Genomic DNA, 55,745 nt, shown 5'->3' on the forward strand with positions numbered 1-55,745 from the left:
GTCGGTGCCGGCCGCCTCGATGTAGGCGGCGGCCTCCCGCCAGCTGCCGTCCCGGGCGGCGGACAGGGCGATCCGGGCGTCGTCGTCGACCGTGGTGCGGCCGAGCACCAGGCCCTGGTTGGGCACCAGCCCGAACTGGGAGGCGCGGGCCGGGTCGGCCAGCACCTCGGCGTGGCTCACGCCGGCGGCCCGCTTGGCCTTCAGCGACTTGAACAGGGTGAACAGCAGCGCGCAGACGGCGATGGTGAGGAACAGCATGCGTGGGGACTCCGGTGGTTCAGTGAGCGGCCGGGACGGGCCCGGCGGTGGTGAGCAGGGTGCGCAGCGGCGCGGTGTCCGGGACGTCCGCGACCGCGGCGTCCAGGGCGGCGGAGAAGGTCTCGTCCCAGCCGTCGGGCAGGTGCAGGACGGCGGCGGTGGACCAGGAGAACTCCCAGTGCGCCCGGCCCGACTCGGCCAGCGCCAGCACGGTGAGCCGGCCCAGGGTGGACCGGAAGACCGGGCGGGCCGCCTCGCGGGCGGCCAGGCCGGTCGGGGCGACGGCCTGCTCGTCGCGCGGCAGCCGGCCGGCCAGCTCCCAGGTGCGGCCGGCGTCGATCGCGTCCAGCAGTGCCTCGACCGTGCCGGGCAGCCCGGCGGAGGTGAGCGCGGTCAGGATCGGCTGGCAGTCCTCCCGGCAGTCGGCCAGGCAGACGGTCCGCACCAGCTCCGGCCAGGTCACCCGGCGCTTGGTCGCGGCCTCGGGCACCAGGCAGACCGACTCCAGCGCGGCCAGCGTCCGTTCGGCCTCGTGCAGCAGCACCAGCGCGGGGCCCGAGCCCTCGGCGGCCCGGCCGTCGTCGGGCAGCGCCTCGATCGCGGCCACCCGCTGGGCGATCGGCGGGTGCGAGTCGTACGGGTCGGCCTCCTCCTCGGCGGGCTCCAGGGCCAGCTCGGCCAGCTCCTGACGGCGCTTCGGGTCGGCGAGCAGCTCGGCCAGCCCGCCGTACACCTGACCCGGCATCGGCAGCAGACCGGCGGACCAGCCGATGGTGGCGTACCGGTGCAGGTAGAAGTTCTCGGCGGCGTCCAGCAGCGGCAGCCGGCGCAGCGCGGCGGCGGTGGCGTCCCGCCCGGCGATCGCGGCGGCGGACCGGTCGGCGGCGTACTCCTGACGGCGGCTCACCGACTCGGAGACCCGGAAGTACAGCTTGGCGTACTGGGTGAAGAGCTTGGCCAGCGCCCGGTCGACACCGCCGCCGGCCTTCTCCTCGGTGACCTTCTTGCCCTTGGCCAGCCGCTTCGCGGCCTTCGCCCTGAGCTCGGCCTGCTGCTGGGCCTGGTGGCCGTCGGCCCGCGCGTGCAGGCCGTGGATGGTGTGCAGGATCGCGCTCCGCCCGGCCACCGTGACCCCGGCCAGCCGGACGTCGCGGTTGCTGTAGTGGCCGAACTCGTGGGCCAGCACCGAGTCCAGCTCGGCCTCGGTCAGGCCGATCAGCAGCGGGGCGCCGATCACCAGGTGCCGCTTGCCGGGGATCAGGCCGAGCAGCTTGGTGTCCTCCCGGACACCCGCGTTGACCTCGGGGATCAGCCGGATCTCGGCCGGTCCGCGGACGCCGGTCCGCTCGGCGATCCGGTCCACCCTGGCCCACAGCTCCGGCTGCTGCTCGCGGGTCACCGGCAGGCCGTACGCCTCGCCCCGCTCGCGCGGACGGCGGGTCAGGAAGACCACCCGGAGCACGGGATAGGCGACGGCCAGGCTGAGCAGGATCAGCTTGCCGATCGCCGGGTTCAGCCGCCCGGTCTCCACGACCAGGGCGACGTCGGCGCCCAGGACGCCGAGCACCAGGCCGGCCGCGAGCAGGTAGAAGCCGACCAGCATGGCGACCGCGAGGGCGGCCCGTCCGGCCGTGCTCATTCCGGTGGGTCGCGCGGGCGTGCCCATGCGTTCCTCCCCCTTTGACGTTCCGTCCGCACCCTGAACATGTGTGCGGGAAGTGCAGATCGTAGCCGCCCGGCGCGTCGCACTTGACGGGTGGTCGGCACCGCGGGCGCTCTGCCCGCCCTTGGCCCGTTTCGCCCCCGCGTCGGGCTGATCCGGCGGGAACCGTCGGACAGGCCCTAGGCTCAGCGGTATGACCGAGCACCAGCTTCCCCAGGGCTTCGAGACTCTCGCCATCCACGCGGGTCAGGAAGCAGATCCCCAGACCGGGGCCGTCGTCACGCCGATCTACCAGGTGTCCACCTACAAGCAGGACGGCGTCGGCGGCCTCCGGAACGGCTACGAGTACAGCCGCTCCGCCAACCCCACCCGTACCGCGCTCGAGGAGTGCCTGGCCGCGATCGAGGGCGGTGCCCGCGGCCTCGCCTTCGCCTCCGGCCTGGCCGCCGAGGACACCCTGCTGCGCACCGTGCTGAAGCCGGGCGACCACATCGTCATCCCGAACGACGCCTACGGCGGCACCTTCCGGCTGTTCGCCAAGGTGCTCACCCGCTGGGGCGTCGAGTTCTCCGTCGCGGACACCCAGAACCTGGCGGCGGTCCGGGACGCGCTGCGCCCCAACACCCGCGCGCTCTGGGTGGAGACCCCCTCCAACCCGCTGCTCGGCATCTCCGACATCGCCGGGCTGGCCGAGGTGGCCCACCGGGCCGGTGCGCTGCTGGTGGTGGACAACACCTTCGCCAGCCCGTACCTGCAGCAGCCGCTGTCGTTCGGCGCGGACGTGGTGGTGCACTCGACCACCAAGTACATGGGCGGCCACTCCGACGTGGTCGGCGGCGCCCTGGTGGCGGCCGAGGCCGGTCTCGGCGAGGAACTGGCGTACCACCAGAACGCGATGGGCGCGGTGGCCGGGCCGTTCGACGCCTGGCTGGTGCTGCGCGGCATCAAGACCCTCGGGGTCCGGATGGACCGGCACAGCTCCAACGCCGCGAAGGTCGCCGAGCTGCTCTCCGTCCACCCCAAGGTCAGCCAGGTGATCTACCCCGGGCTGCCCTCGCACCCCGGGCACGACATCGCCGCCAAGCAGATGAAGGCGTTCGGCGGGATGGTCTCGTTCCGGGTCAACGGTGGCGAGCAGGCCGCGGTGGACGTCTGCAACCGGGCCGAACTGTTCACCCTCGGCGAGTCGCTGGGCGGCGTCGAGTCGCTGATCGAGCACCCGGGGCGGATGACGCACGCCTCGGTCGCGGGCTCCGCCCTCGAGGTGCCGGCCGACCTGATCCGGGTCTCGGTCGGCATCGAGTCGATCGACGACCTGCTCGCGGACCTCACCCGCGCCCTGGGCTGACGCCCGGCCTTTCGGCGGGGCCGCACCCTGGGCAGGCGCTCCGGTGCTACGGCCCAGGGGCTCGGGGAACTGCGAGGAGATCCGGCGCCGGGGTCACGGACGAAAGTGCCTGACCACCCACGCGACGATCACCTTGCAAGGGCCGGCGTCGCAGTTCCCCGAGCCCCTGTCTTCCGGACCGTCTGCCTCGAAGAGGACGTATGCGCAACTGGCCGATCACCCTGGACGACGTCCGTGGTGCGCAGAAGATGCTCGCCGGGGTCGCCCGGGTCACGCCGATGGAGAGCAGCCGCTACCTGGCGGGGCTGATCGGTGCGCCGGTGCACCTGAAGTGCGAGAACCTGCAGCGCACCGGTTCGTTCAAGCTGCGCGGCGCGTACGTCCGGATCGCCGGACTGTCGCCGGTGGAGCGGGCCGGCGGCGTGGTGGCGGCCAGTGCGGGCAACCACGCGCAGGGGGTGGCGCTGGCCGCCTCGCTGCTCGGGGTGCGGTCGACGGTCTTCATGCCGCTGGCGGCCCCGCTCCCCAAGGTGGCGGCGACCAGGGACTACGGCGCCGAGGTCCGGCTGCACGGCAGCACCGTGGACGAGGCGCTGAACGCGGCGCAGCAGTACGCGGACGCGACCGGCGCGGTGTTCATCCACCCGTTCGACCACTGGGACATCGTCACCGGCCAGGCCACCGTCGGCCTGGAGATCCTGGAGCAGTGCCCGGAGGTCCGCACCATCCTGGTCGGGGTGGGCGGCGGCGGGCTGCTGGCGGGGATCGCGGCGGCGGTCAAGCCGCTCCGCCCGGACGTCCAGGTGATCGGGGTGCAGGCGGCCAACGCCGCCGCGTACCCGCCCTCGCTGGCGGCGGGGCGGCCGGTCTCGCTGGAGCGGTTCGCCACCATGGCGGACGGGATCATGGTGGGCCGGCCGGGTGACATTCCGTTCGAGGTGGTGAACACCCTGGCGGACGGCGTCCGGACGGTCTCCGAGGAGGGGCTGTCCCGGGCGCTGCTGCTCAGTCTGGAGCGGCTCAAGCTGGTGGTCGAACCGGCCGGGGCGAGCCCGCTGGCCGCGCTGCTGGAGCATCCGGAGAGCTTCCGGGGCCCGGTGGTGGCGGTGCTCTCGGGCGGCAACATCGACCCGCAGCTGATGCAACGGGTGCTGCGGCACGGGCTGGTGGCGGCGGGCCGGTACCTGTCGATCCGGGTCCGGCTGACCGACAAGCCGGGGGCGCTGGCCGACCTGCTGGCGGTGCTCACCCGGGTGGACGCCAACGTGCTGGACATCGCGCACGTCCGGATCGACCCCCGGCTGGGGCTGACCGAGGTCGAGGTGGACCTGCACCTGGAGACCAAGGGGCCCGAGCACTGCGCCGCGGTGCTGGGCGACCTCCGGCACACGGGCTACGTGGTCACTCAGTAGCGCCCGGGAACGCCGACAGCCGGAAAACCAGGGGCGGTTGTCAGTCCGAGCTGAGAGGGTGTCAGCGCGGATCGGCTCCGCGCTGCCTTCGCTGCGCCGTGCGCCTGATCCTTGACGCGATATATCGCGAGCTGTCATTCTCGCGATGCATCGCGTTTCTCCGATGTCACTCCCGGCATGGATTCCGGTTCGCCCGGGTATTCCCCTCGGGTCAGAGTGGACATATCAGTCATATCGTCAGAGGAGATGAGGCAGGCTCATGGCGCCAGCCATCCAAGCCGAGAACCTGGTCAAGACCTTCGGTGACGTACGTGCCCTTGACGGCGTCAGCCTCGACGTCCCCGAGGGCACGGTGCTCGGACTGCTCGGCCCGAACGGCGCCGGCAAGACCACCACCGTCCGCGTGCTCACCACCCTGCTCCGCCCCGACTCCGGCCGTGCCGTGGTCGCCGGGGTGGACGTGCTGAAGCACCCGAACAAGGTGCGCAGCCTGATCGGCCTCTCCGGTCAGTACGCCGCCGTCGACGAGTACCTGACGGGCCGTGAGAACCTGCAGATGGTCGGCGAGCTCTACCAGATGAGCGTGCGGGACGCGAAGGCCCGCGCCCGCGAGCTGCTGGAGTGGTTCAACCTCAGCGAGGCCGCCGACCGCACCGCCAAGACCTACTCCGGCGGCATGCGCCGCCGGCTCGACCTGGCGGCCGCACTGGTGGTCCGGCCCCCGGTGATGTTCCTGGACGAGCCGACCACGGGTCTGGACCCGCGCAACCGGCTCGCGCTCTGGGAGGTCATCGAGACCCTGGTCGAGCAGGGCACCACCCTGCTGCTGACCACCCAGTACCTGGAGGAGGCGGATCGCCTCGCCCACGACATCGCGGTGGTCGACCACGGCAAGGTGATCGCCCGAGGCACCGCCGACCAGCTCAAGGCCCAGATCGGCGGCGAGCGGGTCGAGGTGGTGGTGCACGAGCGGGACGACGTGACCGAGGCGCTGGCCGCGCTGGCGCCGTACGCCAAGGGCGACCCGACGCTGGAGAAGAACACCCGGAAGATCACCGTGCCGGTCAGCGGTGGCGCCAAGGTGCTCGCCGACGTGATCCGCGAGCTGGACGCCCGCTCGATCGAGATCGACGACATCGGCCTGCGCCGCCCGACCCTGGACGACGTGTTCCTCTCGCTGACCGGCCATGCCACCGTCGCGGAGACCGAGGACGAGGACGAGCAGCCCGGCAAGGGCCGCAAGAGCCTCGGGAAGGACGCCTGATGACCACGGCCACCGAACACGCGATCGGCGGCGCCGTCCCGCAGCAGCGGCACGGGGTCAGCGCGATGCTGCACGACTCCTGGGTGATCGCCAAGCGCAACCTGCGCCGGATGACCCGGATCCCGGAGATCGTGGTCTTCGGGCTGATGCAGCCGGTGATGTTCGTGCTGCTGTTCTCGTACGTGATGGGCGGGGCGATCCAGATCCCCGGCACCAGTGCGAGTGCCAGCACCTACACCCAGTTCCTGATGGCGGGCATCTTCGCCCAGACCGTCACCTTCGCGGTGGCCGGCGCCTCGGCCGGCATCGCAGAGGACATGACCAAGGGGCTGGTGGACCGGTTCCGCTCGCTCCCGATGACCCGCTCCGCCGTGCTGGTCGGCCGCACGCTGGCCGACCTGGTGCAGACCGCGTTCACCCTGCTGGTGCTGATGATCGTCGCGGTGCTGGTCGGCTGGCGGATCCACGAGGGCTTCCTGAAGGCGCTCGGCGCGTTCGGGCTGCTGCTCCTGCTGGGCTACGCGTTCTCCTGGATCGGCGCGCTGATCGGCCTGTCGGTGCGCAGCCCGGAGGCGGCCACCTCGGCCGGTCTGATCTGGCTGTTCCCGCTGACCTTCATCTCGAACGCCTTCGTCCCGGTCAGCTCGATGCCGGGCTGGCTGCAGCCGGTCGCCTACTGGAACCCGTTCAGCGCGACGGTGCAGGCCTGCCGCGACCTGTTCGGCAACCAGGTCGGCCCGGTCACCGGCGGCTGGCCGATGGAGAACGCGGCGCTGCTCTCGGTGCTGTGGTCGCTGGCCATCATGGCCTTCTTCTCCTGGCTGTCGGTCCGCAAGTACCGCTCTGCGGTGGGTTGAGCCGGGCCCGCTCTGCGTGAGTTGAGCACCCCCGTACGCACGCGAGCGGCGGCCGTCCCCTTTTCGGTGGGGGCGGCCGCCGCTCGGGCGTGTCGGGGGGATCAGGCGTGCGGCTTGGCCGCGATCACCTTGACCATCGCGCGCTTGCCGTTCGGCAGCTCGTAGTGCGCCTCGTCGCCGATCTTCTTGCCGTCGATGGCCGAGCCGAGCGGGGACTGCGGGGAGTAGACGTCCACCTCGGAGGCGCCCGCCATCTCACGGGAGCCGAGCAGGAAGACCATGGTGTCGTCCTCGTCGCCGTCGAAGGCGATCGTCACGACCATGCCGGGGGCCACCACGCCGGAGTCCGCCGGGGCCTCGCCGACCTTGGCCCGCTCCAGCAGCTGGGTGAGCTGGCGGATCCGCAGCTCGCCCTTGCCCTGGTCGTCCCGGGCCGCGTGGTAGCCGGCGTTCTCCTTGAGGTCGCCCTCCTCGCGGGCCGCCTCGATCTTCTTGACGATCTCGGCGCGCCACGGGCCGGTCATGTAGTCCAGCTCGGCCTTGAGCTGGTCGTAGCCGGACTGAGTGAGCCAGGTCACGTTCTCGCTGGTCTGGGTCACAGGTGCTCCTCGTAGGTGCTGGGCTGCGCTGAGGGTTGGTGTCAGCCGGGAACGGGTCGTACTACAAAGCATCGCCCGCTCTCTTGCCGTCCGGCCGGAGAGGGGCGAAACCACGACCCTAACAATTTCCGGACCGGAGCGGGAGGGTCATCGCCGCGTCCCCGCCGGTGGTACCCGGTACGGATGCCCGGTCCCGGCCTCGAATATGCGCCCGAACGGATTACTTACCGGGGGCGCAGCCGAGCAGCTCGGCAGCGGTGGCGCGAGCGGTGGTGCGCAGCGTGACCACCTCGTCGTAGCGCGATCCGGCGGCCGGGATCGGGAAGTCGTGCAGCCCGACCACGCCGCCGTCCTCGGACTGCGCGCGGACGGTGCAGACCCCCGCCGTGCCGTCGTCCTTGAGCACCGAGAGCTGCACCTGGATCGCCTCGGCCGAGACCACCTGGAAGCCGGGCATCAGACCGTTCATGACCGAGCCCTTGGAGACGTAGCTGACGCCTATCCAGCCGACCAGGGCCAGGCCGAGCGCGCCGCAGACCAGGCCGGTGATCCGCAGCCGCCGGTCGGCCTCGCGGTCGCTGCGCTTGCCGTAGCGGGCGGGGGCGACGGTCGTACGTCCGGAGTCCATGGTCGGCTCAGTCCTTTCGACGAGGGGCCCACGGTCCACCGGGGGAATGGACGGACCCACCGGTCAGTCACTATAGGAGGGCAGCATCCGCGCCGGACGCGGCGGGGGACCGGCCCGACGAACCGGATGATTCCCGGAAGGAACCAGGCGTTGACTGAGCAGTTGCGACTGATGGCGGTACACGCGCACCCGGACGACGAGTCCAGCAAGGGCGCCGCCACCATGGCCATGTACGTCTCACAGGGGGTGGACGTGCTGGTCGCCACCTGCACCGGCGGTGAGCGTGGCTCGATTCTCAACCCCAAGCTCCAGGGCGACCCGTGGGTCGAGGAGAACATCCACGAGGTGCGCCGGAAGGAGATGGACGCCGCCCGCGAGATCCTCGGCGTCAAGCAGGCCTGGCTCGGCTTCGTCGACTCCGGCCTGCCGGAGGGCGACCCGCTGCCGCCGCTGCCCGAGGGCTGCTTCGCGCTCCAGGAGGTGGCCGAGGCGGCCGCCCCGCTGGTGAAGCTGATCCGCGAGTTCCGGCCGCACGTGATCACCACGTACGACGAGAACGGCGGCTACCCGCACCCCGACCACATCATGACCCACAAGATCACCATGGCCGCCTTCGACGCCGCCGGTGACCCGGACGCCTACCCCGAGGCCGGCGCGCCCTGGCAGCCGTCCAAGGTCTACTACAACCACGGCTTCCCGATGGGCCGGATCCGGGCGATGCACGCCTACCTGACGGAGAACGACCTCGAGTCGCCGTACGGCGAGTGGATCGAGGGGTGGGAGAAGAGCGGCCGTAAGGAGCGCGAGATCACCACCCGGGTGGTCTGCGACGCGTGGTTCGAGACCCGGGACCGCGCGCTGATCGCGCACGCCACCCAGATCGACCCGGACGGCCCGTGGTTCCGGATCCCGATCGAGGTCCAGACGAAGGTCTGGCCGACCGAGGACTACGAGCTGGTCCGCTCGCTGGTGGACACCGACCTCCCCGAGGACGACCTGTTCGCCGGCCTGCGCACCGCCGTCACCACCGTCTGACACCCCGACCCGCACCCACCCCGGTGACCCGGCCCGCGTAGGGCCGGGTCACCATGGGAGACATGAGCACCCCGATGCACCTCACCACTCTCGCCGCCGAGACCTTCGACAAGGCCAAGGTGACGCCCGGTCTGCTGGGCTTCGTGGTCTTCGCCGTCCTCGGCGTCGCCACCTGGTTCCTGGTCAAGTCGATGAACAAGCAGTTCGGCCGGGTGAACTTCGTCGAGGAGCCCGAGCAGCCCAAGGACTGACACCGTTCCTGCGCGATGATGCGCAAGGATGGGGGCATGCCGAACCGTCTCGCGGACGCGACCTCGCCGTATCTCCTTCAGCACGCCGACAACCCGGTGGACTGGTGGCCCTGGGGCCCCGAGGCGTTCGCGGAGGCCGAGCGGCGCGGGGTGCCGGTGCTGCTGAGCGTCGGGTACGCGGCGTGCCACTGGTGTCATGTGATGGCGCACGAGTCCTTCGAGGACGAGGCGATCGCCGCCTACGCCAACGAGCACTTCGTCGCGGTGAAGGTGGACCGCGAGGAGCGGCCCGATGTGGATGCGGTGTACATGGAGGCGGTGCAGGCGGCCACCGGGCAGGGTGGGTGGCCGATGACGGTCTTTCTGACGCCCGAGAAGGACCCGTTCTACTTCGGGACGTACTTCCCGCCCGCGCCCCGGCACGGCATGCCCGGGTTCCGGCAGGTGCTGGAGGGGGTCAGCGCGGCCTGGCGGGACCGCCGGGACGAGGTCGGCGAGGTGGCCGAGCGGATCAGGGCCGACCTGGCCGAGCGGGCCTCGGTGTACGGGGCCGGCAGTGGGGTCCACCGGGTGCCCGGCGCCGAGGAGTTGGCGCAGGCGGCGGCCGAGCTCGGCCGGAGCTACGACGCGAAGCGCGGTGGTTTCGGCGGGGCGCCGAAGTTCCCGCCGTCGATGGCGGTGGAGTTCCTGCTCAGGCACCACGCGAGCACCGGCTCGGCCGAGGCGCTGGAGATGGCCCGGCACACCTGCGAGGCGATGGCCCGGGGCGGGATCTACGACCAGCTCGGCGGCGGCTTCGCCCGGTACGCGGTGGACGCCGACTGGGTGGTCCCGCACTTCGAGAAGATGCTCTACGACAACGCCCTGCTGCTCCGGGTCTACCTGCACCTGTGGCGGGCCACCGGCGCCGAGCTGCCGCGCCGGATCGCGCTGGAGACCGCCGACTTCCTGCTCGCCGAACTCCGCACCCCCGAGGGTGGTTTCGCCTCCGCGCTGGACGCCGACAGCCTGGACCCGGCCACCGGCAAGTCGGCCGAGGGCGCGTACTACGCCTGGACCCCCGAGCAGCTGACCGAGGTGCTGGGCGCCGAGGACGGCGCGCTGGCCATCGGGCTGTTCGAGGTGACCGGCACCTTCGAGCACGGCTCCTCGGTGCTCCAGCTGCTCGCCGACCCGGCGGACGACAAGGCGTACGGCCGGATCAGGCAGCGGCTGCTGACGGCCCGTCGGCAGCGGCCCGCCCCGGCCCGGGACGACAAGGTGGTGGCGGCCTGGAACGGGCTGGCGATCGCCGCGCTGGCCGAGACCGGCGCCCTGCTGGAGCGGCCCGACCTGGTGGAGGCCGCCGTCCGGGCCGCCGACCTGCTGCTCGCCGTCCACCTGACCGAGGACGGCCGCCTGCTGCGGACCTCCCGGGACGGCCGGGCCGGTGCCAACGCGGGTGTGCTGGAGGACTACGCGGACACCGCCGAGGGCTTCCTCGCGCTGTACGCGGTGACCGGCGACGCCGAGTGGCTCGGGCTGGCCGGCGGGCTGCTCGACACCGTGTTGGGTCACTTTGTCGACACTGCCTCGGGCGCCCTCTACGACACGGCGGACGACGCCGAGCAGCTGATCCGCCGCCCGCAGGACCCGACCGACAACGCCACCCCCTCGGGGTGGACCGCCGCCGCACAGGCCCTGCTCAGCTACGCCGCCTACACCGGCTCCGAGCGCCACCGGACCGCCGCCGAGCGGGCGTTGGGCATCGTCGGCGCCCTTGGAAGCCGGGCGCCCCGGTTCATCGGCTGGGGCCTGGCCGCCGCCGAGGCGCTGGCCGACGGGCCGCGCGAGGTCGCGGTGATCGGCCGGCCCGGGGCCGCCGAGACCGCGCTGCTGCACCGGACCGCCCTGCTCGGCACCGCCCCGGGCGCCGTGGTGGCGGTCGGTGAGCCGGGTTCGACGGAGGTCCCGCTGCTGGCCGACCGGCCGCTGCTGGCCGGCGAGCCGGCCGCGTACGTCTGCCACCACTTCAGCTGCGACGCCCCGACGGCGGACCCGGCGGAGCTGGCCGGGAAGCTCGGGGTGCGGGTCGGAAACCTCGGTGCGTGAGCCGTCGGTGATCAGCCACAATGCCCCATGACCTGGACCCTCAGCCCCTCCCTGGACGACTTCCGCGCGCAGGCCGGTGACTTCCTGGCCGCCCATCCGGCCGAGAACACCGTGCTGCTCACCCTGGTGCACAACCTCACCGAGGGCGGCCCGCACGTCTTCGGCCCGGACGATCCGCAGTACGGCTGGTGGCGCCCCGGGCCGGACGCCCCGGTCGTGGGCGCCTTCGCGCGGACGCCGCCGTACCCGCTCCGGCTCAGTCTGATGCCGGAGCGGGCGGCCACCGAACTGGCGCTCGCGCTGGCCGGTACGGAGCTGTCGGGGCTGGGCGGCGGGGTGGCCCCGGCCCACGCCTTCGCGGCGGCCTGGGCGGCGGAGAGCACCGTCACCGCGAACGAACGGCTGTACAGACTGGGGACCTTGGTCGACCCCTCACCGCTGCCCGCTGGGACGGTCCGGCCCGCCACGGCGGACGACGTCGAGCTGCTGGTGAGGTGGTTCGGGGAATTCGTCGCCGAGGCGGAGTTGGCCGTCCCCGGCGAGAACCACCGGCCCACGGTCGAACGGCGGACCGCCGGCGGGCACCTGCACATCTGGGAGCACCGGGGCACCCCGGTCTCGTTCGCCGGGGTCAGCCCCGTGATCGCCGGGATGTCGCGGATCGGGCCGGTCTACACACCGCCGGAGCACCGGGGGCGGGGCTACGCGAGCGGGGTCGTGGCGGCGGGTTCGGCCCAGGCGCTGGCCGGCGGCGCGGCGGAGGTACTGCTCTACACGGACCTCGGCAACCCGACCAGCAACTCGATCTACCAGAAGCTGGGTTACCGGGCCGTCGAGGACTGCGTCAGCCTGAGTTTCGAGGTCTGACACCCGGGTCGGGGGCGCCGGGAGGGCGGCACTAGGATCCGGGGCCATGACGAGACGCGGCCTGGCGCTGGCCTTCGCGATACCCCTCTCCGTGCTGCCGGGTGCCGGTGTGGCGCACGCGGAGGTCTGCACGTCGATGGCCACCGGCACCTACCGGACCGACGGCGTGTACGGCCAGGTCCCCCAGGTGCGGATGGGCGGCTCGCGGACGGTCGACAACGTGCTGACCCTGGACGCCCCGGACCAGGGATCGGCCGTGTGGCAGCTGCAGATCGTCTCCGTGGACCAGCAGACCCCCGGCCCGGCACCGTCCGCCCGGCTGAGTGTGGACGGCGGCCCGGCGCACGGCTTCTCGTTCACCTGGCAGCCGCCCCGGATGGCCGGGACCATGGGCAGCTGGGTCTCCGACGAGGTCCGGTTCGGTGGCCTGTCGCGGGGCCGGCACGTGCTGCACGAGACCCTGTCGATGCCGGTCGGCAGCCCGAACGGGGTGTACGAGCTCAGCGCGATGGCGGCCCTCGGACCGTGCTCCATGATCACCGTCAGCAAGCTGGGCGGGGTGAGCTTCTCCTTCACCGGCGGCAGCCCGGCCCAGCCGGCCACCCCGGCCCCCGCCGGCACGACCCGGAAGCCGACCCCCCGGGCCACGCCGACCGCCAAGCCGGCGTCGCCCCCGCAGGCGACGACGAGCCCGACCCCGCCGCCGAGCCCGACTCCTGAGGAACCGTCACCCGCGCCGACGCCGACGCCGACGCCGAGCGCGAGCCCGACCCCGGAGCCGAGCCCCACCCCGACGGTCACGCCGACCCCGAGCCCGACCCCGGTCACCCTGGCGGCCACCCCCGCCGGCCACAGCGGTTCCGGGCTGCCGTGGGCGCTGGGCGCCCTGGTCGCGGTGGCCGGGCTCGGCGCGGGCGGGGTGTTGGTGGTCCGGCGCCGACGCGACGCGGCGGCGGGCGGTGCGCAGGACGGCTTCTAGTCCCAGTCCCAGCGGATGCCCAGCAGACACGGCGTCAGCGCGCTCGCCACCAGGTGCACGCAGTGGTGCCCGTCGAGCGTCAGCTCCTCGGTCTCGTACGGTTCGCCGCCCGGGCTGCGGGAGGTGAAGCGGTGGCAGCGGACCGGGAGGGCGTCGGGGTGGAAGGTGATCTGCAGGACGTACTGGCCGGCGCCCGAGTTGAAGCCCCGGACGTACTCGCAGCTGGGCCCGGGGGCCGGGGCGTCGTCGAAGCCGTAGCCGAGCAGGTGGGTGTCGCCGGTGCGCAGGCGGCGGTCCAGCAGGAGTTCGGCGACCAGGAGTTCGGCTTCGGGGTCGCGGCGGATCCGGCCGGGGCGGCAGTTCTCCTCGGCCCGGACGGTGACCCGGCCGATGTCGCAGCCGGGGTCGCCCTGGTAGAGGGCCAGGTAGCGGTCGATGCCGTCCCGGTGGGCCCGCAGGGCGTGCTGGGAGTCGCGGCGGACCATCTGCCGGTCGGCGCCGATCCGGATCCGTTCGATGTGGGTGACGGTGTGCAGGCCGGTGTCCGGCGGGCCGGCGATGGTGGCGAGCAGGCCGTCCACCGCCGCGGCCGGGGCGATCAGGTCGCGGTACGGGCGGGTGGCCGGCGAGGCGGGTCCGGCCGGGGCCTGGCGGGGGCCGAGCAGGCGGGTGAGGGAGTGCTCGGGGAGTTCCAGCACCTCCTCCAACACCCGGACCGCGCGCAGTGATTCGGCCCGCTCGGGACGGCGCCTGCCCTGCTGCCAGTAGCTCAGGCTGGTGACGCCGACCTGGACGCCGCGTTGGGCGAGGTGCTGCCGGAGGCGGTTCAGGGCCAGGCCGCGGGCGCTGATGGCGGCGCGCAGGGCGAGGTGGAAGGGGCCGGTACGGAGTACCGCCGCCAGCTCGGGCTGGACGGTCTGCTGCATAGCCGACTCCCGTCTGCCTGGTTGACCGTGAATATTCACACGTGGCAGGCGAGTTGTCATCAGGTGGCGCGGATATCCGGCCCCCGAACGGGAGTTCCGTTCACATCGCGGGCGGGTCCGTTCACACCCGGCCGGGGCGGCCGACCTGGTCCGTTGACCGGGACACGGCACGGGCCGATGCTCTGTCCACCGCGTCCGGACGCGGTCCCCCACATCCCCTCTCCTGCGGACTCGCAAGGAGGAGAAGCCCATGCCAACTTCCCGGACACGCCTGCGTCAGGCGGTCGCCGCCCTCGCTCTCGGCATTCTCGCGCCGGCCCTCACGGTGGCCACCGCCGCCCCGGCGCCGGCCGCCACCATCCCCCACCTCCAGCCGGCCTCGGTGACCCCGGGGGCCGTCTCGGCCCTGGCGGCGCGCAAGCTCAACATCACCATGCAGTCGCAGCAGCAGACCAACTGGTGCTGGGCGGCGAGCGGCAACACGATCGCCACCTACTTCGGCTACACCTACAGCCAGAACCAGTTCTGCAACGTGGCCTTCAACCGGTCCGTGAACGCCAGTTGCCCCAACAACCAGGCGTCGCTGGCCAACGTGCAGACCGCGCTGAACTGGATCGGCATCAACTCCGGTTCGTACGTCACCGGTTACCTGCGCAACAGCACCGTGCAGACCGAGATCAACGCCAACCGGCCGATCGAGACCCGGATCCAGTGGAGCTCCGGCGGCGGGCACATGCACGTGATCTACGGCTACGACACCAGCAACAACTTCGTCTACTGGGGCGACCCGTGGCCGTCGAACAACCGCTACAACTGGGCGGACTACTCGTACTACGTGAGCAACAGCTCGTTCTCCTGGACCCACTCCCTCTACCGGATCGGTGCGTGAGGAGATGACCGAGATGCGTAGGCACACCCGCCGCCTGGCGGCCGTCACCGCGTTGGCCGCCACCCTCGGCCTGGCCCTCGCGCTCCCCGCCCAGGCGGCGGAGGGCGGCGCCCCGGCCCCGTTCGCCGCCGCCGAGCTGTCGGCGGCCCGGGGTGCGGCCGAGTCCCCGGCCGTGCTGGACCAGCTGGGCCGGTTCTTCGCCCGCAAGGGCGCGCCGCCGACCAAGTCGCTCGACCTCAGCCCGGCCGACGAGGCCCGGGCCGCCGCACAGGCCGCACCCCGGCTGAGCGGTGCCACCGTGCCGGTCTACACCCTGGACCCGGCGTTCGTGGCGGGCACGGCCGGTGCGGTCGTGGCCAAGGCCGAGTTCGTGGCCAGCAAGGTGGTCGCGGCCGACGGGCAGACCGCCTCGGTCTGGACCGTCAAGCAGGACGGCGGCTGGCGGGTCGTCAACATCGCCACCGGCGGTGACGAGACCGACTACGCGGCGCAGGCCGCGAGCACCGGCGGCGGCACGGTCTTCCGGGAGCCGCAGCTGAACGCCTGGTACGTGCTGCGCGGCGACCGGGTGCTGCCGCTGGACGAGGACGCGGTCCGGTCGGTCGGCTCGGCCGGGGTCAGCCTGGCCGGGTACCAGCAGCTGGTGCACCAGCGGTACGGCGACAAGCTGCCCGGTTCGGCGTACGACCGGGCGGGCAAGGGCGGTGGTTACGAGGCGGCCGGGCCGGCTGCGGAGCCGGCCGGTCTGCCGTCGCTGACGGCGGGAGTGGCGGGCGCGGCCCTGGCGGCCACCGCTCTCACCGGGATCGGCCTGGCGGTCCGCCGCCACCGGCAGGACGGCTGATCCACCGGACGGGAGGGCGGTACGGGGAAGTCCCCGTACCGCCCTTCGTCGTGTGCCTCCGGTGTGCGCTCACCCGGCGATTTGACGAACCGTTGACCCCTCGTTCGCCTGGCCGCCCGACCGGTATGTCACCGTGTGTGGTGTTGAGTACCCGGCGGGTGGCTGAAGGGGGAGCAGATGGCGGCGCGGGGAGTGCGGGTCGAGGGCGCGCTGGTGGGCGTGGCCGCCGCGCTGGCGGTGGTGCTGGCGTACGTGTTCGGCGGCCCGCAGCTGGTCTGGGTCGTCGCGGCGGCCGAGGTCGCCCTGGTGATGCTGGACGTGGCCCGCCGGTTCCGGGTGCGGGGCCACGGGCGGCAGGGCCCGGAGGAGCCGGCGGAGGCGCACTGCGAACGCTGCCGCCGGGCCAGGGAACGGCTGGACGGCCGCTCAGTTGGCGACGCTGTACGCCACCAGTGAGATGCCGACGTACTGGGCGATGAACGCGCCCAGGGTGAAGGCGTGGAAGACCTCGTGGAAGCCGAACCAGCGCGGTGACGGGTTCGGCTTCTTCAGTCCGTAGACCACCCCGCCCAGGCTGTAGAGCACCCCGCCGACGATCAGCAGCGTGACCACCGCCGCGCCGCCGGCCTGCAGGAACTCGGGCAGGAAGAACACCGCGGCCCAGCCGAGCGCCAGGTAGCAGGGCGTGTAGAGCCAGCGCGGCGCCCCGACCCAGAACACCCGGAACGCGATCCCGGCCAGCGCTCCGCCCCAGACCAGCCAGAGCAGCAGCTCCCGCTGGCCGCCCTCCAGCAACAGGATGGTGAACGGGGTGTACGAGCCCGCGATGATCAGGAAGATGTTCGCGTGGTCGAGCCGGCGCAGGATCGCGTCGCCGCGCGGCCCCCAGGTGAAGCGGTGGTACACCGCGCTGACCCCGAACAGCAGCCAGGCGCTGACCGAGTAGATCGCGCAGGCGACCCGGGCCTCGGTGGAATCCGCCAGGCAGATCAACACGATTCCGGCGGCCAGCGCCGCCGGGAACATCCCCGCGTGCAGCCATCCGCGCCAGATGGGCTTGATCTCGACCGATACGTCCGTCATGGCCAACATGCTACCTACGGTTCCGTAGGTTACTGGCACGTAGGTAGTGACGGTCACCACTTTTGGACGTTATGGAGTATTGGATCGAGGTCGCCAGAGGGTCGGGGTCGGACTTCTGTGCCTTGTTACCGCCCAGTACTTAGCCAGGATGGCGCAAAACTTCGGTCGAAATTGCCATCTTGCCGTGTTGGGGCCTTGAGGCCGGAGCTACGGTGTAACCACCCTCAAACCCCCGCGACGCCGTCTCCTAGCCGAGATGGCGTGAAACGGAGCGATCGTGTCGTACGAGAACTCTGCTCTCAGCGCATCCGCGCCCACCCGCCACAAGCGTCTGCTGGCCTGGGTGAGCGAGATCGCGGAGCTGACCCAGCCGGACCGCGTCGAGTGGTGTGACGGCTCGGAGGAGGAGTACCAGCGCCTCGCCGATCTGCTGGTCGCCCAGGGCACCTTCAGGAAGCTGAACCCGGAGAAGCGGGTCAACTCCTACCTCGCCACCTCCGACCCCTCGGACGTGGCCCGGGTCGAGGACCGCACCTACATCTGCTCCGAGCAGGAGAAGGACGCCGGTCCGACCAACAACTGGAAGGCCCCCGCCGAGATGCGGGAGATCTTCACCGGCACGGACGGTCTGTTCAAGGGCGCCATGAAGGGCCGCACGATGTACGTCGTGCCGTTCTCGATGGGCCCGGTCGGCTCGCCGCTGGCGGCGTACGGCGTGGAGATCACCGACTCCGCCTACGTGGCGGTCTCGATGCGCGTGATGACCCGGATGGGTCAGGCCGTGCTCGACCAGCTCGGCGAGGACGGCGAGTTCGTCAAGGCCGTGCACACCGTCGGCGCCCCGCTGGCCGAGGGCGAGGCCGACGTGCCGTGGCCCTGCAACACCACCAAGTACATCTCGCACTACCCGGAGACCCGGGAGATCTGGTCCTTCGGCTCGGGCTACGGCGGCAACGCCCTGCTCGGCAAGAAGTGCTACGCGCTCCGGATCGCCTCCACGATGGCCCGGGACGAGGGCTGGCTGGCCGAGCACATGCTCGTCCTCAAGCTCACCCCGCCGAGCGGCGCCGAGCCCAAGTACATCGCCGCGGCCTTCCCGTCCGCCTGCGGCAAGACCAACCTGGCGATGCTCCAGCCGACCATCCCGGGCTGGAAGGTCGAGACCATCGGCGACGACATCGCCTGGATGCGGTTCGGCGCCGACGGCCGGCTCTACGCGATCAACCCGGAGGCCGGCTTCTTCGGCGTCGCCCCCGGCACCGGCGTGGACACCAACGCCAACGCGATCGACACCCTCTGGGGCAACACGGTCTTCACCAACGTCGCGCTGACCGACGACGGCGACGTCTGGTGGGAGGGCCTCACCGAGGAGCCCCCGGCGCACCTGACCGACTGGCGCGGCAACGACTGGACCCCCGAGTCCGGCACCCCCGCCGCCCACCCGAACGCGCGGTTCGCCGTCCCGGCCGCGCAGTGCCCGACCATCGCGCCGGAGTGGGAGGACCAGGCCGGGGTGCCGATCTCGGCCATCCTGTTCGGCGGCCGCCGGGCCACCGCCGTCCCGCTGGTGACCGAGTCCTTCGACTGGCAGCACGGCGTCTTCCTGGGCGCCAACATCGCCTCCGAGAAGACCGCCGCCGCCGAGGGCACCGTGGGCGAGCTGCGCCGCGACCCGTTCGCGATGCTGCCGTTCTGCGGCTACAACATGGGCGACTACTTCGGCCACTGGCTGAAGCTCGGCGCGCAGGCCGACGCGGCCAAGCTGCCGAAGATCTACTACGTCAACTGGTTCCGCAAGAACACGGCCGGCGACTTCGTCTGGCCGGGCTACGGCGAGAACAGCCGGGTGCTGAAGTGGATCGTCGAGCGCTTGGAGGGCGTCGGCGCCGGTGTCGAGACCCCGATCGGCGTGCTGCCGACCGTCGAGGGCTTCGACCTCAAGGGCCTCGACATCCCGCAGCGCGACCTCGACCTGCTGTTCTCGGTGGACGCCGACATCTGGCGCCAGGAGGCCGCCCTGGTGCCGGCCCACCTGGAGCTGTTCGGCGAGCACACCCCCAAGGCCCTCTGGGACGAGTACGAGGCGCTGGTGCAGCGCCTCGGCTGACGCGGCAGAGACGGCTACGGCCGGAGCCTCGGCCGGACGATCCTCCCCCGACCAAGAGGGGATCGTCCGGATCGGGACTCCGGCCGTAGCCGTATCCGGACCGCTCAGGGCTGGGCGTAGCCGGACAGGAAGTCGCCGATCCGGGTGACGGCGTCGGTGATCTCCTCCGCCCGGGGCAGCGTGACCAGCCGGAAGTGGTCCGGCTCGGGCCAGTTGAAGCCGGTGCCCTGGACGATCAGGATGCGCTGGGACCGCAGCAGGTCCAGCACCATCTGGGCGTCGTCCTTGATCTTGTAGACCTGCGGGTCCAGCCTCGGGAAGGCGTACAGCGCGCCCTTCGGCTTCACGCAGCTCACCCCGGGGATCTCGTTCAGCAGCTTGTACGCCGCGTCCCGGGACTCCAGCAGCCGCCCGCCGGGCAGGATCAGCTCCTTGATGGACTGCCGGCCGCCGAGCGCCGCCGCCACCGCGTGCTGGGCGGGCATGTTGGCGCACAGCCGCATGCTGGCCAGCACGGTCAGGCCCTCGATGTAGCTGCGGGCCCTGGTCCGGTCGCCGGAGAGCACCATCCAACCGGAGCGGAACCCCGCCACCCGGTACGACTTGGACATGCCGTTGAAGGTGACGCAGAACAGGTCGGGCGCCAGGGTGGCGAGCGGGACGTGCACCGCGTCGTCGTAGAGGATCTTGTCGTAGATCTCGTCCGCGTAGATCACCAGCTTGTGGCGGCGGGCGATCTCGACGATGCCCTCCAGGACCTCCAGCGGGTAGACCGCCCCGGTCGGGTTGTTCGGGTTGATCACCACGATCGCCCTGGTCCGGTCGGTGACCTTGGCCTCGATGTCGGCGAGGTCCGGGTACCACTCCGACTGCTCGTCGCAGCGGTAGTGCACCGCGGTACCGCCGGACAGGCTGACCGAGGCCGTCCACAACGGGTAGTCCGGCGCCGGCACGAGCACCTCGTCGCCGTCGTCCAGCAGCGCGGTCATCGCCAGCTGGATCAGTTCGGAGACCCCGTTGCCGAGGAAGACGTCCTCGACCGTGAGGCCGTGCAGGCCACGCTCCTCGTAGTGCATCACCACCGCCCGGCGGGCGGAGAGCAGACCCTTGGAGTCGCCGTAGCCGTGCGCGGAGGAGAGGTTCTTCAGGATGTCCTGAAGGATCTCGGGCGGCGCGTCGAAGCCGAAGACGGCGGGATTGCCGGTGTTCAGCTTGAGGATGCGATGCCCCTGGTCCTCCAGTCGCATCGCCTCATCGAGCACCGGGCCGCGGATGTCGTAACAGACATTGGCAAGCTTGCTGGACTGGATGACCTGCATGGCAGGTAACTTTACGACCGAAGACCCCGGCCCATCGCGTGCTCTTGGACACAACGTCATGTCGTTCTGCCAGGCTGGTCCCGTGTTCGCGATTCTGGGTGGGGTGGCGGTGGGGCTCGTGCTGGCCCCGGGGGTGCGCCGGGCGGTCGGCCGGTACGCGGTCCCCTATGAGGGAGAGCCCGCGGCGCGCCCGCTGTCGCTGCCGACGGCCGCGCTGGTGTCGGCCGGGGCGGGCGCGGCGGTCGGGGCGGGGTACGGCGTGGCCGGGTGGCCGGTGCTGGTCTGGACGGCCCTGCTCGGCGTGGTGCTCGCCCTGGTCGACGCCTCGGTGCACCGGCTGCCGGACGTGCTGACCGCGACGCTGGCGGCGGGCACCGCGATCCTGCTGCTGGTGACGGAGCGTCAGTCACTGCTGCGCTGCCTGCTCGCCGCACTGGCGCTGGGCCTGGGCTTCGCGCTGCTGGCGCTGCTCGTCCCGATCGGCCTCGGCGACGCCAAGCTGGCCCCGAGCCTGGGCGCGCTGCTCGCGGTCACCGGTTGGGCCACCGTGCTGGCCGGCCTGGTGTACGCCTTCCTGCTGGCCGGCCTCTGGGCGGTCGCCCTGCTGCTCACCCGCCGGGCCGGGCGGCAGGACTCGCTGGCCTTCGGCCCGTTCCTGCTGCTCGGCACCCTGCTCGCGGTGCTGGTGACCGGGCGGCCCACGGTCTGACGCACCGCCAACGACGAGGCCCGCCGCACCTGGTGGGTACGGCGGGCCTCGGTGGTACGCGGCCCCACCCTCATAGGGCGGCGCACCGGGGAGGTGTTACGGCATGGCGTGGACGAAGGGGCCCACGGTGTTGGAGAAGGCGTTGCCGTTGTTGGCGTCCCAGTTGGTCGACCAGGTCATCGCGCCGCGGATGGTCGGCCACTTGGCCGGCGGGACGAAACTGCCGCAGTTGGTGCCGGTGGCGAGGCAGCTCAGCGCGTTGTTGACCACGCTCGGGGCCACGTAGCCGCCGCCCGCCGCCTTCGCGGAGGCCGGGACGCCGATACCGACCTGGTCCGGGCGCAGGCCGCCCTGGATCTGGGTGCAGACCTGGGCGGTGATGAAGTCGATGGTGCCCTGGTTGTAGACCTTGCCGTCGCAGCCGTTCATGCCGCCCGAGTTGTAGAACTGGGTGTTCATCACGGTCAGGATGGACTTGGTCTTGAGCGCCAGCTTGAAGTACGCGCCGTCGGTGCTGTAGACGCCGATGGTCTCGGGCGCCATGGTCAGGACGAACTTCGAGCCGATCTTCGCCTGCAGGTTGAGCAGGGCGGTGCCGAGCTGCTCCGGGTTGACGCCGTTCTCCAGGTCGACGTCGATGCCGTCGAAGCCGTAGTCCTTCAGCACCGCGTAGGCGCTGTCGGTGAAGGCGGCCCCGGCGGTCGCGTCGCCGACCGAGATGGCGCCGTTCTGGCCGCCGATGGAGAGCACGACCTTCTTGCCGGCCGCCTGCTTGGCCTTCACGTCCGCCCGGAACTGCGCGTCGGTGTAGCCGCCGAGCTTGCCGGACAGGCCCGGGTCGAGCTGGAAGGTGATCGCACCGGTCCTGGTCGGCACGGCGTCCGCGAACGACACCTCGATGATGTCGTACGCGCTCTGCACCTCGCTCAGCTTCTGGACGGTCGCACCGTTGTCGAAGTTGTGCCAGTAGCCGGTGACCACGTGCTTGGGCAGGTCGGTGACCGGGCCGGTGGGCGTGACGGTCGGGCTGGCGCTGGCCGACGGCGAGGCGGACGCGCTCGGGGAGGCGGAGGCGCTCGGGCTGGCGCTGGCCGACGGGGAGGCGGAGGCGCTGGCGGACGCGCTCGGCGAGGCCGAGGCGCTCGGGGAGGCGGTGCCGCCCGGGCCGGTCAGCGTGATGTCGTCCGCGTTGTAGGCGCCCTGGCCGTACCAGCCGTGCACGTACACCGTGACGCTGCTGACGCCCGCGCCGGTGGTGAAGGTGGAGGAGAGCTGGTTCCAGCTGGACTGGCTCGACCAGGTGGACGGGTCGGTGCCGCCGGTGCCGCGCACGCCGAGGTAGGTGTACGGGCCCTGCACCCAACCGGCCAGCGCGTAGCTGGTGTTGGGCAGCACGCTGACGGTCTGCCGGCACTCGGCGGTGTCCCCGGCGGTGGGCGCCGCGTTCAGCGCGTACGAGCCGGAGTGGGCCGGGGTGCCGACGACGCTCGCGCCGCCGGTGCAGGTCCAGCCGCTGAGGTTCCCTCCCTCGAAGCCGCCGTTGCTCACCAGGTTGCCCACGGCGGCGCTGGCGCCGCCGGCGAACAGCGCGAGGCCGGTGGCGGCCAGGGCGAGCGCGGTGGTCCCGGCCGCGAGGGCGGCGGGGAGGGGGCTGCGCCGGCGCCGGTGGGACGGCTGCTGCAGCGTTCGGGCCATGGAGACGCTCCTGTGGGGAGGGGAGGAGCCGCCGCGGTGGGGGTCGCGGCGGCTCCGTGTGGGGGAGGGGAGGTCCGCAGTGGTGCTTGGCGAGGGCGGCGACCTGTGGGGTGGTTGCTGCCCTCGGTCAAAAGCTGGACTAGACCATTGGCAAGCGTCAAGAACCCGGCGTCGGCTTACGGGACATTTAAGGAACCGGAGACCGTTCCGTGTCCGGCGTCACACGGTCGATTCGGGGCCGTGACACCTTCGGTACCTGCGGCTTTACCGTGCGGACCGGTCCGGGAGTAGGCTGCGCGAGGGTATTTGCCGTACCCGAGGAGGACCGAGCACGGAGGGGCCGAACACCATGGGTCTGCGCGACGTCGTGGAGCGCACGCCGGGTCTCCGAACCCTGCTGGACAACGCCTACCGGCTCTACGGCCGCCGGGTCGAGGTCCACCTCGCGAACACCCCGCACCACATCGGCGTGATCCTGGACGGCAACCGCCGCTGGGCCCGCGCCACCGGCGGCACCACGGCCGACGGGCACCAGCGCGGCGCGGACAAGATCAGCGAGTTCCTCGGCTGGTGCGACGAGACGCACGTCCAGGTGGTCACGCTCTGGATGCTCTCCACCGACAACCTCTCCCGCCCGGCGGACGAACTGGTGCCGCTGCTCGGGATCATCGAGGACACCGTCCGCCGGCTGGCCGCCGACGGGCGCTGGCGGGTCCACCCGGTCGGTGCGCTCGACCTGCTCCCGTCCCGGACCTCGGACGTGCTCAAGGAGGCCGCCGAGGCCACCGCCCACATCGACGGCATCACCGTCAACGTCGCGGTCGGGTACGGCGGCCGGCACGAGATCGCCGACGCGGTCCGTTCGCTGCTCCAGGAGCACGCGGGCCGGGGCACCTCGATCGAGGAGCTCGCCGAGATCCTCGACGTCGAGCACATCGCCGAGCACCTCTACACCAAGGGCCAGCCCGACCCCGACCTGGTGATCCGCACCTCGGGCGAACAGCGGCTCTCCGGCTTCCTGCTCTGGCAGAGCGCGCACAGCGAGTTCTACTTCTGCGAGGCGTACTGGCCGGCCTTCCGCCGGGTGGACTTCCTGCGGGCGCTGCGGGACTACCAGCTGAGGAACCGTCGCCTCGGGCTGTGAGGGCCCGGTTCGAGCTGACGCACCGAAAGTTAACCAACGATGATCCGTCGTTGGGTTCGCGGTGCGGTTCGCCTGGGAATACCCCTGTCAGACCGGTACTCCGGCCAACCGGGGTCGCGGGGACCGGCATGCCGCGGGTGACGCAGGGTCATCCGCTCTGGAGGCCTAGTGGTCAGTACAAAGAGCCGCCGGACACCAGACCGGCGCACGTACGTTCTCGACACCAGCGTGCTCCTGGCGGATCCACTCGCCATGACCCGTTTCGAGGAGCACGAGGTCGTCCTCCCCGTGGTCGTGGTCACGGAGTTGGAGGCCAAGCGGCACCATCCGGAGCTGGGCTACTTCGCCCGCCAGGCGCTCAGGCTGCTGGACGACTTCCGGGTCCGCTTCGGGCGCCTGGACGAGCCGATCCCGGTCGGCGAGCTCGGCGGAAGCATCCGGGTGGAGCTCAACCACTCCGACACCTCGGTGCTCCCGGCCGGTTACCGGCTCGGCGGCGGCGAGGCGGACACCAGGATCCTCGCCGTCGCGCGCAATCTGCAGGCCGAGGGGTACGACGTCACCGTCGTCTCCAAGGACCTGCCGATGCGGATCAAGGCCAGCGCGGTCGGCCTGCTCGCCGAGGAGTACCGGGCCGAGCTGGCGATCACCTCCGGTTGGACCGGAATGTCCGAACTGCACGTCTCCGGCGACCAGGTGGACGCGCTGTTCGGCGCCGGCCACGACACCGCGGTGGACGTGCTGGGCGCGGAGGAGCTCCCGGTGCACACCGGGCTGGTGCTCACCTCGGAGCGCGGCCGGGCCCTCGGCCGGGTCACCCAGGACGGCCGGGTCCGGCTGGTCCGGGGCGACCGCGAGGTGTTCGGGCTGCGCGGCCGGAGCGCCGAGCAGCGGGTCGCCCTCGACCTGCTGCTCGACCAGGAGGTCGGGATCGTCTCGATGGGCGGCCGGGCGGGTACCGGCAAGTCCGCGCTGGCGCTGTGCGCCGGTCTCGAGGCGGTGCTGGAGCGGCAGCAGCACCGGAAGGTGATGGTCTTCCGGCCGCTCTACGCGGTCGGTGGGCAGGAGTTGGGCTATCTGCCCGGTTCCGAGTCGGAGAAGATGAGCCCCTGGGCCCAGGCGGTCTTCGACACCCTCTCGGCCGTCACCACCCCGGACGTGATCGAGGAGGTGATCTCCCGCGGGATGCTGGAGGTCCTCCCGCTCACCCACATCCGGGGCCGGTCGCTGCACGACGCCTTCGTGATCGTGGACGAGGCGCAGTCGCTGGAGCGGAACGTGCTGCTCACCGTGCTGTCCCGGATTGGCCAGGGGTCGCGGGTGGTGCTCACCCACGACGTCGCCCAGCGCGACAACCTCCGGGTCGGCCGGTACGACGGTGTGGTCGCGGTGGTGGAGAAGCTGAAGGGGCACCCGCTGTTCGCCCACATCACGCTGACCCGCTCGGAGCGTTCGCCGATCGCGGCGCTGGTGACGGAGCTGCTGGAGGACGTGAACCCCTAGGTCGCCCCAGGTCATAACGGGGCAGAATCGGACAGCGGGACCTGGTACGAAGTATCAGGTCCCGCTGCTGTCACCACATCTGACGATCCTTCGCCGGGCACTCGGGCAAACGTGCTGGTCGCGAAGTCTGTGAGATGCGCCACGCAACCGGGAATTGCGTTGACCCGTCCCCGTGCGGCATGGTGAGGGTTCTGTCAGGCCCCGCGTACGGCACATATCACCCGACAACTCCGGTTATCGGGTGGAAAACTGAACAACGATGAGCCGTACGCCGCCCGAACGAAACGCCGATCCGGCACCCGCCGGTCCGGTGCCGGGCCCGTGTCTCCCGTGACCAGCACCATCATGGAGACCAGCGACGAGGGGCATGTTGCGCCCCAGCGGTCACGTGCACGGGGCGACGCCGGAAGGAAACCATGTGACTCGGATCTCGGTCCGGGGAGTTGCTGTCGCCTCAGCCACCGCCGTCACCGCTGTCGGTGCCGTCGTGGGTGTGGCCTCGGGCAGCGAGGGCACGCAGACCCAGACGGTCGACGTCGCCGGAGCCACCCTGCTCCAGGACGTCCCGATCGGTGCCCAGGCGCAGGCCGTCAGCGACCACTTCACCGCGCAGGCGAACGCACAGCAGGCGTCCGCCGACGCCGCGGCCAAGAAGGCTGCCGAGGAGGCCGCGCGCCAGAAGGCCGCTGCCGACGCGCAGGCCAAGGCCGACGCCGAGAAGGCCGCCAAGGCCGCCGAGGCGAAGCGCAAGGCCGACGAGGAGGCCGCGAACCGCGCCAAGGCGCGTTCCGCGATGACCCCCGTCAGCCCGGGCTCGGTCCAGGAGATGGCACTCCAGATCGTCGGCGACGCCAACCAGTTCCAGTGCTTCAGCCAGATCGTGAAGCGCGAGAGCGGCTGGGACTACACCGCCAGCAACGCCAGCTCCGGCGCGTACGGCCTGGTCCAGGCGCTGCCCGGCTCCAAGATGGCCTCGGCCGGCGCCGACTGGCGGACCAACCCCGCCACCCAGATCAAGTGGGGCCTGAACTACATGAACAGCCGCTACGGCTCGCCCTGTGGCGCGTGGTCCTTCTGGCAGTCGCACCACTGGTACTAGACACACCGTCAGACCACCGAAGGCCCCGATCCCGCTGGGATCGGGGCCTTCGTCGTCTCTCCTGGGGGCGGGCCGCGCCGCCCGGGCCGGCTGACCAGCGCGCCACGGGCGGTGCGGTCCTGGGTGCGGTACGCGACGCCCGGAGTGGGTCCTGGTTGCTCCGGAACCGCCGGTCCGCGGACAGATGGTTCGTGTATCGGGGCCCTTCCCCAGATTTAGGGGGATCGAAACGTACCGGTGTGTGACGGTTTGTCGGATCGGTACCCCCGAACTCCCGCGTGCCGCCCCGCCTCCGCCGGGTACGGTCGTCCCGGACGGTCGTGGCGGGACCCACGGCGCGAACGGGGAACGGTGGTCTAGGTGACGCAGGGCTGGTGGATATCCCGGGCGGCGGTCCGACTGGGCAGCGAGCTGCAGCAGCGTGCCGCCACCGCGGCCGCGCGCAACGAGCAGCAACCGGAGGAGCCGCTCCCGGCACCCCGTGAACCCGAGCCGGTGGTGGTCGAGATCAAGTCTGAGCCGGTCCGCGAGTACCACGCCCCCCGTCCGGCCACCCCGGCCGAGGCGGTGCCCTGGGGGCTGCGGGTGGCGGCCGAGTCGACCTGGCGGCTGCTGCTGCTGGCCGCCGCGCTCTACCTGCTGTTCGAAGTGGTCGACATGCTCCGGCTGGTCGCCTTCGCGGTGCTGGCCGCCCTGCTGATCTCCGCGCTGCTGGAGCCGACCGTCTCCTGGCTCCGCCGGCACGGCGTACCGCGCTCGCTGGCGGCCGCAGGAACGTTCCTGAGCGGGGTGGCCGGGATCGGGCTGGTCGGCTGGTTCGTGGTCTGGCAGGTCACCACCAACCTGCACTCGGTCACCGACCAGGTGCAGGCGGGCGTCGACCAGCTCAGGGACTGGCTGGTCACCGGGCCGCTGCACCTGACGCAGCAACAGATCACCGACTTCGCCAAGCAGATCTCCACCGCGATCGGCACCAACTCCGAGCAGATCACCTCCGCCGGTTTCACCGGTGTGACGATCGCGGTCGAGGTGCTGACCGGCGTGGTGCTGACCGCCTTCACCACGTTCTTCCTGCTCTACGACGGCGCCAAGATCTGGGGCTGGGCCCTCGGCATGCTGCCCCGGCAGTCCCGCTACGCGATGGCCGGGGCCGGGCCGAAGGCCTGGGCCACCCTGACCGCGTACGTGCGCGGCACCGTCTGCGTGGCCTTCATCGACGCGCTCTGCATCGGGATCGGCATCCAGCTGCTCGGTGTCCAGCTGGCGCTGCCGCTGGCCGTGATCGTCTTCCTCGGGGCCTTCGTGCCGCTGGTCGGGGCACTGGTCACCGGGACCATCGCGGTGCTGATCGCGCTGGTGACCCAGGGGCCGTTCACCGCGCTGATGGTGATGGTCGTACTGGTCGCGGTGCAGCAGATCGAGGGGCACCTGCTCCAGCCGCTGATCCTCGGCCGCGCGGTCCGGGTCCACCCACTGGCCGTGGTCCTCGGCGTCGCGGCGGGCACCATAGTCGGTGGCATCGGCGGCGCGATCGTCTCCGTCCCCCTGATCGCCGTCACCAACACCGTGGTGGTCCACCTCCGCCGCCGCGCCGCGGCCGGCCAACAGGTCTTCGAAGCCCTCGAAGCAGCCCGCTCCCAGTAATCTCGGCAGGTGCTTCGGCAGCTACGGCCAGGGGCTCGGGGAACTGCGACGCCGACCTCGTAAGAGGTGATCCGTGCGTGGGTGGTCAGGCACCTTCGCCTGTGACCCGAACGCCAGATCTCGTCGCTGTTCCCCGAGCCCCTGGGTAGTGCAACCGGATGCTCTGCCTACAGTGCGGCCAGCACGGCTTCGGAGTCGAGGGTGGCCGCCACGGCCTGCAGCACCGCCGCGATCTTGATCGAAGCCTGGATGACCTCGCGGTCGACGCCCGCCTTGCGGAGCACGCCCTCGTGCGAGTCGAGGCACTGGCCGCAGCCGTTGATCGCGGAGACCGCGAAGCACCACAGCTCGAAGTCGGCCTTCTCCACACCCGGCGTGCCGATGATGTTCATCCGCAGCCCGGCCCGCATCCCGCTGTACTCCTTGTCGGAGAGCAGGTGGGTGGTCCGGTAGTAGACGTTGTTCATCCCCATGACCGCCGCCGCGCCCTTGGCGGCGTTGTACGCCGCCGGGCTCAGCTCGGCCTTGGCGACGGGCTCCAGCTCACGCAGCACCGCCGGCGACCGGGTCGCCATGGCGCAGGAGAGCACGGTGCCCCAGAGCTGCTGGGCCGGCAGCTCCGAGTTGCCTATGACCGCGCTCAGGTTGAGCTTGAGGTCCTTGGCGTAGTCCGGCAGGGCGGCCTTGAGCTCGTCCAGTGCCATGGGTCAGCCCGCCAGCAGGGTCTGCGCGTCGAGGGTGTCCTCGCCCTTGGTCCAGTTGCACGGGCAGAGCTCGTCGGTCTGCAGCGCGTCGAGGACCCGGAGGACCTCCTTGGGGTTACGGCCGACGGAACCGGCGGTCACCATGACGAACTGGATCTCGTTGTTCGGGTCCACGATGAACACCGCGCGCTGGGCGGTGCCGTCCGCGCCCTCGACGCCGCAGGCCCGCATCAGGTCGTGCTTGACGTCGGCGAGCATCGGGAACGGCAGGTCGCGCAGGTCCTTGTGGTCCTTGCGCCAGGCGTGGTGCACGAACTCGGAGTCGCCGGAGACGCCGAGGATCTGGGCGTCCCGGTCGGCGAACTCCTCGTTCAGCTTGCCGAACGCGGCGATCTCGGTCGGGCAGACGAAGGTGAAGTCCATCGGCCAGAAGAAGACGATCTTCCACTTGCCCTCGTAGGACTTGTGGTTGATCTCGGCGAAGGCGTTCGCGGCATCCAGGTCGACACAGGCGTTGAGTTCGAACTCCGGGAACTTGTCACCGATCGTAAGCACGTTCGCTTCTCCAGGCTTGGAAACAGAGGGAATTTGTCCGGAATGCGGACAACATCAACAGTCGCACACGGCGACTGATAGCGGAAATCGTTAGACTCGTTGCAACTGATCGGAGAGAGTTATCAGTACCGTGAGCCCCAAGCCCCGTACTCCCACCCTCGCCCAGCTGCGGGCCTTCCTGGCGGTGGCCGAGCACCGGCACTTCCGCGAGGCCGCCGCCGCGGGCGGCACCAGCCAGCCCGCGCTGTCCGGCGCGGTCGCCGCGCTGGAGGAGACCCTCGGTGCGCAGTTGGTCGAGCGTACGACGCGGAGGGTCATCATCACTCCCCTGGGGGAGCGGGTCGCCGATCACGCACGCCGGGTGCTGTCGGCGCTGCACGCCCTCACCGAGGAGGTCGAGGCGGCCCGCCGGCCGTTCACCGGGCCGCTGCACCTCGGCGTGATCCCGACCGTGGCACCGTACCTGCTGCCGACCGTGCTCCGGCTGGTCCGGAGCAGCTACCCCGAGCTCGAACTGCACGTGCACGAGGAGCGCACCCCCGCGCTGCTGGCCGGCCTGGCCGCCGGGCGGCTGGACGTGCTGCTGCTCGCGCTGCCCTCCGGTGGCGCCTCGCCGACCCGGGACATCCCGCTGTTCGACGAGGACTTCGTGCTGGTCACCCCGCCCGAGCACGAGCTGGCCGGCCGGGTCGACGTGCCCCGGGACGTGCTGCTCGACCTGGACGTGCTGCTGCTGGAGGAGGGCCACTGCCTGCGCGACCAGGCGCTCGACCTCTGCCGGGAGGTCGGCGCGGACGGTTCGGGCGGCTCGACCCGGGCCGCCGGGCTGTCCACCCTGGTCCAGCTGGTGGCGGGCGGGCTCGGGGTGACCCTGCTGCCGGCCACCGCGCTGGACGTCGAGGCGGGCCGGACCGACCGGCTGGCCGCCGTCCGGTTCGCCGATCCGGCGCCCGGCCGCCGGATCGGCCTGGCCACCCGCCCGGGCTCGGCCCGCACCCCGGAGTACGAACGGTTCGCCGCCGCGCTGCGCGAGGTGCTGGTCGAGCTGCCGGTGCGGATCGTCCCGTGATGTGAGGTTCGCCGCCCCGCCGCCGGAGGTTCTCCGTGCGTTGCCGGTCAGGACCGTCCCTTGACGGGTAATCACTACCTAGGCTGACCGCAGTGATCGGGGAGGGGTGGGCGGATGTACGTCTCCAGGCTCGAAGTGGAGAACCTGCGCGGCTTCCGGGGTGTCAGGAACGTCGATCTGGACCTGACCCGGCCGGACGGCTCGCATGCCGGCTGGACGGTGCTGGCCGGTCCGAACGGCGCCGGCAAGACCACCCTGCTGGCCGCCCTGGCGGCGGCCCTGGGCGAGGACACCGACCCGGTGGGCTGGCTGGCCCCGGGCGAGGACGAGGGCGGCATCCGGCTGGACGGCGCGCACTGGCGGGTCAGCCGGACCGAGGACGGCGTCACCGCCCGGCGCAACGGCGTGCTCGGCTTCTGGGCCGGCTACCCCGCCGGGCGTGAACTCACCGACGGCATCGCCTGGTTGGTCGGGCAGCAGCTGCTCGCACTGGAGCGCCAGCCCGGGGCGGTGGAGCTGGTGGCCGGGGTCCGGGCGCTGCTCGACGACGGGCTGCTGCCCGCCGGGTACCGGATCGGTCGGATCGACAGCGACGGCCTCCAGGTCGACTGCGGCGGTACCGAGTACCCGCTCGGCGGCGGGCTGACGGCGGCCGTCGGCCTGGTGCTCGACCTGCTGTCCCGGGTCCACCAGGCATTCCCGGAGCAGGAGTTGGTGATCGGTGGCACGCCGCCGTGCGTCCCGGTGCCGGGCGTCGTGCTGATCGACGAGGTCGAGGCGCACCTCCACCTGGACTGGCAGCAGCGCCTGGGGGAGTGGCTGGTCGCGCACTTCCCCGCCCTCCAGTTCGTGGTCAGCACCCACAGCCCGTACGTCTGCCAGTCCGCCGACCCGGGCGGGCTGGTCCGACTGCCCGGCCCCGGCGAGGAGTCGGCGCCGTACGTGCTGGACGAGGACCTGCACCAGCGGATCGTCTACGGCAGCGGGGACGACGCCGCGCTGACCGAGCTGTTCGCCCTGCCGAGCGTCTACTCCCCGCAGGCCGAGGCGGAACGGCGGCTGCTGATCACCCTGGAGCGCAAGCTGTACGCGGGTCACGCCTCCAGCGCCGAGGTGGCCGAGTACCGCGAGCTGGGCGCTCGGCTGAACGCCTCGCTGGCGGCCCGGGTCGACGAGGCCAGGGACAGACTGGGCGGTGCGCGATGATCCCGCTGCAACGGCCGCCGCTGACCGCGCAGTTGGAGGCCGACCTGCTCCGCCGCACCGAGGCGATCCGGAAGGCGGGGCCGACCACGGCGACCGGCCGGGCGGCCTGGCGGACGGCCCGCGACCCCAAGGCGAAGCTGCGCACCCTGCTGCACCGGATGACCCCCGGGCTGCTGCGCTGCATGTACTGCGGGGACAACCTGGGCACCGACATCGACCACTTCGAGCCGATCGCCCGTGCGCCGCTGCGCACCTTCGACTGGCACAACCACCTGCTGGCCTGCGCGTACTGCAACTCCAACCAGAAGCGCGACCGGTTCCCGACCGACCCGGCCAGCGGGGCCCCGCTGCTGATAGACCCGGCCACCGAGGACCCGGCCGACCACCTGCTGCTCTACCTGGAGTCCGGCGCCTACCAGGGCCTGACCGCCAAGGGGAACGCCACCATCGACGTCTTCGCCCTCAACTCCCGCGCCGAGCTGGTCCGGGGGCGCCGGCTGGCGTTCACCGTGGTCAAGGCCCTGCTCCGGGACTGGCACACCCGCACCGCGCTCGGCGACCACGCCACCGCCGCCGAGATCGCCGACGCCCTCGACCTGCTCTGGCAGGCCGACGTGGTCCGCGCCGTCCACCGCCTGGCCGACAACCGCCCGCTGGCGGAGGTGGTCCTCGGCACCGAGGCCCTGGGAGCCCTGACCACTCTGGCCTGAGATGCACCCAGCGTGCATGGTCAGGTACTTTCGCCCTTCGGCAACCGCTGCTCGAACCAGACAACCTTCCCGGCTCCGAGGCGGGTGGCGCCCCAGCGTTCGGCGCACCGCGCCACTATCTGCAACCCCCGCCCCCGCTCGTCCTCAGGACCCGCCCGCCGGGCCCGGGGCAACAACGCGCTGTCGTCACCGACCTCGCACCGCAGCACCGACGTCCGCACCAGCCGCAGGGTCACCGGCCGGGTGGCGTGCTGGATCGCGTTGGTGACCAGCTCACTGACCATCAGCTCGGTGTTCTCCGCGAGGGTCTCCAGCCCCCACCGGCGCAGCGCGTGGCCGACCAACCGCCGGGCCCGGCCCGGGGTTTCGTGCCGGGGCTGGAGGAACCAGTACGCCACGTCCTCGGCCGGGATGCCGTCGAAGGCGGCGGCCAGCAGGGCGACGTCGTCCGCCCGGTCGCCGGGCGGCAGGATCCGCAGCGCCTCCTGGCAGAGGTGCTCGGGGGAGTGCCGGTGCGCGCCGCCGAGCCGGGCCCGGAGCAGCTCCAGGCCGGTGGTCAGCGACCGCCGCCGGGACTCCACCAGGCCGTCGGTGAACAGCACCAGCGCCGAACCGGGCGGCGCGGGCAGCTCGACCGAGGTGAAGTCCACCCCGCCGACCCCGATCGGCGCCCCGGGCGGCAGCTCCAGCAGCTCGGCCCGCCCGTCCGGGCCGACCAGCACCGGTGGCACGTGGCCCGCGTTGGCGAGCACCACCCGGTTCGCGATCGGGTCGTAGACCGCGTACACACAGGTCGCCAAGTGCTGCTCCCGGCCCAGGCGTTGGGCCTGTTCGTCGAGGTGGTAGAGCACCTCGTGCGGGGGCAGGTCGAGGGCGGCCAGGGTCTGCGCGCTGGTGCGCAGCTGCCCCATGATGGCGGCCGAGGTGAGCGAGTGGCCCATCACGTCGCCGACGATCAGGGCGACCCGGTTGCCCGGCAGCGGGACGGAGTCGTACCAGTCGCCGCCGACCTGCGTGCCGCGCTCGCAGGGCAGGTAACGGTGCGCCAGCCGGACCCCGTGCCGCTGCGGCAGGTGGGTCGGCAGCATGCTGCGCTGCAGCTCGTCGGCGATCTCCCACTCGCGGGTGTAGCGCAGCGCGGTGTCCACCGCCAGGCCGCCCTGGGTGGCCAGGTGGGCGGCGGTCGCGGTGTCGGTGGCGTCGAAGGCCATCGCGGCGTCGTACGCGGAGGTCAGCTCGAAGGCGTCCGAGGGCTGCGCCTTGCCGCCGAACGGCGTCGGCCGGGGTGCGGCCGGGCTGGTCTTGCCGGGCCGCCGGATCAGCAGCAGCAGGCCGAGCACCGTCTTGCGGCCGCGCAGCGGCAGCGCCAGCAGCGCCGTCCCGCTGGCCAGCCGGCCCAGCGTCCGGGCGCCGTAGAGCTCCTCCAGCAGCGGCCGGAGCCGGGCGGCCGAGGGGGTGCCGAGCACCACCGGGCCGGTCGGGAACTGCTGGTCGAGCGCGCGGGCGACCGGACCGCCGGGCCGCAGCCGGCGGGTGCCGGCCCGGCGGCCGAGCCGGGTGCCGTGCCGGTGCCTGATGGTCAGCGCGGTCGGGCTGCCGGGGTCGCGCTCCAGGTCGGGCAGCGGCTCGCGCAGGTGTACCACGGCCGCGTCGGCCAGCGCCGGGACCAGCACCTTGCCGAGGTTGCGCAGCGTCGCGGTCAGATCGAGCGAGGTGTTGATCCGCCGGGTCGCGCTGTCCAGGTACGCCAGCCGCTCGGCCGTACGCGGCCGCCCGCCCGGCAGCGGCGGCGGGCGTCGCTGGGGCGGGACGGCGGGAGGCTGCCCGGTCAGGGGCTCGGGGAGGTCGCGCACGGGCTGCCGTTCTGCGAGAGGAGAGCTGGGGACCAACAGTCGATCAGCCGACCCGTCGACAGCGGAGGAACAGTTGCTCCTCCGGCGGCAGGGTGGTGCTGGCGGGGGCGTACGGATGGCCGGAGTGCGCCTCGACCGAGAACCCGGCCCGGCGCAGCGTCTGCTCCAGCTCCTCCCGCAGGTAGCCGCTGATTCTTATCTCGTGGCCGAGGAACGGCAGCGGGGCGTGGTCCAGATCCGCCTCGACCATGCCGAGCGCGAGCAGGCCGTCGGGCCGGAGCAGCGCCCGGATCCGGCCGAGCACCTCGGGGATCTCCGCCTGCGGCAGCAGGATCAGCGAGAAGAACGCGGTGGCCGCGGCGTACCGCCCGGCGGCCTCGGGCCCCAGCCCGGTCGCGCCCCAGGCCCGGGCGGCGCGCTCGGTGGCCAGGTCGTACATGTCGATCCGGTGGTACTCGGCGGCCGGCACGCCCTGCCTGGCCAGCCGCAGCATCCCGTCCGAGAGGTCGATCCCGGTCACCCGCAGGCCGCCGTCGGTCAACTGGCGGACCGTCGGATCGCCCGTGCCGCAGCCGACGTCCAGCACCCGGGCACCGGGCTCCAGCGCGTCCAGCAGCCAGGCGCCGCAGGCCAGCTGGCCGGCCTTGTCCGGAAACGCCTCGGCGTAGCGGGCGCCGATGGTGTCGAAGGCCACCGCCTGGAGCGCGCGCTCGGTGCGACGGCGGCACTGGTGGTCGGCGTGGGAGGGCCCGTGGCCCTGGGCGGGATCGGATATCTGACCGGTCGTCACGATTGAGAGGCACCTTTCCACCCTGGCCGCCACCCGCCGGTGCCCGGGCTGCCTCCTGGCGGCGCCGTCCACCGTGCGTGACGGTCCGTCACGCTCCCGCGTCACTCTGTGCTGCGTCGCCGCCCTGCCTGGTGCTCCGCTCCACTTGCCGGCCCGCCGTCAATACGTCGCTGGCCTCCGAGAATAGGCGCGATCAACCGACCGTAGGGTCCTTTTCCGGCCAACTCGTGGCTGTTGGGATGAATATGGCCGGGATGGCCGGAGCGTTCCGGGGCGGCAGGGGGTGGTGTGAAAGCGCGTCCCGCGCCGAGTGGCGCGACGGGGTGGCGGGCCGTCCCGGGCAGCACCGACGCGGACCGGTCCGGGCGTTTATCGGATGTCAATCGGGAGGTGCCAGAGTATGGATCAGCGCCGGGGAAGCGTCGAGGTGCTCCCGCAGCCGGGGGGCTGCGGGAGCACCGACACCTCAAGGGGGGCCTGTCGGGGGGCAGGTGGTCACGGCGCGGGGGGTGCGGCGGGCTCGGTGTGCTGTTGCTGCTCGATGAGGTCCTGCACGGGGAGGACTTCGGGCACACCGAGCCGCGTGAAGACGGCGAGCGCCTCCTGGAGGCAGGCCAGCCCACGCGCGGGCTGACCCAGCTTCAGGAGCGCTTCGCCGAGTGCCGCGTTGGCCATGCCCTGGCAGTACGCCGCATCCAGCTCCTGGGCGATGGCGAGCGATTCGTCCGCCGCCGCTGCCGCTTCGGCGTACTGGCCGTCGGCGAGCAGGCAGGGCGCGAGGCGGGCGAGCGAGTAACCCTCCCAGATGCGGCGCTGCTCGGACTGGTAGAGCTTGTGCGCCTCGCGCAGGTGAGGAGCGGCCTCGCCGGGGGAGCCGGTCGAGCGGAGCACCACACCGAGTTGGTAGAGCGTGTCGGCGAGGCAGGGGATGTTCCCGGATGCCCGTGCGGCGGCGACTGCGGCGTGTGCGGACCGGACGGCATCTTCCGACTGGCCGACGGCGAGGTACGCCCGAGCCATGTTGCCGAGCAGGCGGGCCTCGCTGATGGTTGCGCCGAGGTGGCGGCTGATCGCTGACGCCTGCTCGAAGAAGGGCAGGGCCTCGGTCGGCCGATCCGCCAGACTCAGCACGACCGCGAGCAGGTTGGCGGCGTTGACCCGTAGGTGCGTGTAGTCCTCCGCACCCTGGAGCGCGAGACTCTGCCGGATCGAGACCTCGGCCTCCTGGTAGTCCCCGGCCACGTGCTGCAGATAGCCGAGGCCGAGCCGGACCCGGGCGAGTGTGTCGGCGTCGGCGTGCGGGTGGGCGGCCGCGTGCAGGGCCACCCGGATGCGCTGACCGTGTGTCGGATCCTCGACCAGGCTGTTCAGCACCATGAGCAGGTCGACGGTCGGGCGCAGCAGGGTCAGCGGTTCCTGCACGGCGGCCTCGATGACGCTCAGCAGCAGGGCGAGTTCGGAGCGCAGCCAGGCATGGGCCGCCGAGCTGTCCGCCAGCCGCAACCCGGCGGACACCGGCTGGTGCAGCGTCTCGGGCAGCATGTCGTCCGGCTCGATCGCCCGAGCGGCATTCCGCATGGTTGCCAGCAGCCGGTCCAACAGGCGCAGCACGGCGGCCTGTTGCTCGTCGGTGTCCTTGAGCTTCTCGTTCTGCCGCTGGGCGAACAGCCGCAGCAGGTCGTGGTAGCGGTAGCGGCCCGGGGTGAAGCACTCCAGCATGTTGGCCTCGACCAGTGCCTCGGCCAGCGACTCCGCCTCGTCCTGGTCGGTGCCGAGCAGCGCGGCGACCGCCTCCAGTGGAAGGTCGGGGGAGTCCACCAGCGAGAGCAGCCGGAAGGCTCGGGCCTCCGCCGGCTGAAGCTGGCCGTAGCCGAGACCGATGGTGGTTTCCACGGCCAGGTTGCCGAGTTGCAGCTCGTGCAGCCGGCGCCGCTGGTCCGCTAAGCGCCTGGCCAGGTCCGAGACGCTCCAGCGCGGACGGCTGGCCAGCCGGGCAGCCGCGATCCGGACCGCCAGCGGAAGGAATCCGCAGGCCCGGACGACCGCGAGCGCGGCCTCGGGCTCGGCGGCGACCCGCTGCTCTCCGACGATGGCCGAGAACAGGGCCAGCGCCTCTTCGGGCGTCAGTTCCTCCACGTCCACGAGATGGGCGCCGGGCAACTCGGCCAGTCGCGACCGACTGGTCACCAGGACCGCGCTGCCGGAGACACCGGGGATCAGCGGCAGCAACTGCCGGGCGTCCTTGGCGTTGTCGAGCAGGATGAGCATGCGGCGGTCCGCGAGCAACGAGCGGTACAGGGCCGCGCGTTGTTCGAGCGTGTCCGGGGTCTCCGGCGCGCCGAGCGCGTAGAGGAAGTCACCGAGCACCACGGCCGGATCTGCCGGGGACGCGCTCGGACCGCGGAGGTCCACGTACAGCTGACCGTCCGGGAACTCCGACCGGATGCTGTGCGCCAGGTGCACGGCCAGCGTGGTCTTGCCGACGCCCCCGATACCGGCCAGCGAGGTGACCACCACAGCTTGGCCGGAACCGCTGCGCAGCACGTCGCGAAGTTCCGTCACCAGTTCGGTGCGGCCACTGAAGTCCGATACGTCCGCAGGGAGTTGAGCAGGCGGTACGAAGGCAGCGGCCTCGTCCTGTTCGATGGCCCGGCCGACTGCTGCCGGTGCGGGCATCAGGGTCGGGTCCGCCGCCAGGATGCGTGAGTGCATCGAGGCCAGCCCGGTGCCGGGCTCGACGCCCAGCTCCTCGATCAGCAGCTTTCGGGTGTCGGTGTAGACGCCGAGGGCCTCGGCCTGCCGCCCGCACCGGTACAGCGCGAGCATCAGCAGCTCACGCAGCCGTTCCCGCAGTGGGTGTTCGGCGGAGAGCGAGCTGAGCTCGGACACCGTCTCGGCGTGCAGTCCGATCTCCAGCGCGGCCGAGCAGCGCTCCTCACAGGCCGCGACCTGACGCTCCGCGAGTCTGCCTCGGTGAGCTTCGGCATGAGGGCCGGGAATGCCGGCCAGTGGCCGTCCGCTCCACAGCGAGAGCGCGGAGGCGAGCAGTCGGTGCGTCTCGCGGTAGTCGCCACCGGCCTTGGCCATCGCGGCGTGGGTGAACTCGCGCTCGAAGACCGAGAGGTCGAGGGACTCCGGTGGGATGCGAAGTGCGTAGCCGTCGCTCACCGAGACCAGCAGCTCGGCGGGGGCCCGCATCTCGCGGTTGGGCTCGATCAGCGCGCGTAGCCGGGAGACATACGTGCGCAGCGCGGCCACCGCCTGCGGCGGCGGCCGGTCGCCCCACAGGCCGTCCACCAGGTCCTGGGTGGCGACCGGGCGGCCGTGGCTGAGCAGCAACGCGACCAGGACGGCCTGCTGCTGCGGTGAACCGAGTGAGAGGTGCTGTTCCCCGCGCCAGGCCTGCACGGGGCCGAGCACCTGGAAGCGCAGCGCGTGCGGCTGCCCCTGAAGCTCCATGGAGATCCCCCGATGATGGCCAAGGTGAGGCGTCAGCTTATGAGGAGACTGGCAAACGTTGGAGAAGTGGACGAGCCTCGGGATGTTTATAAGACATTTAGCGAGGCCTACGATACTGGGCGCGCGCCCTGACCCGTCCGTCCGGGCTGACACAAAATCTCATTACCCCGAAAGGCGGCGTCATGGCCGACACCGAGACCACCACCGCGACCCCGAACGAGGCCCAGCCGGTGGCCGAGGCCGCACCCGTCGAGCAGACCGTTGCCACCGAGGCGCAGAAGGCCCAACTGCTCGAGGTGATCGAGGAGCTGGCCGCCGTCGAGCCTGCGACCGAGGCCGCCCCGCTCGTTCCCGGCACCGAGGAGCCGAAGAAGGACGGCGGTTTCGAGCCGCTCGGAAACGTCGTCAACCTCCCGTAAGCGGCAAATCCAAGTCAAGTGCCCCGCCCACCGCGCAGGTGGAGCGGGGCACTTGTCGTTATTCCGCCGACCGCACCCGCAGGCTGGTGATCAGCGGTCCCTCGGTGACCTCCGCGAAGAAGTCGTTGCCCTTGTCGTCGACCACGATGAAGGCCGGGAAGTCCTCGACCTCGATCCGCCAGACCGCCTCCATGCCCAGCTCGGCGTACTCCAGCACCTCGACCTTGCGGATGCAGTCCTGGGCCAGCCGGGCGGCCGGGCCGCCGATCGAGCCGAGGTAGAAGCCGCCGTGCTCGGCGCACGCCTTGGTGACCTGCTTCGAGCGGTTGCCCTTGGCGAGCATCACCATCGAGCCGCCCGCCGCCTGGAACTGGTCGACGTAGCTGTCCATCCGCCCGGCGGTGGTGGGGCCGAACGAACCCGAGGCGAAGCCCTCCGGGGTCTTGGCCGGCCCGGCGTAGTAGACCGGGTGGTCCTTCAGGTACTGCGGCATGCCCTCGCCCGCGTCCAGCCGCTCCTTGATCTTCGCGTGCGCGATGTCGCGGGCGACCACCAGCGTGCCGGTGAGCGAGAGCCGGGTCTTCACCGGGTACTTGGCCAGCTCGGCGCGGATCTCGGACATCGGCTGGTTCAGGTCGATCCGGACCACGTCGTCGTCGAGGTGCTCGTCCGTGGTGTCCGGCAGGTACTTCGCCGGGTCGGTCTCCAGCTGCTCCAGGAAGATCCCGTCCGCGGTGATCTTGCCCAGCGCCTGGCGGTCGGCCGAGCAGGAGACGGCCATCGCGACCGGCAGCGAGGCGCCGTGCCGGGGCAGCCGGATCACCCGGACGTCGTGGCAGAAGTACTTGCCGCCGAACTGGGCGCCGATGCCGATCTTCTGGGTCAGCTCGGTGACCTTGGCCTCCAGCTCCAGGTCCCGGAAGCCGTGCCCGGTGGCCGCGTCGCCGCTGGTCGGCAGCTCGTCCAGGTAGTGCGCCGAGGCGTACTTGGCGGTCTTCAGCGCGAACTCGGCGCTGGTGCCGCCGACCACGATCGCCAGGTGGTACGGCGGGCAGGCCGCCGTGCCCAGCGAACGGATCTTCTGCTCGAGGAAGTTGAGCATCGAGTCCTCGTTCAGGATGGCCTTGGTCTCCTGGTAGAGGTACGACTTGTTGGCGCTGCCGCCGCCCTTGGCCATGAACAGGAACTTGTACGCGTCGCCGTCCGTCGCGTAGAGCTCGATCTGGGCCGGCAGGTTGTTGCCGGTGTTCCTCTCGTCCCACATGGTGACCGGGGCCATCTGCGAGTAGCGCAGGTTGAGCTTGGTGTACGCGTCGTAGACGCCGCGCGCGACGGCCGCCTCGTCGCGGCCCTCGGTCAGCACGTTCTGGCCGCGCTTGCCCATCACGATCGCGGTGCCGGTGTCCTGGCACATCGGCAGGATGCCGCCGGCCGAGATGTTGACGTTCTTCAGCAGGTCCAGCGCGACGAAGCGGTCGTTCGGGCTGGCCTCCGGGTCGTCCAGGATCCGGCGGAGCTGGGCCAGGTGGGCCGGGCGCAGGTAGTGCGAGATGTCGTGCATCGCCTCGGCGGTGAGCAGCCGCAGGGCCTCGGGCTCCACCTGGAGGAAACGGCGCCCGCCCGCCTCGATGACGCTGACACCCTCGGAGGTCAGCTTGCGGTACGGGGTGGGGTCCGGACCGAGGGGGAGGAGGTCGGAGTAGGCGAACTCTGGCGTGGGAGCCATGGGTGGAGGTCCTTAACTGATCCGGCTGCGTCGACGAAGCACCTTCAAGACTAGGTCCCGGCCGGGCGGCCGGTGCGCGCAGGTGAACCTGCGTGACCGGGGTCACGTCGAGTGCCGCCGAACTCTCGTTCGGAAGGGGCTCCGGTGACTAGGCTGACCCCCGTGGACAACTCGCCGTCGATGGACGAAAAGCCGGGCCAGCCGCCCGTACCGATGACCAAGTCCGAGGCCAAGCCGGACCTGACCAAGCAGCCGTTCGACGTGACCCCGGTGGCGGAGGCCGAGCTGCGCGCCTCGGACGCCGACCGGGAGCGGATCGCCGAGCTGCTCCGGGACGCGTACGCCGAGGGCCGGCTCACCGTCGAGGAGCACTCCGAGCGGATCGAGGCGGCCTACAACGCCCGCACCCTGGGTGAGTTGGCGCCGCTGACCAGGGACCTGCCCGCACACCGGCCGGTGTCCACCGAGAAGCCGCAGGGCGTGACCCACCGCGCGCCGCAGCTGCCGGCCCGGAGCGAGTCGCCGACCATGATGGCGGTCTTCGGCGGCACCAGCCGCAAGGGTCGCTGGCGGGTGGGTTCGCACCTGCGCGCGGTGGCGGTGTTCGGCGGGGTGGAGATCGACCTCAGCGACGCCGTCTTCGAGTCGCCCGAGGTGGAGATCGAGGTCTGGGCGGTCTTCGGCGGGGTCGACATCAAGGTGCCGGAGAACGTCTCGCTGCACGGCAGCGGGATCGGCGTCTTCGGCGGCTTCGACGTCCGGGAGCAGACCGCGGCCGACCCGTACGCGCCGGTGGTCCGGGTGAAGGGCGCGGCGATCTTCGGCGGCTGCGAGGCGAGGCCCCGTCGGGGCAAGAAGCTCAGGGAATGGGTGCGCAAGCAGCTCGACGGCTGACCTGCCGAAATCTCACGGGGCGTCAACTTCCGGGCAGGCACTCGATCCTGGGTCGAGTGCAGCCCGTAGTCGAACGCATGCGGTGTGCATGAATCCGGCGGCGGTGGGGTAGTTCCTGACGCATATCGTTTCTTGTACGGCTGTGACCCCGGGGGCGGCTGAGACCCACGGATGGCGTGAGTGGGGTCGGTAACGGGGCAGCCGGGCAGGGAGCCCTTCCCCCGAGTTCTCTTGAGCCCGTCAGGAGTAAAGCCGTGCTGCATCCCATCGAGTCCAGCGTCCGTGCCGCCGCCCAACCGGCGGCCCGCAGTACCACCGCACCGGCGGTGGCGGCGCAGCGGCTCGAGCACCAGGAGGACAGTCCCTGGCACACCGGGGCGGCCTGCCGACGGGACGAGGCCGGGCTGTTCTTCGCCCCGTCCAAGGAGCCCACGGCGGCCCGGCTGTCCCGGGAGGAGCACGCCAAACAGGTCTGCGCCCGCTGCCCGGTCCTGCTGGAGTGCCGGGAGCACGCCCTCGCCCAGCCCGAGCCCTACGGCGTCTGGGGCGGCCTCACGGCGGCCGAGCGCCGGGTGGTGCTCGCCCGCCGCCGGCGCCGGGAGGCCGAGCTCCGGATCCCGACCGCCCGCCGGATAGCCGGCTGAGCCGGGCTCGGCGCCCGGCTGTTGGCAGGCGCTCAGCCGTCTACCACCCAGGGGCTCGGGGAACTGCGAGGAGATCTGGCGTTCGGGTCACCTACGAAAGTGCCCGACCGTTTACGCGACGATCACCTTGCAAGGGCCGGCGTCGCAGTTCCCCGAGCCCCTGGACCGTAGCCGGCCGGGCGCCTTCCCGAGCTCAGTTGGCGCGGTCGAAGTCGATCGCGCTGTAGGCCCGCAGCTTGGAGAGCTTGTGGGTGGAGTCGATCTGACGGATCGTCCCGCTCTTCGAGCGCATCACCAGCGAGCTGGTGGTGGCGGTGGCCTGGCGGTAGTGCACGCCGCGGAGCAGCTCGCCGTCGGTGATGCCGGTGGCGACGAAGAACACGTTCTCGCCGCTGACCAGGTCGTCGGTGGTGAGCACCCGGTCCAGGTCGTGGCCGGCGTCCAGGGCCTTCTGCCGCTCGGCGTCGTCCTTGGGCCACAGCCGGCCCTGGATCACGCCGCCCATGCACTTCATGGCGCAGGCCGCGATGATCCCCTCGGGGGTGCCGCCGATGCCCATCAGCAGGTCGACGCCGGTGCCCGCGCGGGCGGTCATGATGGCGCCGGCCACGTCGCCGTCCGAGATGAACTTGATCCGGGCGCCGGCCTCGCGGATCTCCTTGACCAGGCCGTCGTGGCGCGGCCGGTCCAGCACCATCACGGTGACGTCCTCGACCGAGCTGCCCTTGGCCTTGGCGACCCGGCGGATGTTCACGGCGGCGGGGGCGGTGATGTCGACGTAGTCGGCGGCCTCGGGGCCGCAGACCAGCTTGTCCATGTAGAAGACCGCGCTCGGGTCGAACATGGTGCCGCGGTCCGCGACGGCCAGCACGGCGACGGCGTTGGCCATGCCCTTGGCGGTCAGCGTGGTGCCGTCCACCGGGTCCACCGCGACGTCGCACTCGGCGCCGGTGCCGTCGCCGACCCGCTCGCCGTTGTAGAGCATCGGGGCTTCGTCCTTCTCGCCCTCACCGATGACGACCACGCCGTTCATCGACACGGTGGAGACGAGGGTGCGCATGGCCTTCACGGCCGCGCCGTCGGCGCCGTTCTTGTCGCCCCGGCCGACCCACCGGCCGGCCGCCATGGCGGCGGCCTCGGTGACCCGGACGAGTTCGAGGGCGAGGTTCCGATCAGGGGCCTCCGGGGCCACGATCAGGGAGCTGGGGAAGTTGCTGTGCTGGGCGGTCATCGTCGATACCTCTCTGTACGCGACGGCCAGAGCGCCCGACAAGTGCCAGGTCGAACGCCGTGATGAGGGTCCTGCGATCGTATCTGTCCACCCGATGACTGTCTGTGGCGCACCCCCGGCTGGCCTCGCACTGCGTTCCCTGCCGGGGCTCCGGCGGCCGGTTCACCCGTCCGTGAGGACCCCGGTGGTAGGGCCGGGGGAGGGGATGGTTCACGATGAGGGGGTGGCAGGGAAAAGCAGCATGAGAGGCCGGCAGACGGTACGGGACATGGTCCTGTCGATGCTGGCGATCGGTGGCGTGGTCTTCGTCGGGTACCTCTTCATCCCGCACTCCGAGGGTTCGGGGCTGAAGGCGGTCGACTACCGTTCCTCGGCGGCCTCGGCCAAGCGCGCCGCGCCGTACCCGGTGCTGGCCCCGGAGGGCCTGTCCGAGCGGTGGAAGGCCACCTCGGTCGAGTACAACCAGGACAAGAAGCGCCCGAAGGCGTGGCACCTGGGCTTCCTCACCCCCGGCGGTCAGTACGCGGCGGTCGAGCAGAGCGTGGAGCCGCGCGAGCAGGCGGTCAACACCGCGGTCGAGGGTGCGAAGCCCGACGGCACCGCGACGATCGGCGGCCAGGAGTGGCAGCGCTACCAGGGCAAGTCGTACCGGGCCCTGGTGGTCCAGAGCGGCAGCGCGACCACGGTGGTCACCGGCAGTGCCGGCTGGGAGGAGCTCACCGAGTTCGCCCAGTCGCTCCGCTAGCCCCGGAACCGAACGAAGCCCCCGGCCGTGGCCGGGGGCTTCGTCGTACCTGCGGGGGTCACCGTCAGACGGTGGTGACGACCTCGTCGTAGGCCAGGCGCGGGGAGCGCGGGTACCAGGCGTTCTCGCCCGGCTTGCCGATGTTCACCACGGCCAGCACCGAGTGCTCGCCGTCGGCGAAGAACTCCTTGTTGATGCCCTCGGCGTTGTAGCCGGTCATCGGGCCCGCGGCCAGGCCGGCGGCGCGGATGCCGACGATGAAGTACGCGGCCTGCAGGGCGCCGTTGAAGTGGGCGGACGCCTCGCGGACCGGGCGCTCGGTGAAGAACAGCTCGGCGGCCTGCGGGAAGGACGGGAGCTGGGCCGGGAGCTCCTCGTGGAACTCGTTGTCGGCGGCCAGGATGGCGACCAGCGGGGCGGCCGCGGTCTTGGCCTTGTTGCCGTCGGCCAGGTGCTGGACCAGGCGCTCGCGGCCCTCGGTGGTGCGGACCAGGACGACGCGCAGCGGCTGCTGGTTGAACGCGGTCGGGGCGTACTTGACCAGGTCGTAGACGGCCTGGATCTGCTCGTCGCTGACCGGCTCGTCGGTGAAGGTGTTGGCGGTGCGGGCCTCACGGAAGAGCAGGTCCTGGGCGGCGGCGTCGAGAGCCAGGGTCATTACGGGTCCACCTCTACGGGATAAACGTCTTCGTCACGGAGCAGCGGTTTGCGCGCCGTTCGGTACGGTCCAACGTTAGGTGAAACTTAAACCATTCCGCAACTGCCCTGTGAACCACATCACATGAAGAGCGGGAGGCTATTCGCCGTCGGTCTCCCCGCCCTCGGCGGCCAGCGCCGCGTCGAGCCGGGCCCGGGCCCCGTCCAGCCAGCGCTGGCAGACCTTGGCCAGCTGCTCGCCGCGCTCCCAGAGGGCCAGTGACTCCTCCAGCGGCACGCCGCCCGCCTCCAGCTGCCGGACCACGTCGAGCAGCGCGTCCCGCGCCTGCTCGTAACCGAGGCCGTCGTCCGCGTTATTCCCCTGCTGCTCCGTCATTCCGTCAGGGTAGGCGCTGCGACGGACAATTCGGGTGTGTCCCGCCGTCCCGGCTGGCTACCCTCGGCGCCATGACGCCCCAGGTGAGACCCGCCACCCCCGAGGACGCCGCCGAGCTGGTCCGGCTGCGCGGCCTGATGTTCGAGGCGATGTCGGGGCGGCCCGACCCGGGCGGCTGGCAGCCGGCCGCCGAGCGGGTGCTGCGCGAGCGGCTGGCCGGGCCGGACGAGCTGCGCACCATGCCCGCCTTCGTGCTGGACGACCCGGACCGCCCCGGGCGGCTGGCCGCCTGCGCGGTCGGCACCCTGGAGCACCGGCTGCCCGCACCGGGGCACCCCGACGGGCTGTTCGGCTTCGTCTTCAACATCTGCACCGACCCCGGCCGGCGCCGCAAGGGCCACGCCCGGGCCTGCACCGAGGCCCTGCTGGCCTGGTTCGACGCCCGTCGGGTCACCCGGATCGACCTGCACGCCACCGAGGGCGGCGAGGCGCTGTACCGCAGCCTCGGCTTCCACGAGCACTCCGTCCCGCTCTCCCGGCAGCGACTGCTTCAGTCCTGACGGGTGGTCACCTCGAAGGAGCCCTCGGCGACCCGGGCGTGCAGCAGTTCACCGGGCGTCAGGTCGGCCGGGTCGCCGACCACCCGGCCGTCGGCGTGCTGGAGCACCGCGTAGCCGCGCTGCAGGGTGGCCAGCGGGGAGAGCGCGACCACCCTGGCCAGAGTGTGGCCGAGGTCGGACTCGGCGGCGTCCAGCCGGTGGCCGAGCACCCGGCGGGAGCGCTCCAGCAGGGCCGCGACCTGCTCGGCCGGGCCGTCCACCAGCCGGTGCGGGGCGGCCAGCACCGGACGGCTGCGCAGCCCGGCCAGGCCCGCCTGCTCGCGCTCCACCCGGTGGGTGATGTGCCGCCTGGCCCGGTCCCGGAGCTGGTGCACCCGGGTCAGCTCCTCGTTCACGTCGGGCACCACGCGCTTGGCGGCGTCGGTCGGGGTGGAGGCCCGCAGGTCGGCGACGAAGTCCAGCAGCGGCTGGTCCGGCTCGTGCCCGATCGCGCTGACCACCGGGGTGCGGGCGGCGGCCACCGCCCGGACCAGGCCCTCGTCCGAGAACGGCAGCAGGTCCTCGACGCTGCCGCCGCCCCGGGCCACGATGATCACGTCCACCTCGGGATGCTCGTCCAACTCCCGTACGGCGGCGGTCACCTGGGCCACCGCGGCGCCGCCCTGCACCGGGACGTTCCGGACCTCGAAGCGGACGGCGGGCCAGCGGCGCCTGGCGTTCTCCAGCACGTCCCGCTCGGCGGCCGAGCCCCGGCCGGTGACCAGGCCGATGCAGTGCGGCAGGAACGGCAGCCGCTGCTTGCGCTCGGTGGCGAACAGGCCCTCGCCGGCCAGCTTCCGCTTCAGGTGCTCCAGCCGGGCGAGCAGCTCGCCGAGGCCGACCAGGCGGATCTCGGTGGCCCGCAGCGAGAGGGTGCCCCGGGCCACGTACCACTCGGGCTTGGCGTGGACCAGCACCCGGGAGCCCTCCTGGACGTCCTCGGCGACCTGCTCGAAGACCTGCCGGAAGCAGGTGACGGTCAGTGAGACGTCCCGGTCCGGGTCACGCAGCGTCAGGAACACCACGCCCGCCCCCGGCCGTCGGCTGAGCTGGGTGATCTGACCCTCCACCCAGACCGCCCCGAGCCGGTCCACCCACCCGCCGATGAGTGCGGAAACCTTGCCGACCGGGATCGGCGCCTCGGGTGAGCTGGTGTTGGCCATACCGACGAGGCTAACCGGGCCCACCGACGCCGCGCCCGCTTCGGCTCCGGGGTTTCGGCCCTAGGGTGGGACCGGCGAGCAGAGGTCAACTTCGGGGAGCGGCGGGCTGATGGTGATTTCCAAGGGTGCGAACGTGCCGGTGGCGGCGGCCGAGGTGCTGGTCGAGCTGGGCTGGTCGACCGGTCCCGGCGTGCCGGACGCCGACGCGTCCGCGCTGCTGCTGGCGGCCGGCCGGGTCAGGTCCGACGCGGACTTCGTCTTCTACAACCAGCCGCAGGACGTCTCCGGCGCGGTCCGGCACACCGGGAAGCGGTCCGTGCCCGGTGGGGTGGTGGACGCGCTGACCGTCCGGCTGTCCGGGCTCGACCCGGCGGTGGAGACGGTCGTGCTGGCGGCCTCCAGCGACGGCGGCCGGTTCGGCGCGCTGCCCGGGCTGTACCTGCGGGTGCTGGACGCGGCCTCCGGGGCGGAGCTGGTCCGGTTCGAGGACCACGGGGCGACCACCGAGACGGCCTTCGTGCTCGGCGAGCTGTACCGGCGGGGCGAGGGCTGGAAGTTCCGCGCGGTGGGCCAGGGGTACGACTCCGGGCTGGCCGGGCTGGCCACCGACTACGGCATCCAGGTCGACTCGGAGCCCGACCGGGCGCCGGTCACGACCCCGGCCGCCGCGCCCGCTCCGCCCGTCGCCCCGCCGGCACCGCCCGTCGCTCCGCCTGCCGCGCCGCCCTTCGCCGCGCCGACGGCGGCGCCCCCGATGGCCCCGCCCGCCGCCGCGCCGCTCAACTTCAGCAAGATCACGCTGACCAAGGAGGCCCCGCGCCTCTCGCTGCGCAAGCACGGTGCGGTCGGCGGTCTGCTCCGGGTCAACCTCAACTGGGCACCCGCCGCCGGCGCCGCGCCGCAGCGGCAGCAGTCGGGGGCCACCGGCTGGCTGGCGAAGCGGATGCGGGGTGTCGGCCAGTCCCCGATGGCGGGCCGGGACCTCGACCTGGCCTGTCTCTGGCAGCTCCGGGACGGCAGCTCCGGCATCGTGCAGGCGATCGGCCAGCGGTTCGGCGCGCTGCACCAGCCGCCGTTCATCCAGCTGGCCAACGACGACCGGACCGGCGCGGTGACCACCGGCGAGGACCTCTGGATCAACCTCGACCACGCGGACCTGATCCAGCGTCTGGTGGTCTTCGCGTTCGCCTTCGACAACCAGCCGCTGACCGGTCTGAACGGCCTGGCCACCCTCTACCCGGCCACCGGCGCACCGGTCGAACTGCCGCTGGACGGCTGCGACTTCCCGGCCACCAGCTGCGTGGTCGCGCTGCTGGAGAACGACGGCGACGGGCTGGTGGTGAACCGCGAGGGCCGGTACTTCCAGGCGGTCGACGGCCACTCGAACCACCAGCAGATCGACGAGGCGTACGGCTGGGGCCTGAACTGGAGTGCGGGCCGGAAGTAACCGGCGGAGGTCAGCGCCCGCGCCGGACGGCCGGGCTCTGCACCACCAGCACCAGCAGCCCGACGGCCAGCCAGCTCGCGCCCACCCACTGCGCGGTGCTGGACGCCTCGACCAGTACCCAGGCGATCACCGCCATGCCCAGCAGCGGGATCAGCAGGTGCCGGAACCAGTCCCGGGAGTCGCCCCGGACGGTGTACCAGCCGATCACCGAGGCGTGCAGCAGCCCGAACGCGGACAGCGCGCCGACGTTCACCACCGAGGTCAGCTGGTCGAGCCCGTCGTCCCGGCCGGCCGCCCAGGCCGCCGCCACCAGCGTCACGGTGGCGGCGGTCAGCAGCGCCCGCCGGGGCACCGCCGTCCGGGTGTCCACCGCGGCCAGTGCCCGGGGCAGCCGCCCCTCCCGGGCCATCGCGAACAGCAGCCGGCCGGCCGCCGCCTGTCCGGCCAGCGCGGCGAAGGCGGCGCCGATCGCCTTGCTGACCGCCACCAGGGTCTGCAGCCAGTGCCCGATCGAGGCGTCCACGGTGTCGTAGAAGGCGGACCCCTGCGCGGCCGGGTCGGCCGCCAGCTGCTGCGGCGTCACCGGGGTGAGCAGCGCGGCCAGGTAGGTCTGGGTCACGAACAGCACCCCGGCCAGCGCCAGGCACCAGAGCACCGCCCTGGCCACCGCCGCCGAGGCGCCGACCGCCTCCTCGACGAACGAGGCGATCGCGTCGAAGCCGAGGTAGGAGAGCACCGCCACCGAGACCGCCGAGACCACGGCGGTCAGCGAGAAGCCGCCGACCCCGGTCAGCGGCGAGAGCCAGTCCCGTTCGGCGCCGTCCCTGGCCAGCACCACCACGGCCGAGACCACGAAGACCGTCAGCACCACGATCTCCAGCGCCAGCACGGCCAGGCCGACCGCCGCCGCCGTCCGGACCCCGGTCAGGTTGAGCGCGGTGGTCACCAGCACGGCCAGCACCGTCCAGACCCAGCGGGAGACGTCCGGTACCAGCGAGTGGAGCGCGATCCCGGAGAACAGGTACGCCACCGCCGGGATCAGCAGGTAGTCGAGCATCGCCATCCAGCCGGCCACGAACCCCCAGTTCTCGCCCAGCCCGGCCCGGGCGTACGCGAAGACCGACCCGGCCCGGGGCACCGCCCGGACCATCTGGGCGTAGCTGTAGGCGGTGAACCCCATCGCGACGGTGGCGGCCAGGTACACGGCGGCGACCGCGCCGTGGCTCTTGGCGTCCAGCACGCCGAACACGCCGACGGGTGCCATCGGGGCGATGAACAGCAGCCCGTAGACCATCAGATCGCGTACGCCCAGGCTCCGGCGCAGGGCGCCCGGGGCTCCACTCTGCTCAGTCATGCTCAAATTTGAGCACTTTTGTCCTCTTGTATCCGGTAGCCGGTACCCGTCGGCGCGGCCCGGGGCCGCCCGTACCATGGGAGCCATGTCCAACTCTGCGCAGCGCCGTGTCCTGCTCGCCGCCCCCCGGGGCTACTGCGCGGGTGTCGACCGCGCCGTCATCGCCGTGGAGAAGGCCCTCGAGCAGTACGGGGCCCCGATCTACGTCCGCAAGGAGATCGTCCACAACAAGTTCGTGGTGCAGACCCTGGAGAAGCAGGGCGCGATCTTCGTCGACGAGACGGAGGAGGTGCCGGAGGGTTCGATCGTGGTCTTCTCCGCGCACGGTGTCGCCCCGTCCGTGCACGACGAGGCCAAGATCGGCAAGCTCGCCACCATCGACGCCACCTGCCCCCTGGTCACCAAGGTGCACAAGGAGGCCGTCCGGTTCGCCGACGAGGACTACGACATCCTGCTGGTCGGCCACGAGGGCCACGAGGAGGTCGTCGGCACGATGGGCGAGGCGCCCGACCGGATCCACCTGGTGGACGGCGCCGAGGACGTCGCCAACGTGCAGGTCAGGGACGAGTCCAAGGTGGTCTGGCTGTCCCAGACCACGCTCTCGGTGGACGAGACGATGGCCACCGTCGGCGAGCTGAAGAAGCGCTTCCCGCTGCTGGTCAGCCCGCCCAGCGACGACATCTGCTACGCCACCCAGAACCGCCAGGTGGTGGTCAAGCAGATCGCCCCCGAGACCGACCTGCTGATCGTGGTCGGCTCCAAGAACTCCTCCAACTCGGTCCGCCTGGTCGAGGTCGGCCTGGAGTACGGCGCCAAGGCCGCCCACCTGGTGGACTTCGCCGACGAGATCGACGAGAGCTGGCTGGACGGCGTCACCACGGTCGGCCTGACCAGCGGTGCCTCCGTCCCGGAGATCCTGGTCGAGGGCGTGCTCGCCTACCTGGCCGAGCGCGGCTACGGCGACGTGCAGACGGTCAAGACCGCCGAGGAGCACCTGATCTTCTCGCTGCCCAAGGAGCTCCGCCGCGACCTGCGGGCCGAGGCGGCCGGAAAGCTGTAGCGCGGTTCGCGCCGTCGGCCCGTACGTTTGTCCACAGGTCTGTGGATGGATGGAGGTTCGCGGTGACGGCTGTGTTCGGTGTGGACATCGGTGGGTCGGGCATCAAGGGTGCCCCGGTCGATCTCGGGCGGGGTGCCCTGGCGGAGGAGCGGCACAAGGTGCTGACGCCCCGTCCGGCCTCGCCCTCGGCGGTGGTCGAGGCGGTCCGCGAGGTGGTCGAGCACTTCGGCCACCAGGGGCCGGTCGGCCTGACCTTCCCCGGGGTGGTGGTCGGCGGTCGCATCCACACCGCCGCGAACGTGGCCAAGGACTGGATCGGCCTGGACGCCGCCGGACTGTTCCGGGAGACCCTGGACCTGCCCGCCACGGTGCTGAACGACGCCGACGCGGCCGGCCTGGCCGAGGTCAGGCACGGCGCGGGCAAGGGCCGGGACGGCGTGGTGCTGCTGCTCACCTTCGGCACCGGCATCGGCAGCGCCCTGTTCACCGACGGCGCGCTGGTGCCCAACACCGAGCTGGGTCACCTCGAACTCCGCGGCAAGGACGCCGAACGCCGGGCCTCCTCGGCCGCCCGCGAGCGGCACGAGCTGAGCTGGGCCGAGTGGGCGGAGCGGGTCGACGAGTACCTGGACCTGGTGGAGATGCTGTTCTCGCCGCAGCTGATCATCGTCGGCGGTGGAGTGAGCCGGAAGCACGACAAGTTCCTGCCGCTGCTCAAGGAGCGCCCGGCCGAGGTGGTCCCGGCGCTGCTGCGCAACGACGCGGGCATCGTCGGTGCCGCGATGGCCGCCGACGCGAGCGGCTGACGCCGTCCCGCCCGGTCCTGAACCACCGTCAACCGGGCGGCCGGGGCGTCGGCTGACCGGTGGTCAGCGGGCCGCCGAGTGGCCGGTGGTCAGGAGGTGCGGCTGCGCCGGATCCGGCGCTGGGCCAGGAAGCGGGCGGCCACGATCACCAGGGCCAGCCCGGTGCCGGTGAACAGCCAGCCCGCCCGCAGTGCGAGACCGCTGGCCAGCGCCACCACCTGACCGGTCACCCCCGACGCCGAGCCCGGCGCGAAGCAGACCAGCGCCAGCGCGAACGCGATCGGCCCGCTGATCGGCGCGGCCGGCAGGTCCGCCAGCCGTACCCGGACGGCCAGTTGGAAGCAGACCAGCAGGTAGCCGAGGCCGAACAGCACCCCGAGGTCGTCGAACAGCAGCCGGTCCAGCCCCGCCGCCGCCACCGTCGCGACCAGCGCCAGCACACCGGTGCCGACCGCCGTCAGCCGGGCCGGGGGCCCGCTCCGGGCCTTCGGCCGGCCGCGCAGCGGGAGCGGTACCGGCAGGGTGAGCCGCAGCTTCGGCTTCGGGACGGCCGCCCGGGCGTCGGGGGGCGTGGCAGGCCCCGGTACGGCGGCCTCGCCGGCGCCGGTCGGCGGTCGGCGTCTGGGCCCTGGCGGCTGGGTACGGATGCTCTGCTCCACCCGTCCAACGTACGGTCCGATCATCGCCACACTGTGTAATGGCGCGTTCGCCTCATTCCGTGTCCCCGGCCGGCGTAACGTCCGGGAACGAACCACCGATCGGCGGGCGCCCGGCCTCGCCCGCCCGCACCGTCGCCGCCCGCACCGTCGCCGCTCGGCCCGCCCGGGGGCCGCCGCCCGGGGCGTACGGCAGCGGCGGGCGGCTTCGTCCCGGTGGCCCGGCGGCGCGGTGTGACCGGGGCCGTAGACTTGGCGATCGGCTCGGGGCACCCGCGCCGCTCCACGCCCTCCGAGCCCACGGGACTTCGCTACATGTCGCTCACGATCGGAATCGTCGGCCTGCCGAACGTCGGCAAGTCGACCCTGTTCAACGCCCTGACCAAGAACGACGTGCTGGCGGCCAACTACCCGTTCGCCACCATCGAGCCCAACGTGGGCGTCGTCGGCGTGCCGGACGCCCGGCTGGCCGTGCTGGCCGGGATCTTCGGCTCCCAGCGGATCCTCCCGGCGACGGTCGACTTCGTCGACATCGCGGGCATCGTCCGCGGCGCCTCGGTCGGCGAGGGGCTGGGCAACAAGTTCCTGGCGAACATCCGCGAGTCGGACGCGATCTGCCAGGTCATCCGCGCCTTCGTCGACCCCGACGTGGTGCACGTGGACGGCAAGGTCTCGCCGAAGGACGACATCGAGACCATCAACACCGAGCTGATCCTCGCCGACCTCCAGTCGATCGAGAAGGTCCTGCCGCGGCTCCAGAAGGAGTCCCGGCTGAAGAAGGAGAGCGCGGCCACCCTGGCCGCCGCCGAGGCCGCCCAGAAGGTCCTGGAGTCCGGCAAGACCCTGTTCGAGGTCGGCTTCGACGCCTCCTCGGTCCGGGAGCTGCACCTGCTCACCACCAAGCCCTTCCTCTACGTCTTCAACGTGGACGAGGAGGAGCTCACCAACGAGGAGTTCAAGACCGAGCAGCGGGCCCTGGTCGCCCCCGCCGAGGCGATCTTCCTCAACGCCAAGATCGAGTCCGAGCTGATCGGCATGGACGACGACGAGGCCCTCGAACTCCTCCAGTCCATGGGCCAGGAGGAGACCGGCATGTCCACCCTCGGCCGGGTCGGCTTCGAGACCCTCGGCCTGCAGACCTACCTCACGGCCGGCCCGAAGGAGGTCCGCGCCTGGACCATCAAGAAGGGCGCGACCGCCCCCGAGGCGGCCGGTGTGATCCACACCGACTTCCAGAAGGGCTTCATCAAGGCCGAGATCGTCTCCTTCGACGACCTGGTCGAGTGCGGCTCCATCCCCGAGGCCCGATCCAAGGGCAAGGCCCGGATCGAGGGCAAGGAGTACGTCATGCAGGACGGCGACGTGGTGGAGTTCAGGTTCAACGTCTGACGCCTGATTCGGGGGCTTCTATCACCCCTGCTCAGTAGCCACAAACCAGCAGGTCAGAGAGCATATGGCCCGGTCACTCTTCGGAGTGGTCCGGGCCGTTTCTGTGTGTTCCTTGGCCTTGTGGTGACTTGGTGGTGACCCCGAAGAGCAGCACAAAGCCCCTGCTGCTCCGTGGCAACAGGGGCTCCAGGACGGACAGTCAAGCCGCGAGGCGGGGGCAGGGTTAGTTAGATGGTGAAGGTGGCGGCGAAGCTGGCGAAGGCGGCCCATTGGTTCGCCTCGAACACCAGAACCGGGCCCTCCGGGTCCTTGGAGTCACGGACAGGTACAAGGCCAGGGACGCCGTCGCCAACCTCGACGCAGTCGCCCCCATTGGCCCCGCTGTAGCTGGACTTCCGCCACGTCACAGAGTCGAGGTCGAGGCTCATGGGGTGTACTCCTTCATCACGTTGCGAATCAGAGCCACGGACGCTTCGGGAGACAGCGCGTCCGCTCTAACGCGATCGTAGGAGTCCGCGCACTCAGACACGGATTGGGGGTCATCAGCTAGGTGCCCTGCGAGTGAACTTTCCGCATAGGCAACGTCCGGATCGTCCGAAAAGCCTAGAATGATCAGCCCGCCTTCCATGGTCCCGTGCGCTCCACTGCTGTACGGAAGCACCTGAATCTCGATGTCGGGACTCTGTGCAGCTCGGACCAGATGAGCAAGCTGTTCTGCCATCACGGCTGGCCCGCCAACCATCCGTCGCAACGCGGCCTCGTCGATGACGGACCACAACAGGGGCGCTGTTGGCCGCCCCAGGATGAGCTGACGCTTGAGCCTGGCCTGCACCTTCTCAGCCGTCGTCTCCATCGAATCGCGCGGCCGCCCCTTGCGAAAGACCGAATGCGCGTACGCCTCGGTCTGCAACAGGCCCGGGATCAAGCTGCCTGTGTAGTTGTGGATGACCGTTGCTCTGGCTTCGAGTTCCACGTACACCCGGAACCAGTCCGGATACGGCCCCTTGTTGATTAGGGCCTGCCGGAGAACAAAGCGTTGCTTCCCGTTCTGGGCCTCGTTGTTGTGGTATGGGCATATCTGTGGAGATCGAGGCGTCGCTGACGGCGAAGTTCGAGGTGCTGTTCCCGCATCTGGATGAGCGGCAACGCCGTCTGGCAGCTGGGGCTGAGGCGCGATCGCTGGGGCATGGCGGGATCCGGGTGGTGGCTCGGGCTGCGGGAATGCGCGAGGGCACCGTCTCGCGCGGGGTGGACGAACTGGACGGGGCGGTGGAGCCGAGCGGTCGGGTCCGCCGGCCTGGCGGGGGCCGCAAGAGGCTGGCCGACCTGGACCCGGAACTGGTGCCCACGCTGCTGGCGCTGGTCGAGCCGGACATGCGCGGGGATCCGATGTCGCCGCTGCGCTGGACGACGAAGTCGACCAGGAAGCTGTCCCGGGAACTGACGGCGGCCGGTCACCGCTGTTCCGCCGACACCGTCGCCGGCCTGCTGCACGCCGAGGGCTTCAGCCTGCAGGGCAATGCCAAGACCATCGAGGGCAAGCAGAGCCCCGACCGCGACGGGCAGTTCCGCTACATCAACGAGCAGGTCAAAGCCTTCCAGGCCGCCGGCGACCCGGTGGTATCGGTGGACACGAAGAAGAAAGAGCTGATCGGCGAGTACCGCAACGCCGGCACCGAGTGGGCGCGGGCCGGGCAGCCGGTCCCGGTACGCACCCACGACTTCCCCGACCAGAGGCTGGGCAAGGCGATCCCCTACGGGGTCTACGACGTGTCGGCGAACACCGGCTGGGTCAACGTCGGCATCGACCACGACACCGCCGCGTTCGCCGTGGAGTCCCTGCGGCGCTGGTGGACCGCGATCGGCAAGGACACCTACCCGCAGGCCGGACGGCTGCTGATCACCTGTGACGCCGGCGGGTCCAACGGCTACCGGCGCCGGTCCTTCAAAACCGAGCTGGCCGCGTTCGCCGAACAGAGCGGCCTGGCCGTCACCGTCTGCACACTGCCGCCAGGCACA

The 55,745-nt window shown here is 71.7% G+C and carries 53 protein-coding genes (2 of these 53 running past the window's edge); 31 read left to right on the plus strand and 22 right to left on the minus strand.

The window, feature by feature from the left end:
- Positions 1–258 carry the beginning of a hypothetical protein gene (locus OHV05_RS20765; RefSeq protein ID WP_405019011.1) on the minus strand. Its footprint begins 789 nt before the window's first position, so 258 of the gene's 1,047 nt are visible here — the first part of the coding sequence; it begins with the start codon at positions 256–258; the stop codon falls past the left edge of the window.
- Positions 259–277: 19 nt separating this feature from the next.
- The gene (locus OHV05_RS20770) at positions 278–1,924 is read right to left on the minus strand and encodes a M48 family metalloprotease (RefSeq protein WP_405019012.1); all 1,647 of its coding nucleotides are present in this window, start codon (positions 1,922–1,924) and stop codon (positions 278–280) included.
- Between the two features lie 190 nt (positions 1,925–2,114).
- Between OHV05_RS20770 and OHV05_RS20775 the strand changes: the two genes are divergently transcribed.
- From OHV05_RS20775 to OHV05_RS20790, 4 genes are all read left to right on the plus strand, one after another.
- Complete coding sequence (locus tag OHV05_RS20775; RefSeq protein WP_405019013.1) at positions 2,115–3,269, plus strand: cystathionine gamma-synthase; 1,155 nt, start codon at positions 2,115–2,117, stop codon at positions 3,267–3,269.
- A gap of 200 nt (positions 3,270–3,469) precedes the next feature.
- The gene (gene ilvA / locus OHV05_RS20780) at positions 3,470–4,681 is read left to right on the plus strand and encodes a threonine ammonia-lyase (RefSeq protein ID WP_405019014.1); all 1,212 of its coding nucleotides are present in this window, start codon (positions 3,470–3,472) and stop codon (positions 4,679–4,681) included.
- Between the two features lie 259 nt (positions 4,682–4,940).
- A complete protein-coding gene (locus OHV05_RS20785) occupies positions 4,941–5,945 on the plus strand; it encodes an ATP-binding cassette domain-containing protein (RefSeq protein WP_403044601.1) in 1,005 nt (334 codons plus the stop codon).
- Positions 5,945–6,802, plus strand: coding sequence for an ABC transporter permease (locus OHV05_RS20790; protein ID WP_403044603.1), 858 nt, complete (start codon positions 5,945–5,947; stop codon positions 6,800–6,802). The genes OHV05_RS20785 and OHV05_RS20790 overlap by 1 nt, the downstream gene beginning before the upstream one ends.
- Before the next feature lie 101 nt (positions 6,803–6,903).
- On the opposite strand, the gene greA is transcribed toward OHV05_RS20790, so the two are convergent.
- Both greA and OHV05_RS20800 read right to left on the minus strand, forming a co-directional pair.
- Positions 6,904–7,401 (minus strand): transcription elongation factor GreA, encoded by a 498-nt coding sequence (greA, locus tag OHV05_RS20795; RefSeq protein WP_403044606.1) that lies wholly within the window; start codon positions 7,399–7,401, stop codon positions 6,904–6,906.
- Between the two features lie 220 nt (positions 7,402–7,621).
- Positions 7,622–8,029 (minus strand): DUF4307 domain-containing protein, encoded by a 408-nt coding sequence (locus tag OHV05_RS20800; protein WP_405019015.1) that lies wholly within the window; start codon positions 8,027–8,029, stop codon positions 7,622–7,624.
- A 150-nt stretch (positions 8,030–8,179) separates the two neighbouring features.
- Here OHV05_RS20800 and mca point away from each other — a divergent pair, with 150 nt between their 5' ends.
- Genes mca through OHV05_RS20825 form a run of 5 tightly spaced genes read left to right on the plus strand, consistent with a single transcriptional unit; the run spans position 8,180 to position 13,252 of the window.
- Entirely contained in the window at positions 8,180–9,064 is an 885-nt protein-coding gene (gene mca, locus OHV05_RS20805; RefSeq protein ID WP_405019016.1) for a mycothiol conjugate amidase Mca, read from the plus strand.
- A 53-nt stretch (positions 9,065–9,117) separates the two neighbouring features.
- Positions 9,118–9,315 carry a hypothetical protein gene (locus tag OHV05_RS20810; protein WP_184914864.1) on the plus strand — a complete coding sequence of 66 codons (198 nt, stop codon included), beginning with the start codon at positions 9,118–9,120 and terminating at the stop codon, positions 9,313–9,315.
- Positions 9,316–9,351: 36 nt separating this feature from the next.
- A complete protein-coding gene (locus tag OHV05_RS20815; protein WP_405019017.1) occupies positions 9,352–11,406 on the plus strand; it encodes a thioredoxin domain-containing protein in 2,055 nt (684 codons plus the stop codon).
- Between the two features lie 27 nt (positions 11,407–11,433).
- Positions 11,434–12,273, plus strand: a complete 840-nt coding sequence (locus OHV05_RS20820) for a GNAT family N-acetyltransferase (protein ID WP_405019018.1) — start codon at positions 11,434–11,436, stop codon at positions 12,271–12,273.
- Between the two features lie 46 nt (positions 12,274–12,319).
- Positions 12,320–13,252 (plus strand): hypothetical protein, encoded by a 933-nt coding sequence (locus tag OHV05_RS20825; RefSeq protein ID WP_405019019.1) that lies wholly within the window; start codon positions 12,320–12,322, stop codon positions 13,250–13,252.
- On the opposite strand, the gene OHV05_RS20830 is transcribed toward OHV05_RS20825, so the two are convergent.
- Positions 13,249–14,178: a hypothetical protein gene (locus tag OHV05_RS20830; RefSeq protein ID WP_405019020.1), complete on the minus strand. Its 930-nt coding sequence runs from the start codon at positions 14,176–14,178 to the stop codon at positions 13,249–13,251. The genes OHV05_RS20825 and OHV05_RS20830 overlap by 4 nt on opposite strands.
- Positions 14,179–14,428: 250 nt before the next feature.
- Here OHV05_RS20830 and OHV05_RS20835 point away from each other — a divergent pair, with 250 nt between their 5' ends.
- From OHV05_RS20835 to OHV05_RS20845, 3 genes are all read left to right on the plus strand, one after another.
- Positions 14,429–15,067 (plus strand): papain-like cysteine protease family protein, encoded by a 639-nt coding sequence (locus OHV05_RS20835; protein ID WP_405019021.1) that lies wholly within the window; start codon positions 14,429–14,431, stop codon positions 15,065–15,067.
- A 13-nt stretch (positions 15,068–15,080) separates the two neighbouring features.
- The gene (locus OHV05_RS20840) at positions 15,081–15,911 is read left to right on the plus strand and encodes a hypothetical protein (protein ID WP_405019022.1); all 831 of its coding nucleotides are present in this window, start codon (positions 15,081–15,083) and stop codon (positions 15,909–15,911) included.
- Between the two features lie 177 nt (positions 15,912–16,088).
- Positions 16,089–16,367 (plus strand): hypothetical protein, encoded by a 279-nt coding sequence (locus OHV05_RS20845; protein WP_405019023.1) that lies wholly within the window; start codon positions 16,089–16,091, stop codon positions 16,365–16,367.
- Here OHV05_RS20845 and OHV05_RS20850 read toward each other — a convergent pair.
- On the minus strand, positions 16,338–17,003 hold the full coding sequence (locus tag OHV05_RS20850; protein WP_405019024.1) for a hemolysin III family protein: 666 nt from the start codon (positions 17,001–17,003) through the stop codon (positions 16,338–16,340). The two genes, OHV05_RS20845 and OHV05_RS20850, sit on opposite strands and share 30 nt — an antisense overlap.
- 268 nt (positions 17,004–17,271) lie before the next feature.
- Here OHV05_RS20850 and OHV05_RS20855 point away from each other — a divergent pair, with 268 nt between their 5' ends.
- Positions 17,272–19,101 carry a phosphoenolpyruvate carboxykinase (GTP) gene (locus OHV05_RS20855; RefSeq protein ID WP_405019025.1) on the plus strand — a complete coding sequence of 610 codons (1,830 nt, stop codon included), beginning with the start codon at positions 17,272–17,274 and terminating at the stop codon, positions 19,099–19,101.
- A gap of 104 nt (positions 19,102–19,205) precedes the next feature.
- Here OHV05_RS20855 and OHV05_RS20860 read toward each other — a convergent pair whose 3' ends face one another.
- Positions 19,206–20,420, minus strand: coding sequence for a pyridoxal phosphate-dependent aminotransferase (locus OHV05_RS20860; protein ID WP_403044198.1), 1,215 nt, complete (start codon positions 20,418–20,420; stop codon positions 19,206–19,208).
- Between the two features lie 82 nt (positions 20,421–20,502).
- Here OHV05_RS20860 and OHV05_RS20865 point away from each other — a divergent pair, with 82 nt between their 5' ends.
- Positions 20,503–21,129: a prepilin peptidase gene (locus OHV05_RS20865; protein WP_405019026.1), complete on the plus strand. Its 627-nt coding sequence runs from the start codon at positions 20,503–20,505 to the stop codon at positions 21,127–21,129.
- Positions 21,130–21,225: 96 nt separating this feature from the next.
- On the opposite strand, the gene OHV05_RS20870 is transcribed toward OHV05_RS20865, so the two are convergent.
- Complete coding sequence (locus OHV05_RS20870) at positions 21,226–22,824, minus strand: chitinase (RefSeq protein ID WP_405019027.1); 1,599 nt, start codon at positions 22,822–22,824, stop codon at positions 21,226–21,228.
- 349 nt (positions 22,825–23,173) lie between these two features.
- On the opposite strand from OHV05_RS20870, the gene OHV05_RS20875 reads away from it, so the two are divergent.
- The 4 genes from OHV05_RS20875 (at position 23,174) to OHV05_RS20890 (ending at position 28,214) form a co-directional block, all read left to right on the plus strand.
- Positions 23,174–23,968 (plus strand): isoprenyl transferase, encoded by a 795-nt coding sequence (locus tag OHV05_RS20875; RefSeq protein ID WP_403044202.1) that lies wholly within the window; start codon positions 23,174–23,176, stop codon positions 23,966–23,968.
- Positions 23,969–24,136: 168 nt separating this feature from the next.
- Complete coding sequence (locus tag OHV05_RS20880) at positions 24,137–25,471, plus strand: PhoH family protein (RefSeq protein ID WP_405019028.1); 1,335 nt, start codon at positions 24,137–24,139, stop codon at positions 25,469–25,471.
- Positions 25,472–25,889: 418 nt separating this feature from the next.
- Complete coding sequence (locus OHV05_RS20885; protein ID WP_403044206.1) at positions 25,890–26,570, plus strand: transglycosylase SLT domain-containing protein; 681 nt, start codon at positions 25,890–25,892, stop codon at positions 26,568–26,570.
- A 360-nt stretch (positions 26,571–26,930) separates the two neighbouring features.
- The gene (locus tag OHV05_RS20890) at positions 26,931–28,214 is read left to right on the plus strand and encodes an AI-2E family transporter (protein WP_405019029.1); all 1,284 of its coding nucleotides are present in this window, start codon (positions 26,931–26,933) and stop codon (positions 28,212–28,214) included.
- Positions 28,215–28,381: 167 nt separating this feature from the next.
- Here the strand turns inward: OHV05_RS20890 and OHV05_RS20895 are convergent, their stop codons facing one another.
- Entirely contained in the window at positions 28,382–28,918 is a 537-nt protein-coding gene (locus OHV05_RS20895) for an alkyl hydroperoxide reductase (protein WP_405019030.1), read from the minus strand.
- A gap of 3 nt (positions 28,919–28,921) precedes the next feature.
- A complete protein-coding gene (locus tag OHV05_RS20900) occupies positions 28,922–29,473 on the minus strand; it encodes a peroxiredoxin (RefSeq protein WP_057227269.1) in 552 nt (183 codons plus the stop codon).
- A 130-nt stretch (positions 29,474–29,603) separates the two neighbouring features.
- Here OHV05_RS20900 and OHV05_RS20905 point away from each other — a divergent pair, with 130 nt between their 5' ends.
- From OHV05_RS20905 to OHV05_RS20915, 3 genes are all read left to right on the plus strand, one after another.
- Entirely contained in the window at positions 29,604–30,542 is a 939-nt protein-coding gene (locus OHV05_RS20905; protein WP_405019031.1) for a LysR substrate-binding domain-containing protein, read from the plus strand.
- A gap of 114 nt (positions 30,543–30,656) precedes the next feature.
- Positions 30,657–31,748, plus strand: coding sequence for an AAA family ATPase (locus OHV05_RS20910; protein ID WP_405019032.1), 1,092 nt, complete (start codon positions 30,657–30,659; stop codon positions 31,746–31,748).
- Complete coding sequence (locus OHV05_RS20915) at positions 31,745–32,458, plus strand: HNH endonuclease (protein WP_405019033.1); 714 nt, start codon at positions 31,745–31,747, stop codon at positions 32,456–32,458. Before OHV05_RS20910 ends, OHV05_RS20915 begins: the two co-directional genes overlap by 4 nt.
- 20 nt (positions 32,459–32,478) lie before the next feature.
- Here the strand turns inward: OHV05_RS20915 and OHV05_RS20920 are convergent, their stop codons facing one another.
- The 3 genes from OHV05_RS20920 to OHV05_RS20930 form a co-directional block, all read right to left on the minus strand.
- Complete coding sequence (locus tag OHV05_RS20920) at positions 32,479–34,311, minus strand: SpoIIE family protein phosphatase (protein ID WP_405019034.1); 1,833 nt, start codon at positions 34,309–34,311, stop codon at positions 32,479–32,481.
- Positions 34,312–34,354: 43 nt separating this feature from the next.
- Positions 34,355–35,005, minus strand: coding sequence for a class I SAM-dependent methyltransferase (locus OHV05_RS20925; RefSeq protein ID WP_405021505.1), 651 nt, complete (start codon positions 35,003–35,005; stop codon positions 34,355–34,357).
- A 591-nt stretch (positions 35,006–35,596) separates the two neighbouring features.
- Positions 35,597–38,560: a BTAD domain-containing putative transcriptional regulator gene (locus OHV05_RS20930; RefSeq protein ID WP_405019035.1), complete on the minus strand. Its 2,964-nt coding sequence runs from the start codon at positions 38,558–38,560 to the stop codon at positions 35,597–35,599.
- 182 nt (positions 38,561–38,742) lie between these two features.
- Between OHV05_RS20930 and OHV05_RS20935 the strand changes: the two genes are divergently transcribed.
- Complete coding sequence (locus OHV05_RS20935; RefSeq protein WP_405019036.1) at positions 38,743–38,979, plus strand: hypothetical protein; 237 nt, start codon at positions 38,743–38,745, stop codon at positions 38,977–38,979.
- A gap of 58 nt (positions 38,980–39,037) precedes the next feature.
- On the opposite strand, the gene OHV05_RS20940 is transcribed toward OHV05_RS20935, so the two are convergent.
- On the minus strand, positions 39,038–40,705 hold the full coding sequence (locus OHV05_RS20940; protein ID WP_405019037.1) for a fumarate hydratase: 1,668 nt from the start codon (positions 40,703–40,705) through the stop codon (positions 39,038–39,040).
- 213 nt (positions 40,706–40,918) lie between these two features.
- Between OHV05_RS20940 and OHV05_RS20945 the strand changes: the two genes are divergently transcribed.
- Together OHV05_RS20945 and OHV05_RS20950 are read left to right on the plus strand one after the other, a co-directional pair.
- The gene (locus tag OHV05_RS20945) at positions 40,919–41,599 is read left to right on the plus strand and encodes a DUF1707 domain-containing protein (RefSeq protein WP_405021506.1); all 681 of its coding nucleotides are present in this window, start codon (positions 40,919–40,921) and stop codon (positions 41,597–41,599) included.
- A 254-nt stretch (positions 41,600–41,853) separates the two neighbouring features.
- Positions 41,854–42,243: a WhiB family transcriptional regulator gene (locus OHV05_RS20950; protein ID WP_403044222.1), complete on the plus strand. Its 390-nt coding sequence runs from the start codon at positions 41,854–41,856 to the stop codon at positions 42,241–42,243.
- 193 nt (positions 42,244–42,436) lie between these two features.
- On the opposite strand, the gene glpX is transcribed toward OHV05_RS20950, so the two are convergent.
- Positions 42,437–43,474 (minus strand): class II fructose-bisphosphatase, encoded by a 1,038-nt coding sequence (glpX, locus tag OHV05_RS20955; RefSeq protein ID WP_403044224.1) that lies wholly within the window; start codon positions 43,472–43,474, stop codon positions 42,437–42,439.
- A gap of 241 nt (positions 43,475–43,715) precedes the next feature.
- Between glpX and OHV05_RS20960 the strand changes: the two genes are divergently transcribed.
- Entirely contained in the window at positions 43,716–44,219 is a 504-nt protein-coding gene (locus OHV05_RS20960; RefSeq protein ID WP_405019038.1) for a DUF4245 domain-containing protein, read from the plus strand.
- A 64-nt stretch (positions 44,220–44,283) separates the two neighbouring features.
- Here OHV05_RS20960 and OHV05_RS20965 read toward each other — a convergent pair whose 3' ends face one another.
- Both OHV05_RS20965 and OHV05_RS20970 read right to left on the minus strand, forming a co-directional pair.
- Positions 44,284–44,877, minus strand: coding sequence for a malonic semialdehyde reductase (locus OHV05_RS20965; protein WP_405019039.1), 594 nt, complete (start codon positions 44,875–44,877; stop codon positions 44,284–44,286).
- Positions 44,878–45,015: 138 nt separating this feature from the next.
- Complete coding sequence (locus OHV05_RS20970; RefSeq protein WP_405019040.1) at positions 45,016–45,252, minus strand: exodeoxyribonuclease VII small subunit; 237 nt, start codon at positions 45,250–45,252, stop codon at positions 45,016–45,018.
- 71 nt (positions 45,253–45,323) lie between these two features.
- Here OHV05_RS20970 and OHV05_RS20975 point away from each other — a divergent pair, with 71 nt between their 5' ends.
- Positions 45,324–45,812: a GNAT family N-acetyltransferase gene (locus OHV05_RS20975; protein WP_405019041.1), complete on the plus strand. Its 489-nt coding sequence runs from the start codon at positions 45,324–45,326 to the stop codon at positions 45,810–45,812.
- On the opposite strand, the gene xseA is transcribed toward OHV05_RS20975, so the two are convergent.
- Positions 45,803–47,014, minus strand: a complete 1,212-nt coding sequence (xseA, locus tag OHV05_RS20980; protein ID WP_405019042.1) for an exodeoxyribonuclease VII large subunit — start codon at positions 47,012–47,014, stop codon at positions 45,803–45,805. The genes OHV05_RS20975 and xseA overlap by 10 nt on opposite strands.
- A gap of 109 nt (positions 47,015–47,123) precedes the next feature.
- On the opposite strand from xseA, the gene OHV05_RS20985 reads away from it, so the two are divergent.
- Positions 47,124–48,461, plus strand: a complete 1,338-nt coding sequence (locus OHV05_RS20985) for a TerD family protein (RefSeq protein ID WP_405019043.1) — start codon at positions 47,124–47,126, stop codon at positions 48,459–48,461.
- Positions 48,462–48,471: 10 nt separating this feature from the next.
- Here the strand turns inward: OHV05_RS20985 and OHV05_RS20990 are convergent, their stop codons facing one another.
- Positions 48,472–49,815, minus strand: a complete 1,344-nt coding sequence (locus OHV05_RS20990; protein WP_405019044.1) for an APC family permease — start codon at positions 49,813–49,815, stop codon at positions 48,472–48,474.
- An 85-nt stretch (positions 49,816–49,900) separates the two neighbouring features.
- Between OHV05_RS20990 and OHV05_RS20995 the strand changes: the two genes are divergently transcribed.
- Both OHV05_RS20995 and ppgK read left to right on the plus strand, forming a co-directional pair.
- Positions 49,901–50,875: a 4-hydroxy-3-methylbut-2-enyl diphosphate reductase gene (locus tag OHV05_RS20995; protein WP_405019045.1), complete on the plus strand. Its 975-nt coding sequence runs from the start codon at positions 49,901–49,903 to the stop codon at positions 50,873–50,875.
- 62 nt (positions 50,876–50,937) lie between these two features.
- Complete coding sequence (ppgK, locus tag OHV05_RS21000) at positions 50,938–51,681, plus strand: polyphosphate--glucose phosphotransferase (protein ID WP_403044246.1); 744 nt, start codon at positions 50,938–50,940, stop codon at positions 51,679–51,681.
- Between the two features lie 89 nt (positions 51,682–51,770).
- Here ppgK and OHV05_RS21005 read toward each other — a convergent pair whose 3' ends face one another.
- Positions 51,771–52,364, minus strand: coding sequence for a DUF6542 domain-containing protein (locus OHV05_RS21005; protein ID WP_405019046.1), 594 nt, complete (start codon positions 52,362–52,364; stop codon positions 51,771–51,773).
- A gap of 288 nt (positions 52,365–52,652) precedes the next feature.
- Here OHV05_RS21005 and ychF point away from each other — a divergent pair, with 288 nt between their 5' ends.
- Positions 52,653–53,726, plus strand: coding sequence for a redox-regulated ATPase YchF (ychF, locus tag OHV05_RS21010; protein WP_405019047.1), 1,074 nt, complete (start codon positions 52,653–52,655; stop codon positions 53,724–53,726).
- Between the two features lie 227 nt (positions 53,727–53,953).
- Here ychF and OHV05_RS21015 read toward each other — a convergent pair whose 3' ends face one another.
- Both OHV05_RS21015 and OHV05_RS21020 read right to left on the minus strand, forming a co-directional pair.
- Positions 53,954–54,154: a DUF397 domain-containing protein gene (locus OHV05_RS21015; RefSeq protein ID WP_405019048.1), complete on the minus strand. Its 201-nt coding sequence runs from the start codon at positions 54,152–54,154 to the stop codon at positions 53,954–53,956.
- A complete protein-coding gene (locus OHV05_RS21020; protein WP_405019049.1) occupies positions 54,151–54,699 on the minus strand; it encodes a DUF5753 domain-containing protein in 549 nt (182 codons plus the stop codon). The genes OHV05_RS21015 and OHV05_RS21020 overlap by 4 nt, the downstream gene beginning before the upstream one ends.
- 95 nt (positions 54,700–54,794) lie before the next feature.
- On the opposite strand from OHV05_RS21020, the gene OHV05_RS21025 reads away from it, so the two are divergent.
- Positions 54,795–55,745 carry the 5' portion of an ISAzo13 family transposase gene (locus tag OHV05_RS21025; RefSeq protein ID WP_405019050.1) on the plus strand. It continues 744 nt past the right edge of the window, so 951 of the gene's 1,695 nt are visible here — the first part of the coding sequence; the start codon lies at positions 54,795–54,797; its stop codon lies beyond the right edge, outside the window.

The organism is Kitasatospora sp. NBC_00070 (assembly GCF_045041205.1).
GTDB lineage: Bacteria > Actinomycetota > Actinomycetes > Streptomycetales > Streptomycetaceae > Kitasatospora.

Coding starts and splice junctions, on each gene's coding strand:
- OHV05_RS20770 (WP_405019012.1), bottom strand. CDS start 1,924: ATGGGCACGCCCGCGCGACCCACCGGAATGAGCACGGCCGGACGGGCC.
- OHV05_RS20775 (WP_405019013.1), top strand. CDS start 2,115: ATGACCGAGCACCAGCTTCCCCAGGGCTTCGAGACTCTCGCCATCCAC.
- ilvA (WP_405019014.1), top strand. CDS start 3,470: ATGCGCAACTGGCCGATCACCCTGGACGACGTCCGTGGTGCGCAGAAG.
- OHV05_RS20785 (WP_403044601.1), top strand. CDS start 4,941: ATGGCGCCAGCCATCCAAGCCGAGAACCTGGTCAAGACCTTCGGTGAC.
- OHV05_RS20790 (WP_403044603.1), top strand. CDS start 5,945: ATGACCACGGCCACCGAACACGCGATCGGCGGCGCCGTCCCGCAGCAG.
- OHV05_RS20800 (WP_405019015.1), bottom strand. CDS start 8,029: ATGGACTCCGGACGTACGACCGTCGCCCCCGCCCGCTACGGCAAGCGC.
- OHV05_RS20810 (WP_184914864.1), top strand. CDS start 9,118: ATGGGAGACATGAGCACCCCGATGCACCTCACCACTCTCGCCGCCGAG.
- OHV05_RS20815 (WP_405019017.1), top strand. CDS start 9,352: ATGCCGAACCGTCTCGCGGACGCGACCTCGCCGTATCTCCTTCAGCAC.
- OHV05_RS20820 (WP_405019018.1), top strand. CDS start 11,434: ATGACCTGGACCCTCAGCCCCTCCCTGGACGACTTCCGCGCGCAGGCC.
- OHV05_RS20825 (WP_405019019.1), top strand. CDS start 12,320: ATGACGAGACGCGGCCTGGCGCTGGCCTTCGCGATACCCCTCTCCGTG.
- OHV05_RS20830 (WP_405019020.1), bottom strand. CDS start 14,178: ATGCAGCAGACCGTCCAGCCCGAGCTGGCGGCGGTACTCCGTACCGGC.
- OHV05_RS20835 (WP_405019021.1), top strand. CDS start 14,429: ATGCCAACTTCCCGGACACGCCTGCGTCAGGCGGTCGCCGCCCTCGCT.
- OHV05_RS20840 (WP_405019022.1), top strand. CDS start 15,081: ATGCGTAGGCACACCCGCCGCCTGGCGGCCGTCACCGCGTTGGCCGCC.
- OHV05_RS20845 (WP_405019023.1), top strand. CDS start 16,089: ATGGCGGCGCGGGGAGTGCGGGTCGAGGGCGCGCTGGTGGGCGTGGCC.
- OHV05_RS20850 (WP_405019024.1), bottom strand. CDS start 17,003: ATGTTGGCCATGACGGACGTATCGGTCGAGATCAAGCCCATCTGGCGC.
- OHV05_RS20860 (WP_403044198.1), bottom strand. CDS start 20,420: ATGCAGGTCATCCAGTCCAGCAAGCTTGCCAATGTCTGTTACGACATC.
- OHV05_RS20870 (WP_405019027.1), bottom strand. CDS start 22,824: ATGGCCCGAACGCTGCAGCAGCCGTCCCACCGGCGCCGGCGCAGCCCC.
- OHV05_RS20875 (WP_403044202.1), top strand. CDS start 23,174: ATGGGTCTGCGCGACGTCGTGGAGCGCACGCCGGGTCTCCGAACCCTG.
- OHV05_RS20895 (WP_405019030.1), bottom strand. CDS start 28,918: ATGGCACTGGACGAGCTCAAGGCCGCCCTGCCGGACTACGCCAAGGAC.
- OHV05_RS20910 (WP_405019032.1), top strand. CDS start 30,657: ATGTACGTCTCCAGGCTCGAAGTGGAGAACCTGCGCGGCTTCCGGGGT.
- OHV05_RS20915 (WP_405019033.1), top strand. CDS start 31,745: ATGATCCCGCTGCAACGGCCGCCGCTGACCGCGCAGTTGGAGGCCGAC.
- OHV05_RS20930 (WP_405019035.1), bottom strand. CDS start 38,560: ATGGAGCTTCAGGGGCAGCCGCACGCGCTGCGCTTCCAGGTGCTCGGC.
- OHV05_RS20935 (WP_405019036.1), top strand. CDS start 38,743: ATGGCCGACACCGAGACCACCACCGCGACCCCGAACGAGGCCCAGCCG.
- OHV05_RS20940 (WP_405019037.1), bottom strand. CDS start 40,705: ATGGCTCCCACGCCAGAGTTCGCCTACTCCGACCTCCTCCCCCTCGGT.
- OHV05_RS20945 (WP_405021506.1), top strand. CDS start 40,919: ATGACCAAGTCCGAGGCCAAGCCGGACCTGACCAAGCAGCCGTTCGAC.
- glpX (WP_403044224.1), bottom strand. CDS start 43,474: ATGACCGCCCAGCACAGCAACTTCCCCAGCTCCCTGATCGTGGCCCCG.
- OHV05_RS20960 (WP_405019038.1), top strand. CDS start 43,716: ATGAGAGGCCGGCAGACGGTACGGGACATGGTCCTGTCGATGCTGGCG.
- OHV05_RS20965 (WP_405019039.1), bottom strand. CDS start 44,877: ATGACCCTGGCTCTCGACGCCGCCGCCCAGGACCTGCTCTTCCGTGAG.
- OHV05_RS20970 (WP_405019040.1), bottom strand. CDS start 45,252: ATGACGGAGCAGCAGGGGAATAACGCGGACGACGGCCTCGGTTACGAG.
- OHV05_RS20975 (WP_405019041.1), top strand. CDS start 45,324: ATGACGCCCCAGGTGAGACCCGCCACCCCCGAGGACGCCGCCGAGCTG.
- xseA (WP_405019042.1), bottom strand. CDS start 47,014: ATGGCCAACACCAGCTCACCCGAGGCGCCGATCCCGGTCGGCAAGGTT.
- OHV05_RS20985 (WP_405019043.1), top strand. CDS start 47,124: ATGGTGATTTCCAAGGGTGCGAACGTGCCGGTGGCGGCGGCCGAGGTG.
- OHV05_RS20990 (WP_405019044.1), bottom strand. CDS start 49,815: ATGACTGAGCAGAGTGGAGCCCCGGGCGCCCTGCGCCGGAGCCTGGGC.
- OHV05_RS20995 (WP_405019045.1), top strand. CDS start 49,901: ATGTCCAACTCTGCGCAGCGCCGTGTCCTGCTCGCCGCCCCCCGGGGC.
- OHV05_RS21005 (WP_405019046.1), bottom strand. CDS start 52,364: ATGATCGGACCGTACGTTGGACGGGTGGAGCAGAGCATCCGTACCCAG.
- ychF (WP_405019047.1), top strand. CDS start 52,653: ATGTCGCTCACGATCGGAATCGTCGGCCTGCCGAACGTCGGCAAGTCG.
- OHV05_RS21015 (WP_405019048.1), bottom strand. CDS start 54,154: ATGAGCCTCGACCTCGACTCTGTGACGTGGCGGAAGTCCAGCTACAGC.